General features: G+C 62.9%; 35 protein-coding genes. 24 read left to right on the top strand and 11 right to left on the bottom strand.

Translation table 11 applies throughout. The features are described 5' to 3' along the window. From ACTJLC_RS29700 to ACTJLC_RS29665, 8 genes are all read left to right on the top strand, one after another. Positions 1-180 (top strand): hypothetical protein (locus tag ACTJLC_RS29700; RefSeq protein WP_440846075.1); only part of this gene is annotated, 180 nt, incomplete at its 5' end. Positions 181-224: 44 nt separating this feature from the next. Then, positions 225-587, top strand: a complete 363-nt coding sequence (gene nirD / locus ACTJLC_RS29695) for a nitrite reductase small subunit NirD (protein WP_083083731.1) — start codon at positions 225-227, stop codon at positions 585-587. 68 nt (positions 588-655) lie between these two features. After that, a complete protein-coding gene (locus ACTJLC_RS29690) occupies positions 656-4882 on the top strand; it encodes a molybdopterin-dependent oxidoreductase (protein ID WP_440846072.1) in 4227 nt (1408 codons plus the stop codon). A 241-nt stretch (positions 4883-5123) separates the two neighbouring features. Continuing rightward, positions 5124-6491 carry an MFS transporter gene (locus ACTJLC_RS29685; RefSeq protein WP_073432583.1) on the top strand — a complete coding sequence of 456 codons (1368 nt, stop codon included), beginning with the start codon at positions 5124-5126 and terminating at the stop codon, positions 6489-6491. 98 nt (positions 6492-6589) lie between these two features. Beyond that, a complete protein-coding gene (locus tag ACTJLC_RS29680) occupies positions 6590-7264 on the top strand; it encodes a type IV pili methyl-accepting chemotaxis transducer N-terminal domain-containing protein (RefSeq protein ID WP_310127515.1) in 675 nt (224 codons plus the stop codon). Between the two features lie 121 nt (positions 7265-7385). Continuing rightward, positions 7386-7847, top strand: a complete 462-nt coding sequence (locus ACTJLC_RS29675; RefSeq protein WP_440846070.1) for an SRPBCC family protein — start codon at positions 7386-7388, stop codon at positions 7845-7847. 109 nt (positions 7848-7956) lie between these two features. Continuing rightward, complete coding sequence (locus ACTJLC_RS29670) at positions 7957-8271, top strand: ArsR/SmtB family transcription factor (RefSeq protein WP_073432588.1); 315 nt, start codon at positions 7957-7959, stop codon at positions 8269-8271. A 236-nt stretch (positions 8272-8507) separates the two neighbouring features. Further along, positions 8508-11597 carry an acetoacetate--CoA ligase gene (locus ACTJLC_RS29665; RefSeq protein WP_440846068.1) on the top strand — a complete coding sequence of 1030 codons (3090 nt, stop codon included), beginning with the start codon at positions 8508-8510 and terminating at the stop codon, positions 11595-11597. A gap of 7 nt (positions 11598-11604) precedes the next feature. Here the strand turns inward: ACTJLC_RS29665 and ACTJLC_RS29660 are convergent, their stop codons facing one another. Both ACTJLC_RS29660 and ACTJLC_RS29655 read right to left on the bottom strand, forming a co-directional pair. Continuing rightward, positions 11605-11970: a hypothetical protein gene (locus ACTJLC_RS29660; RefSeq protein ID WP_073432579.1), complete on the bottom strand. Its 366-nt coding sequence runs from the start codon at positions 11968-11970 to the stop codon at positions 11605-11607. Positions 11971-12128: 158 nt separating this feature from the next. Next, complete coding sequence (locus ACTJLC_RS29655) at positions 12129-12959, bottom strand: oxidoreductase (protein ID WP_440846065.1); 831 nt, start codon at positions 12957-12959, stop codon at positions 12129-12131. A 263-nt stretch (positions 12960-13222) separates the two neighbouring features. Between ACTJLC_RS29655 and ACTJLC_RS29650 the strand changes: the two genes are divergently transcribed. The 4 genes from ACTJLC_RS29650 to ACTJLC_RS29635 all read left to right on the top strand — a co-directional run bounded on the left by ACTJLC_RS29650 (position 13223) and on the right by ACTJLC_RS29635 (position 16137). Then, positions 13223-14164 (top strand): AraC family transcriptional regulator N-terminal domain-containing protein, encoded by a 942-nt coding sequence (locus tag ACTJLC_RS29650; protein WP_440846063.1) that lies wholly within the window; start codon positions 13223-13225, stop codon positions 14162-14164. Positions 14165-14318: 154 nt separating this feature from the next. Next, complete coding sequence (locus ACTJLC_RS29645; protein ID WP_073432577.1) at positions 14319-14573, top strand: hypothetical protein; 255 nt, start codon at positions 14319-14321, stop codon at positions 14571-14573. Between the two features lie 124 nt (positions 14574-14697). Further along, a complete protein-coding gene (locus ACTJLC_RS29640) occupies positions 14698-15318 on the top strand; it encodes a glutathione S-transferase family protein (protein ID WP_440846061.1) in 621 nt (206 codons plus the stop codon). Between the two features lie 192 nt (positions 15319-15510). Continuing rightward, positions 15511-16137, top strand: coding sequence for a TetR/AcrR family transcriptional regulator (locus tag ACTJLC_RS29635; RefSeq protein WP_083083739.1), 627 nt, complete (start codon positions 15511-15513; stop codon positions 16135-16137). Positions 16138-16182: 45 nt separating this feature from the next. Here ACTJLC_RS29635 and fabV read toward each other — a convergent pair whose 3' ends face one another. Beyond that, entirely contained in the window at positions 16183-17379 is a 1197-nt protein-coding gene (fabV, locus tag ACTJLC_RS29630; RefSeq protein ID WP_440846059.1) for an enoyl-ACP reductase FabV, read from the bottom strand. A 174-nt stretch (positions 17380-17553) separates the two neighbouring features. On the opposite strand from fabV, the gene ACTJLC_RS29625 reads away from it, so the two are divergent. After that, on the top strand, positions 17554-20097 hold the full coding sequence (locus ACTJLC_RS29625; protein WP_440846057.1) for a penicillin-binding protein 1A: 2544 nt from the start codon (positions 17554-17556) through the stop codon (positions 20095-20097). A gap of 117 nt (positions 20098-20214) precedes the next feature. On the opposite strand, the gene ACTJLC_RS29620 is transcribed toward ACTJLC_RS29625, so the two are convergent. Then, positions 20215-20469 carry a hypothetical protein gene (locus tag ACTJLC_RS29620; protein ID WP_440846055.1) on the bottom strand — a complete coding sequence of 85 codons (255 nt, stop codon included), beginning with the start codon at positions 20467-20469 and terminating at the stop codon, positions 20215-20217. 269 nt (positions 20470-20738) lie between these two features. On the opposite strand from ACTJLC_RS29620, the gene ACTJLC_RS29615 reads away from it, so the two are divergent. Next, positions 20739-21014, top strand: coding sequence for a hypothetical protein (locus ACTJLC_RS29615; protein WP_143326608.1), 276 nt, complete (start codon positions 20739-20741; stop codon positions 21012-21014). 30 nt (positions 21015-21044) lie between these two features. Here ACTJLC_RS29615 and ACTJLC_RS29610 read toward each other — a convergent pair whose 3' ends face one another. Together ACTJLC_RS29610 and ACTJLC_RS29605 are read right to left on the bottom strand one after the other, a co-directional pair. Beyond that, complete coding sequence (locus ACTJLC_RS29610) at positions 21045-21467, bottom strand: cupin domain-containing protein (protein WP_440846053.1); 423 nt, start codon at positions 21465-21467, stop codon at positions 21045-21047. Between the two features lie 60 nt (positions 21468-21527). Then, positions 21528-21965, bottom strand: coding sequence for a carboxymuconolactone decarboxylase family protein (locus ACTJLC_RS29605; RefSeq protein ID WP_440846051.1), 438 nt, complete (start codon positions 21963-21965; stop codon positions 21528-21530). A gap of 367 nt (positions 21966-22332) precedes the next feature. On the opposite strand from ACTJLC_RS29605, the gene ACTJLC_RS29600 reads away from it, so the two are divergent. After that, positions 22333-23967, top strand: a complete 1635-nt coding sequence (locus tag ACTJLC_RS29600; RefSeq protein WP_440846049.1) for a D-alanyl-D-alanine carboxypeptidase/D-alanyl-D-alanine-endopeptidase — start codon at positions 22333-22335, stop codon at positions 23965-23967. 21 nt (positions 23968-23988) lie between these two features. Here the strand turns inward: ACTJLC_RS29600 and ACTJLC_RS29595 are convergent, their stop codons facing one another. Further along, a complete protein-coding gene (locus ACTJLC_RS29595) occupies positions 23989-25644 on the bottom strand; it encodes a D-alanyl-D-alanine carboxypeptidase/D-alanyl-D-alanine-endopeptidase (protein WP_440846047.1) in 1656 nt (551 codons plus the stop codon). A 342-nt stretch (positions 25645-25986) separates the two neighbouring features. Between ACTJLC_RS29595 and ACTJLC_RS29590 the strand changes: the two genes are divergently transcribed. The 4 genes from ACTJLC_RS29590 to ACTJLC_RS29575 all read left to right on the top strand — a co-directional run bounded on the left by ACTJLC_RS29590 (position 25987) and on the right by ACTJLC_RS29575 (position 31294). Then, positions 25987-28674 carry a type VI secretion system Vgr family protein gene (locus tag ACTJLC_RS29590; protein ID WP_440846045.1) on the top strand — a complete coding sequence of 896 codons (2688 nt, stop codon included), beginning with the start codon at positions 25987-25989 and terminating at the stop codon, positions 28672-28674. A 32-nt stretch (positions 28675-28706) separates the two neighbouring features. Continuing rightward, complete coding sequence (locus ACTJLC_RS29585; protein WP_073432833.1) at positions 28707-29864, top strand: DUF2515 family protein; 1158 nt, start codon at positions 28707-28709, stop codon at positions 29862-29864. Positions 29865-29970: 106 nt separating this feature from the next. After that, positions 29971-30816, top strand: a complete 846-nt coding sequence (locus ACTJLC_RS29580; RefSeq protein ID WP_084561535.1) for a hypothetical protein — start codon at positions 29971-29973, stop codon at positions 30814-30816. A 52-nt stretch (positions 30817-30868) separates the two neighbouring features. Continuing rightward, a complete protein-coding gene (locus tag ACTJLC_RS29575; protein ID WP_227470724.1) occupies positions 30869-31294 on the top strand; it encodes an SRPBCC family protein in 426 nt (141 codons plus the stop codon). Positions 31295-31410: 116 nt separating this feature from the next. Here ACTJLC_RS29575 and ACTJLC_RS29570 read toward each other — a convergent pair whose 3' ends face one another. From ACTJLC_RS29570 to ACTJLC_RS29555, 4 genes are all read right to left on the bottom strand, one after another. Further along, positions 31411-31932, bottom strand: coding sequence for a nuclear transport factor 2 family protein (locus ACTJLC_RS29570; protein WP_073432851.1), 522 nt, complete (start codon positions 31930-31932; stop codon positions 31411-31413). A 737-nt stretch (positions 31933-32669) separates the two neighbouring features. Next, positions 32670-32978 (bottom strand): hypothetical protein, encoded by a 309-nt coding sequence (locus tag ACTJLC_RS29565; protein WP_143032045.1) that lies wholly within the window; start codon positions 32976-32978, stop codon positions 32670-32672. Between the two features lie 200 nt (positions 32979-33178). Beyond that, the gene (locus tag ACTJLC_RS29560) at positions 33179-33400 is read right to left on the bottom strand and encodes a hypothetical protein (protein WP_073432841.1); all 222 of its coding nucleotides are present in this window, start codon (positions 33398-33400) and stop codon (positions 33179-33181) included. A gap of 167 nt (positions 33401-33567) precedes the next feature. Continuing rightward, positions 33568-33993 (bottom strand): hypothetical protein, encoded by a 426-nt coding sequence (locus tag ACTJLC_RS29555; RefSeq protein ID WP_310126698.1) that lies wholly within the window; start codon positions 33991-33993, stop codon positions 33568-33570. Here ACTJLC_RS29555 and ACTJLC_RS29550 point away from each other — a divergent pair. From ACTJLC_RS29550 to ACTJLC_RS29530, 5 genes are read left to right on the top strand one after another with little or no spacing between them, the layout of a single operon-like run. Further along, positions 33992-34843 carry a helix-turn-helix transcriptional regulator gene (locus ACTJLC_RS29550; protein WP_084561536.1) on the top strand — a complete coding sequence of 284 codons (852 nt, stop codon included), beginning with the start codon at positions 33992-33994 and terminating at the stop codon, positions 34841-34843. The two genes, ACTJLC_RS29555 and ACTJLC_RS29550, sit on opposite strands and share 2 nt — an antisense overlap. Next, positions 34840-36297 carry a Wadjet anti-phage system protein JetA family protein gene (locus tag ACTJLC_RS29545; RefSeq protein ID WP_073432845.1) on the top strand — a complete coding sequence of 486 codons (1458 nt, stop codon included), beginning with the start codon at positions 34840-34842 and terminating at the stop codon, positions 36295-36297. Before ACTJLC_RS29550 ends, ACTJLC_RS29545 begins: the two co-directional genes overlap by 4 nt. Next, positions 36297-36992 carry a DUF4194 domain-containing protein gene (locus ACTJLC_RS29540; RefSeq protein ID WP_073432847.1) on the top strand — a complete coding sequence of 232 codons (696 nt, stop codon included), beginning with the start codon at positions 36297-36299 and terminating at the stop codon, positions 36990-36992. The genes ACTJLC_RS29545 and ACTJLC_RS29540 overlap by 1 nt, the downstream gene beginning before the upstream one ends. Then, positions 36989-40447, top strand: a complete 3459-nt coding sequence (locus ACTJLC_RS29535; RefSeq protein WP_084561537.1) for an SbcC/MukB-like Walker B domain-containing protein — start codon at positions 36989-36991, stop codon at positions 40445-40447. The genes ACTJLC_RS29540 and ACTJLC_RS29535 overlap by 4 nt, the downstream gene beginning before the upstream one ends. Before the next feature lie 5 nt (positions 40448-40452). Continuing rightward, complete coding sequence (locus ACTJLC_RS29530) at positions 40453-41625, top strand: Wadjet anti-phage system protein JetD domain-containing protein (protein ID WP_073432849.1); 1173 nt, start codon at positions 40453-40455, stop codon at positions 41623-41625. Positions 41626-42273: the final 648 nt, after the last annotated feature.

Raw genomic sequence — 42273 nt, 5'->3', positions numbered from 1 at the left:
GAATGGAAGAAGGCGGTGACCGATCCTGAAACGCGCAAGCGCTTCCGCCATTTCGTCAACAGCGACCAGGCCGACAACACCGTGACGTTCGTCGAGGAGCGCGGGCAGATTCGTCCGGCCACGCCGGTCGAACGGCAAGCGAAGCTGGTGTCGATTCCCGTGGTTGTCGAGACGGTCTGATTTTTTACCCCACTCATTTTGCTCATTCACTGAGGAGTTCCGCGATGAACAACGACCGCCTGCCGCGCGCCTGGACACCGATCTGCACCCTCGACGACATCGTTCCGAACACGGGCGTCTGCGCGCTCGTCAACGGCGAACAGGTGGCGGTATTTCACGTGAACAGGCATGAGGAGGATGCGGAGGACACCGCCGTGTACGCGATCGAAAACTTCGATCCGGGCTCGCAGGCGGCGGTGCTCTCGCGCGGCCTGATCGGCAGCCTCGGCGAACGCATCGTGGTCGCCTCGCCGATCTACAAGCATCACTTCGATCTGCGCACCGGCGAATGCCTCGAATCACCGGAGTATTCCGTCAGCGCGTTCGCGACGCGGGTGGAAGACGGCCAGGTGTGGGTCGCGGTTTGAGCGTGCCGATTTCCTGTTTCCTGTTTCCTGTTTCCTGTTTCCTCTTTCTTCGAACGACGCCATTTGCCATGTCCTCCACTAGCGTAAAAACCGTGTGCCCGTACTGCGGCGTTGGCTGCGGCATGGTGCTGCACGTCGAGGACGGCCAGGTCGTGAAGATCTCCGGCGACAAGGAGCATCCGGCCAACTTCGGGCGTCTGTGCACGAAGGGCCAGTCGGCGCACGTCGCGTTGCGCAAGTCGGGGCGTCTCGAAGACGCGTTCGTGCGTCATGCGCGCGACCAGGACCCCGCGCCGCTGCCGATGGCGCAGGCGATCAGCACCACGGCGGCGCGCTTGCGCGGCCTGCTCGACGAGCATGGACCGGACGCGCTGTCGTTCTACGTGTCCGGCCAGATGTCGATCGAAGCGCAGTACCTCGTCAACAAGCTCGCCAAGGGCTTCATCCGCACCAATAACATCGAGTCGAATTCGCGCCTTTGCATGGCGAGCGCGGGCAGCGGCTACAAGCTCTCGCTGGGCGCGGACGGCCCGCCGGGATCGTACGAGGACATCGACCACGCCGACCTGTTCTTCGTGATCGGCGCGAATATGGCCGACTGTCACCCGATTCTGTTCCTGCGCATGATGGATCGCGTGAAGGCGGGCGCGAAGCTGATCGTGGTCGATCCGCGCCGCAATGCGACCGCCGAGAAAGCCGACCTGTTCCTGCGGATCAAGCCGGGCACCGATCTCGCGCTGCTCAACGGCCTGCTGCATCTGCTGCACGAGAACGGCCACGCGGATGCGGCTTTCATCGCCGAACACACCGAAGGCTGGGACGCGATGCCCGCGTTTCTCTCCGACTACACGCCGGAGAAAGTCGCGGACCTCACGGGTCTCGCCGCCGAGGATATTCGCCGCGCGGCGCAGATGATCGGCGCCTCGCGCGAGTGGATGAGCTGCTGGACCATGGGTCTGAATCAAAGCACGCATGGCACGTGGCACACCAACGCGATCTGCAACCTGCATCTCGCGACCGGCAAGATCTGCCGCCGCGGCAGCGGGCCGTTTTCGCTGACGGGCCAGCCGAACGCGATGGGCGGCCGCGAAATGGGCTACATGGGGCCGGGCTTGCCGGGTCAGCGCTCGGTGCTGGTCGAAGAAGACCGCGCGTTTATCGAGAACCTGTGGGGCATCGCGCCCGGCACGCTCAGGACCGAAGTCGGCAACGGCACGATCGACATGTTCACGCGCATGGCCGCGGGCGACATCAAGGCGTGCTGGATCATCTGCACGAATCCGGTGGCGAGCGTGGCGAACCGGCAGAACGCGATCGCCGGCTTGCGCGCCGCCGAACTGGTGATCGCGCAGGACGCGTTCCTCGACACCGAGACCAACCGCTATGCCGACGTGCTGTTGCCCGGCGCGCTGTGGGCCGAGGCGGAAGGCGTGATGATCAACTCCGAACGCAACCTCACGCTGATGCAAAAGGGCATCGAGCCGCCGGGCGCCGCGTTGCCGGACTGGCAGATCATCGCGCGCGTCGCGTGCGAAATGGGTTTCGCCGATGCGTTCACCTATGCGAGCGCCGAGGAAGTGTTCGCGGAAATCACGCGCGCGTCGAATCTGACAACCGGCTACGACTTGCGCGGCGCGAGCCATCGCCGTCTGAAGGAAACGCCGCTGCAATGGCCGCTCGCCGACGACGCGGCCGAGCGCAATCCGCTTCGCTATATCAACGACGGCGTGAGCCAGCCGTTGAAGCAATGGCCCGACGGCAGCCGTCCGCGGCTCGTGTTTCCGACCGCGAGCGGCAAGGCCAGGTTTTTCGCGCGCGCCCATGCGGCGCCCGCCGAATTGCCCGATCGCGCATTCCCGATCGTGTTGAACACGGGCCGCTTGCAGCATCAATGGCACACCATGACCAAGACCGGCAAGGTCGCGATGCTCAACAAGCTGAACCCCGGCCCGTTCGTCGAGATTCATCCCGAAGACGCGGCCGCGCTCGGCATCAAGCCGAAAGATCCGGTCGAGATTCGTTCGCGCCGTGGCCGCGCGGTGTTGCCCGCGGTCGTCAGCGAACGCGTGAGCGCGGGCAACTGTTTTGCGCCGATGCACTGGAACGACGTGTTCGGCGACGACCTGTGCATCAACGCGGTGACGAGCGACGCGATCGACCCGGTTTCGCAGCAGCCCGAACTCAAGTTCTGCGCGGTCGCGCTGAGCCCGGTGGCGCTGGACAGCGCCGAGCCGATTTCGACCGGCGACGACGAGGCGCTTGCCGAAACGTCCGCCGTCGCGATGAGCGCCGCGGGCGACATGAGCGCCGCGAGTGCCGCGCCCGCGAACGCCGTGACGGCCCGCGCCGAGGATCTGGATATGCCCCGTATCAATGCCATCACCAGCCTGCTGCAATTGCCGCAAGTGAGCGCGCCGTCGTTCACCGAAACGGAACGCGCCTACCTCTCGGGCTTCGTCAGCGGACTGCGTTCGGCGGAAGCGCAAGGCATCGACCAGGTGCCGGTTCTGCCGGGCAGCGCGCCGTTCGGCGCGACGAGCCGCCTCTATGTGGACGGCTTGCTCGCGGGACTCTATAGCCGTGGCGCGACGGCTGTCACGAAGCCGGCCGCCGCACGCGCCGAGGCTCACGCGGACGCCGCGAATTCGTCGGGCGTGCGCATCGTGCGCGCGCGTCCGAAGGTGACGCTGCTGTGGGCCTCGCAAACCGGCAACACCGAATCGCTCACGGAGCGCTACGCCACGCGTTTGATGGAATCGCGTTTCGAGATTCGCACCTCGTGCATGGCCGACTATCCGGTCGCGTCGCTCGCCAAGGCGCAATACGTGCTGCTGATGACGAGCACGTTCGGCGACGGCGATCCGCCCGACAACGCGCAAAGCTTGTGGACGCAATTGAGCGCCGCGAACGCGCCGCGTCTCGACGGCGTGCGCTTTGCCGTGCTCGCGCTCGGCGACCGCAACTACGATCAATTCTGCGGCCACGGCCGCCGCCTCGACGAACGTCTCGCGGAACAGGGCGCGCTGCGTCTGATGGAGCGCGTCGATTGCGACAGCGAGTATCAGGAGAGCGCCGACGGGTGGCTCGAACGCATCATCGTGCGTATCAACGAAGAAGATGCCGCGCTGCATGCGGTGCCGCCGGGCGGCATGATCAATGCGGTGGTGCCGGGCGCGGTGCCGACCAAGACGCGCCCGGCCGCATCGCGGCTCGTCACGAACCTGCGCCTGAACAAGCCGGGCACCGCGAAGGACACGCGCTACTTCTCGCTGAGCACCGAGGGCTCCGGCCTCGAATACGAAGCGGGCGACGCGCTCGGCGTATGGCCGAGCAATTGCCCCGAGCTCGTCGACGAATTGATCGCGCTGAGCGGCCTGAGCGCGGAGGCTTCGGTGCACGTGCCGGGCGCGGGCGACCTGCGTCTTGCCGACGCGCTCGGCAAGCACTATGAGATCGCGCGCCCGAATCCCGATGCGCTCGCCTTCATCGCCTCGCGCAGCAGCAACGGCGCGCTGCGCGATCTGCTGACGCCCGAGCGCAAGGCCGACCTCAAGCAATGGCTATGGGGACAGCAACTCGCCGACGTGCTGCACGAGTTTCCCGTGAGCCTCACGGCCGCCGAATTGACCGGCATGCTCAAGCGTTTGCAGCCGCGTTTGTACTCGATCGCGTCGAGCCCGAAGGCCCATCCGGGCGAGGTGCATCTGACCGTTTCCGCGGTGCGCTACAGCAATGGCCGCCGTCATCGCAAAGGCGTGTCGTCGACCTTTCTCGCCGACCGTGCCGGCGACGTGAACGTGCCGGTGTTCGTGCAGAAGTCCGCGCACTTTCGTCCTCCGCACCACGCCGACACGCCGATGATCATGGTCGGCCCCGGCACCGGCGTTGCACCGTTTCGCGGCTTTCTGCACGAGCGCCGTGCACGCGGCGACAAGGGGCGCAACTGGCTGTTCTTCGGCGAGCAACATGCGGCGAGCGACTTCTACTATCGCGACGAACTCGAAGCGCTGCGCGACAGCGGCGTGCTCACCCGGCTCGATGTCGCGTTCTCGCGCGATCAGGCGGAAAAGATCTACGTGCAGGACCGCATGCGCGAGCAGGGCGCGCAACTGTGGGCGTGGCTCGAGGAGGGCGCGCACTTCTACGTATGCGGCGACGCGAGCCGCATGGCGAAGGATGTCGACGCGGCGCTCAAGCAAGTGGTCGCGCGGCACGGCGGCATGAGCGACGAGAAAGCGCTCGACTACGTGAACCGTCTCGCGCAGGAAAAGCGCTACATGCGCGACGTTTATTGACGGTTCAGCGGGCCGGCGGACTCGCGATTAAGCGGCTTGAAGACGCTTCCGAAGCGAGTTCAAAACGATTTCAAAGAGCACGCAATACAGCATCAAAAGAGGGACCCTGATGGCATGGACGTTGCATGTTCTGGCGGGTTTTCAACATCGTGATCGTTCCGGTGCGTGGCGCTCGAAACCCAATCAGTGCAATGAGCGCAACGAGCCGGATAGTGAACAATCAGTTTGACGAGGATGTCTGATGAAAAACGTGATGAGCTCCCTAAAGAGCGGAGATTGGCGCGCACTGGTAGCGTGTTTCCTCTATTTCGACACCGGCTTTACCGTGTGGGTTCTGTATGGACCGCTCGCGCCGTTCATCAGCAAGAGCATTTCGATGTCGCCCGCGCAGCAGGGTTTGCTGGTTGCCGTGCCGGTATTGTCCGCGGCGATTCTGCGCGTGACGCTGGGTAATCTGTATCAATCGGCGCACGGCAAGCGCATTGCGTTGATGGGCGTGCTGCTGTCGGCGGTGCCGACCATCGTGTTGCCGCTGTTGCCGTTCGTGCCGTCGTACACGTTGCTGCTGGTGCTCGGCGTGTTCCTCGGCGTGGGCGGCGCGAGCTTCGCGGTGGCGTTGCCGATGGCCGGCAGCAACTATCCGCCGAAGGTGCAGGGCCTGGTGCTGGGTCTCGCCGCAGCCGGCAACATCGGCGCGGTGCTCGACGGCTTCATGTTCCCGCAACTGGCCACGCACTACGGCTGGCAAATGGCGACCGTCGGCGCGTTGCCGCTGCTCGCGATTTCCGGCATCACGCTGTACTTCTGGGCCAACGATGCGGGCGTGAAGTCGGGCAGCGTGCTGCGCGCGTTCGGCAGCTTCGCGATCACGCTGGTCGGTTTGATCGCGCTGGTGCTGCTCGTCGAAGCCGGCCTGTTCGGCTCGGGCAAGACCGGTGTGCTGCTGTTGCCGGTGATCGGCTCGTTGCTCGCCATCGCCGTGCTGCCCAAGCGCTATCGCGCGGTGCTGACCGAGCGCGACACGTGGGCGATCATGCTGGTGTACAGCATCACGTTCGGCGGTTTCGTCGGCATGTCGTCGTATGTGTCGCTGCTGCTGACCAACCTCTATCAACTCTCGAAGATCGACGCGGGCCTGTTCATGGCGCTGCTCGCCGCGACCGGCGCGATCGTACGTCCGCTCGGCGGCCTGATCGCCGATAGGGTCTCCGGCGTGCGCGCGCTGACCGTGCTGCTCGCGATCATCTCGCTGTGCGACTTCGTGTTCGCCGCGGCGATGCCTTCGATGGCGGGCGGCATCACGCTGCTGGTGTGCCTGTACGTGGCCTTCGGTCTCGGCAACGGCGCGACCTTCCAACTGGTCCCGCATCGCTGGGCGGGCCGCACGGGTCTGATGTCGGGCATCGTCGGCGCGGCGGGCGGCATCGGCGGCTTCTATCTGCCGGTGGTGATGGGCATCGCGAAGGAAAGCACCGGCAGCTATCAGATGGGCTTTGCGACGTTCGGCGCGCTGGCCGCTTGCGCGTTCCTCGCGATCGTCGCGCTGCGCCGTCCGTGGATGGCGTGGTCGATGCAAACCAGCGGGATTCACGCGCACGCCACAGAGTAATACAACCGGGCATCCGCGCCGACGAGTGTGTGTTGAACGCGCTCGCGCGGTGCGGATGCCGATGGCGCGGCGGGCCGATCGATAAAATAAAAACCGATATGAGCATCACGAAAGAACGGCTTCATGCGCCGCCGTCCGACACGGACGTTTCCGGCGAGGTCCTGGGCTCGTTGATCAACATGGCGGGGCGTCAACGAATGCTGTCGCAACGCATCGCGCTCAAGGCGATGCTGGCGTTCCAGCAGTTCGACGGCGCGCTCGCGATTGCACGCGACACGTTGCGCACCTTTGCCGACACCCACACGGTGCTGGTGCAAGGCCGCGACGGCTTGCCCGGACTGTTTTCTCCCGCGCTGCGCGAGGCCTTTCACGGCGGCGAGCACGTCGCGAGAAAGATCACCGACTTCATCGCGCTGGCCTCGACGGCGATCGACGCGATCGGGCGCGCGTCGCCCGCTGCCGAAGACGCGTTGAAAGCGTTGATCGGATCGGTGGACCCGCTGCTGATGCATCTGCACGCGGTGACCGCGGTCTACGAGCAGGAAAGCCGGCGCATTGCGCGGGCGCAGAAGAAAGAGCAGCGCGACCTGATCGAACGGATCAGCTCGATCGCGAAGGAAGCGCATATCGTCTCGTTCAACGGCCAGATCGTCGCGAGCCGGTCCGATGTGACCGGCCGCGAGTTCGCCGTGGTGGCCGGCGTGATGACCGGCATCACGAAAGAACTGGAAGCCGTGGTCAATGCCTTCGTGAAGAAAACCTCGGACGCATGAGCGGTGGTCTCCCGTTCGCGTTTCCTTCAATCGTTTCCATTCGGAAACGGCACAGGGAATAGGCAGGCAAGCACTTGCATATTGCGCGTCGCGCTCCTAGTATGCAGGCAGGAGGCTGCCTATGACCACATCAACCGATCGCATCGAAAAGCAGATTCTGCTGAAGGCGCCGCGCTCGCGCGTCTGGCGCGCGTTGTCCAACGCCGAGGAATTCGGCGCATGGTTCGGCGTGAATTTCAGCGGCAAGCAGTTCGTCGCCGGCCAGTCCGTGCAAGGCAATATCACCTATCCGGGCTACGAGCATCTCGTCATGGACGTGACGGTGGAGCGGATCGAGCCCGAACATTACCTGTCGTGGCGTTGGCATCCGGCCGCGGTCGACGTGTCGGTCGACTATTCGATCGAGCCCACCACGCTCGTGGTGTTCGAACTGACCGAGGTCGATTCGGGCACCTTGCTGCGCGTCGTCGAATCGGGCTTCGATCAGATTCCCGCCGCGCGCCGCGACGAGGCGTTTCGTATGAATAGCGGCGGCTGGGAACAACAGCTGGTCAATATCGAAAAGCATGTCGCCGCGGGTTAAGACGGCCGCCGCCAGAGCGGCCATGACGAAGGCGAACGCGAAGACGAACGCCAAGGCGAACGCGAACGCCAAGGCGGTGAAGTCGAAAACGGCGAGCCTGAAGGCCGCCATGCTGAAAAGCGCCGCGCCCATTTTCGCGGCGCTCGGCGACGAGACGCGCCTGCGCCTGATCGCCGTGTTGTGCGCGGGCAGCGCGATGTCGATCGCGCAACTCACCGCCGGAACCGACATCACCCGGCAGTCCGTCACGCAGCACTTGCAGGTGCTCGCCAACGCGGGCCTCGTGCGCGACGTCAAGGTCGGCCGTGAACGCCTGTGGGCGTTCGAGCCGGCTCATCTCGACGAAGCGCGGCGCGCGCTCGAAGCGATATCGCGGCAATGGGATCATGCGTTGCTGAGCCTGAAGGCGGCAGTGGAGGAGTAGAGGCGTCCTCGCCGCCCCGCGCCTCGCGCCACGCCATTGCGTGCCGTTGGTGCGATGTCGAACAGAGCTACCACGGTGCAGTCATTAGCCTTCAGAAGTAGTAGACGAAGGCTCCGCAAGAGCTTGCCTAGGCAGCGCCGGGCAGGACTCGTCCGATTGGGGTTTTCCGTCGACGCAACGAATCATGCGAGGCGTGTCCCGGCGAGGATGGCGCGCGCTTGAAGGGGGAGCTTCTGATGGATCGCATGGATCTGGTCGGCGCCTCGTCGAGCGCCGCATCGCGCCTATCGTTCCATGAGATCCAGCCCGATCGCGCCGCGACCTCGCAGATGACGGCATTCACGCGCGCGCTCGAACGCCACACCGGGCGCAGCTTCGCGGACTATCAGGCACTGCACGATTTCTCGGTGCGGGACTATCGGACCTTCTGGTCATTCCTGCTGCGCTGGTCGGAAGATATCGACTGGTCGGGCAGCGCCGAGCCGGCCTGCATCGGCGACGAATGCGAGCACGCGCGTTTCTTTCCACACGTGCGGCTCAATTATGCGGACGCCTTGCTGAACCTGGCGGTCGCGCCGGCGCACATGCCCGCGCTCACCGTCTGTCACGCGAACGGCCCCACGCTGCACCTGACTCGCGGCGAATTGCGCGAGCGCGTGGCGCGGCTGGCCGACGCGCTGTCGGCGCTGGGTCTGGGCGAGGGCGACCGGCTGATCGGCGTGCTGCGCAACGACGCCGACGCGGTCGTGACCGCGCTGGCCGTCACCGCGCTGGGCGCGACGCTGTCCACCGTCGCGCCGGAAATGAGCGCCGAGACCATGCTCGAACGTTTCCAGCCGCTCGAACCGCGTTTCATGTTCGCGCACACCGCCGCGCAGCCGTTCGACACTGGCGTGCCGGTGGAGGCGAACGTCGCCGTGCTGGCCACCGCCTTGCCGTCGCTGCAGCATATCGTCGTGCTGGACGGCGGCTGCTTGCCTGACAGGGTTAAGCCCACCGTGCATGCGATGGCCGACCTGATCGCGAACGGCGACGCCGCGCGCTTCGTGTGGCGGCAGTTCCCGTTCAATGAGCCGCTTTTCATCATGTTTTCGTCGGGTACCACGGGCAAGCCCAAATGCATCGTGCACGGCGCCGGCGGCACGCTGCTGCAGCATCTGAAGGAACATCGCCTGCATAGCGATCTGCGGCCCGGCGAGCGGCTCTTCTTTCACACCAGTTGCGCGTGGATGATGTGGAACTGGCAGTTGTCGGCGCTCGCGTCGGGCGTGGAGATCGTGACTTACGACGGTCCGATTTCCACGGTCGACACGCTGTGGCGGCTCGTCGCCGACGAGCGCGCCACCGTGTTCGGCACGAGCCCCGCGTACCTGAAAATGAGCGAGGAGGCCGGGCTCGTCCCCGGCAGGCAGTTCGATCTGGGCGCGTTGCGGGCGATGATGTCGACGGGCGCGGTGCTGTACGACGCACAATTCGCGTGGGTGCGCGATCACGTCAAGCCCCTGCCGCTGCAATCGATCTCGGGCGGCACGGACATTCTCGGCTGCTTCGTGCTGGGCAATCCGACGTTGCCCGTGTACGCGGGCGAAGCGCAATGCCGGAGCCTCGGGCTCGACGTTCAGGCATGGGAGCAGGGCAAGCGCACGGACGGCGTCGGCCAGTTGGTCTGCGCGAACCCGTTCCCGTCCCGGCCGCTCGGTTTCTTCGGCGACACCGACGGCGCGCGCTTTCACGCCGCCTATTTCGCCGACAACCCCGGCGTGTGGACGCACGGCGACCTGATCGAGGTATCGCGCGAAGGCTCCGTGCGCCTGCACGGCCGCTCGGATGGCTTGCTGAACGTGCGCGGCATCAACGTCGGTCCCGGTGAGATTTATCGCATCCTCAACGACATTCCCGAGATTCACGAGTCGATGGTCGTGCAGCAGCATGCGCGCGTCGCGCCGGGGGACGGCTCGAGCGCCGTGGCGAGCGAACCACGCGTGGTGTTGTTGCTGGTGTTGCGCGACGGTTGCGTGCTGAACGGCGCCCTGGCCGCGCGGGTGCGGCACGACCTCGCGCGGCGCGCGTCGCCCGCGCACGTGCCGGATCGCATCCTCGCCGTGGCCGAGTTGCCCGTCACGCACAACGGCAAGCTGTCCGAGGCGTCGGTGCGCAACGCGGTCAACGGCTTGCCAGCCGGCAATGCGGCTGCGCTGCGCAACCCGGCCTGCCTCGACGCGATTCGCCATCATCCCGCGTTGCACCTCGCCACGCGCGAGATTCCGCCGCCGGGCGAGACGCTCGAATCGCTGGAAAAGCATGTGCAGGCGCATTGGGAGCGGCTGTTCGAGTTCGCGCCGATCGGCCGCGACGACAACTTCTTCGAGCTGGGCGGCCATTCGTTGCTCGCCGCGCGAATGCTCGCGGAGATCCATCAGACCACGGGCCGCGCGATGCCGCTGGCGACGCTGATGATCGCCCCGACGATCGCGCGCCTCGCCGCCGCCCTCGACGAAAGCGCGCGGCAACCCGCGTCGTCGCCGATCCTGCTGCAAGTGCGCGCCGGCGAGGGCACGCCGATTTTTCTGGCGCACAGCGTCAGCGGTTCGGTGATGGAGTGTTTGACGCTGGTGAATGCGCTGCACAGCCGGCGTCCGGTGTATGGCTTGCAGGCGCACGGTCTGGACGGGGAGCAGCCGATGCACCGACGCGTCGAGGACATGGCCGCGAGCTACGTCGAGCAGATGCGCCGCGTGCAGCCGAGCGGACCCTACGCGATCGCGGGTTTCTCATTCGGCGGACTGGTGGCGTTCGAAATTGCGCAGCAGCTATCGCGCGCGGGCGAGCGGATCGAACTGCTGTGCTTGCTCGACACCTACGTGCACGAGCATTTTCTGCCGTTGCACGTGCGCTTGCGGCACCACTGGCGCATGGCCGGCGGGCAGTTGCGCGAACTGCGCGCGGTGCCGGCCGCCCGGCTGCCCGGCTATCTGGCCGGCAAGCTGGTGCACGCGACCGACCGGATACGCCGCCGCACCGGGCGCAGCGCGCGCCGCCCGGACCCCTTCATCGCGAGCTTGCCGCCGACGTTGCGGCGCATCCGCGAAACGATGGGCACGGCGATGCGGACGTATCGCCCTCGTCCGTATGAGGCCGGGCCGATTCTTTATCTGCGCGCGGCGATTGCGGAGCGGGAGCGGGGCGACCCGATGCCGTTATGGCGCAGCATCGCGCGCGGCGGTCTGGTGGTCGCCGAGGTGTCGGGCGGACACGGCGACATGATCGTGGAGCCGAACGTGCAGCGAGCCGCGGCCGTTCTGGATGAACGGCTGGCAAGCGCGTGAAGAGGGATCAATCGGCGATGCGCTTGTCCGCGAGGGCGCTCTGGCAGTCCGCCAACACCTGGCGGACCAGCCGGGCTTGCGGATCGAGTTCGTCGGTGTCGAGAATTTCCTCGACCGCGTCGCGCGCCCACTCCGCGTCCACGAACCTTGCGTGGCGCCGCGCGATTTCGAGCGCCAGCGCCGACAGCCTCGCGATGCTCAGCCAGTCCGCCTCCCGCGAGCGGCGGTCGAGCCACTTGTGGGCGGCCTGCACGTGGAACGCCGCGTCGGGCCAGTCTTCATTCAGGTAGTAGGCGCCGAGGCTCCCGCATGTGAGCCAGCACAACAGCTCCAAACGGTCACGTGGACTCAGATGATGGCGTACATCACTCATGGCGACGCTCGCTGCTGTAATTTGCATTCCGGTGAGGGCGGCGGGCGCCGTCCTGCGCTTGTATCCAACAATATCACGCAGAATTCACGCCCGGCAATTCGTGACGTACCCTGGCTGTTGCGCTGCGGAAAACTCGAAACGGCGAGGGCAAGGCGCGCTCACGAGAAATCGGTCGAGCGTGACAGCGCTTCCCACGTCCCGATCTCCGCGCCCAGCGCCGCCAGCTTCGCCGTGACCAGCTCGACGGCGTCGTTGCCGAGCAGCAGATGCACGGGTGGATTGGGCGCCGCCACGATCTCCAGCAGCGCTTGCGCGGCTTTGCGCGGATCTCCCGCCTGCTTGCCGCTTTTCGCCTCGCGCGCCGCGCGGACCGGGTCGAATACGGCGTCGTAATCGGCGATGCTCCGGCCGGCGCGGACCATCGAGCGTCCGGCCCAATCCGTGCGGAACGAGCCGGGTGCAACCGCCGTGACCTTGACGCCGAAGCTCGCGACCTCTTTCGCCAGCGCCTCGGAGATGCCTTCGAGCGCGAACTTGCTGCCGCAGTAGTACGCGATGCCCGGCATCGTGATGAAGCCGCCCATCGACGTGATATTGACGATATGGCCCGAGCGGCGCTCGCGCATGCCGGGCAGCACGGCCTTGATCATCGCCACCGCGCCGAACACGTTGACGTCGAATTGACGGCGCAAATCGTCGAGCGGCGACTCTTCCAGCGTGCCTTCGTGCCCGTATCCCGCGTTGTTGACGAGCACGTCGAGCGCGCCGACGGTTTCGGCGAGCGTCGCGACTGCGGGGGCGATCGCGTCGAAATCCGTCACGTCGAGAACGATCGCGTGCGCGCGTCCGGGCGCGAGCGCCTCGAACGCGTCCCGCGCCGCGCGATTCCGTACCGTGCCGGCGACCGTATGACCCGCATCGAGCGCCGCTTGCGCGAACGCGTGGCCGAAACCGGAACTGACGCCGGTGATCAGAAACGTTTTGCTCATGGTGTTGCACTCCTTTATTTCAGGTGGTGTGAAGGCGCTTTCGGGCGAAAACGCATGGTGTCGGCGGAACCCGGCCCGAGGCTGAATGGTAGGCGCGCCGGCGGCGCACGCGAATGCCGGTTCGTCTGCGGTGCTTGCCTGATCGTATGAGTGCATGGATTTTTCGGCGCGCCGGTGGCACGCTAGCGGCACGTTCCAATCCGGCTCGCAATCAGGCGCAATCAGGCGCAATCCGGCGCACTCCCTCGCGCTCCTCAGACGTGATGCTCAAACACAATGATCCGGCGCGGCAACGCATGGTGGCGTTGCTCGAAAGGCTCGCGCCGCTCGAAGGCTACAACCTCACCGCGCTGCCCGACGTGCGCTTTCTGCGCTCGAACCGGCCGCTTCGCCGCACGCCCGTTCTCTACGACCCCGGCATCGTGATCGTCTGCCAGGGGCGCAAGCGGGGCTTTCTGGGCGACACGGTCTACGTGTACGACGCACAGCACTATCTGGCCGTCTCGGTGCCGGTGCCGTTTTCGATGGAAACCGAGGCGAGCGAGGCCGAGCCCTTGCTCGCCATCTATTTCCGGCTCGATTTCAAGGTCGCGGCCGAGTTGATGCTGCAACTCGGCGACAGGGCAGCCGGCGCGCCGGCCAAGCCGCGCGGCATGATGTCGACGCCGCTCGATGCGAGGCTGAGCGCCTCGGTGCTGCGTTTTCTCGAAGCGATGAGCGTGCCGCTGGAAGGCGAATTGCTCGGCCCCGCGCTGGTGCGCGAAATCTACTTTCATGTGCTGACCGGCGAGCAGGGCGGATCGATGCGCGCCGCGCTCACCGCGCAGGGGCAATTCGCGAGAATCGCCAAGGTCATCCGCAAGATTCACGCGTGCTATCGCGAACCGCTCGACGTGGAGCAACTGGCGCTGGAGGCGAACATGAGCGTGCCCACGTTTCATTCGCACTTCAAGGCGGTGACGCGCACTTCGCCGATGCAATATCTGAAGTCGACGCGGCTTCATCAGGCGCGTCTTCTGATGGTGAGGAACGAGATGACAGCGGCGCTCGCATGCGTCCAGGTGGGATACGAAAGCGCCTCGCAGTTCAGCCGCGAGTTCAAGCGTTTGTTCGGGCGCAGTCCGGTGGAAGAGGCGCAGCGGATGCGCAGGAGCTTCGCCGTTGCGCCGCCCGCGCCGGGCACGATCTTCGTGGCGTCGCATTGATGCGTCGCTGGGTGGGCGCGACGGGGCGACGTGGCGCGTCGTTTCGTTCGCTGTTTCGTTCGCTGTTTCGTCATTCCGTTGTTTTGCGCGGCCGGGAATGCGGGTTGCTGCTCGATGTCGTTGTCCGCTTAAACGCGAGCGAAGGAGAATCGCCATGCAGGAAGTCCACACCCATCGCGGCTTCGTCGTCACGGTGCTGGCCGAGGACGATCCGGCCGGCGGCTCGTCGGTCACCACGCGCATCGAACCCGGCAAGGAGCATCCGCTTCCCGACGACGGCACCGACTGGAGCGCGCCGCACCTTGCGCGCTCGCCGTATCGCGGCGCCGCCGCGATCGGCGCCGCGTTCGACGAGGCGCGCCGGCAAATCGACGCGGCGCTCGGCGACCCGGACCCGATCGAGGACTAGCTCATCGTTCGACGTTATCGTTCGACGCCGCCGCGCGCGAAACCCGCGCGGCGAACTGGCCTGGTGCGCAGGCAACCCACTGCCCCTGTGCGTTTTCTCAGGCAGGCGCTACGCTACGAGTCCCATGCTGCAAATACTCGGCAAGACCTCATCCATCAATGTCCGCAAAGTCCTGTGGACCTGCGCGGAGCTCGGGCTTCCATTCGAACAGGAAGACTGGGGCTCGGGCTTTCGTGCGACCCATGTCCCCGAATTTCTCGCGCTCAATCCCAACGGCATGGTTCCTGTCATCAAGGACGGCGAGTTCGTGCTGTGGGAATCCAATTCGATCATCCGTTATCTGGCGGGCCGCTATCACGGCGAGGCGCTTTATCCGGCCGATCCTTGTGAGCGCGCGAAGTGCGATCAATGGATCGACTGGCAGGCAAGCGAACTGAACCGCTCATGGAGCTACGCGTTTCTCGCGATGGTGCGTTCTCCGGCTCATCAGGATCCACGGGAGATCGATGTGTCGTGGGCCAACTGGACGCGTCATATGGCGATCATCGAGCGGCAACTCGAATTCACCGGCGCGTTCATCGCGGGTCCGTCGTTCTCGCTCGCCGATATTCCGATTGCGCTGTCGGTTAACCGTTGGCTCGAAACGCCATTGCGGCACGACGATTTTCGCGCTGTCGCGGCGTACATGGAGCGGCTCGCCACGCGCGAGGGCTTTCGCGAGTATTGCCGGAACGGCACGCCCTGAGCCGCGGATTCGAACCTGCAAACGGTATAGGGTCTGCCCGCACAGCGCGCCGCGCGGCCGGCTGCGGCTTTCTCCCGCGTCCACTCGTATTCGCGGCAAGCCACCGATCATCGTTAAGGTTGCGCGCGCGCCGGACCCGCGCTCGGCTTTTAGAATACGAGCCATCGTTCACATTGACGCCTCGTTTTGCTCATGCCCAAATCACCCGCCGCGCAGCGGCTGAAGCCCCGCAAGTCTCCGGTTCAACAGCGTTCGGCGCGCACCGTCGAAGCCGTGCTCGAAGCGGCGGCCCGCATTCTCGAAACGCGCGGGCTGGCCGCCTGCACGACGAACGCGATCGCGGAGCGTGCCGGCGTCAGCATCGGTTCGCTCTATCAATACTTTCCGAATCGCGATGCGCTGACGGTCGCGCTGATCGAGCGCGAAACCGCGCAACTGGTGGCGGATATCGAGGCGGCGTCACGGGTAGAGCATTCGCGCGACAGCGTGCTGGCGATGGTGCGCGCGTCGGTCGCGCATCAGATGCGCCGGCCGGTGCTCGCGCGTCTGATCGATTTCGAGGAGCGCCGCTTGCCGCTCGGCGAGCGCGAAGCGCGGCTGGCCGACCTGATTCAGGCGGCGCTCGTCGGCGCGCTCACCGTGAAGCCCGGTGCGCCCGAATTGGACGATGCGAGCCTGGTGGCGCGCGATCTGCTGGCGATCGTGCGCGGCATGATCGACGCCGCGGGCGAGCGTGACGAACGCGACGCCGCGGCGCTGGAAGCACGCGTGATGCGCGCGGTGGACGGCTACGTGGCGCAGTCGCGCAGGGTGAACTAGCGCGCCGGGTGTGCCTGGGTGTGCCTGGGTGCGCCGCGCATCACCTTACATTTGCACGAGCTTCGGGATCGGCACGTCGGGATTCACATCGGCTTCATAGTCCACGCCCGCGATCTCGAATCCGAACAGACGCAGAAAATCGGTCTTGTAGCCGCTGAAGTCGGTGAGCTGGTAGATGTTGTCGCTCGTCACCTGGCCCCACAGTTCCTGAACGCGCGCTTGCACCTCGGGATCGAGCTCCTTGTCATCCGCGCGCAGACGGCCTTCTTCATCGATGCGCGGCGCGTCGCCGTACATGCTGTCCCTGTACAGACCGTAGACCTGCTCGATGCAGCCTTCGTGCGTGCCTTTCTCCTTCATCACCTTGAAGAGCAGCGACAGATACAGCGGCATCATCGGAATCGCGGAGCTGGCCTGCGTGACCACCGCCTTGAGCACCGAGACGCGCGCGTCGCCGCCCCTGGCCGCCAGTTTCTCGCGGATGCCGAGCACCTTCTGGTCGAGATCCTTCTTGGCGGCGCCGATCGAGCCGTTCCAGTAGATGTCGTGCGTGATCTTTTCGCCGAGGTAGGTGAACGCGGTGGTCTGCGCGCCGTCGGCGAGCACGCCGGCCTCGAGCAGCGCGTCGATCCACATCTGCCAGTCCTCGCCGCCCATCACCGCGACGGTGTTGTCGATCTCGGCTTGCGTGGCGGGTTCGAGAACCGTTTCCTTGACGACTTCCTTGTCGGTATCGATGCCGCGCAGCGCGACCGCCTTGCCGACCGGCTTCAGCGTGGAGCTGAACACCTCGCCGGTTTTCGGATGCGTGCGCTTGGGCGCGGCGAGGCTGTAGACGACCAGATCGACCTGGCCGAGATCGCGCTTGATGATTTCGATGGTGCGCGCCTTGACCGCGTCGGAGAACGCGTCGCCGTTGATGCTCGTCGCGTACAGGCCTTGCGCGTGGGCGAATTTCTCGAAGGCGGCGGTGTTGTACCAGCCCGCCGTGCCCGGTTTGGCTTCGCTGCCGGCGCGCTCGAAGAACACGCCGAGGGTGGCGGCGTCCGAACCGAACGCGGCGCTGATGCGCGCGGCGAGGCCGTAGCCGGTGGATGCGCCGATCACGAGCACCTTCTTCGGCCCGTTGACGATGGCGCCGCGTGCCTTGACGTAGTCGATCTGCTCCTTGACGTTGGCTTCGCAGCCGGTCGGATGAGTAGATACGCAAATGAAGCCACGCACGCGCGGTTTGATGATCATGAAGCACCTCTTGTCGGAATTGGCGACATTATAGTGGGCCTCGATTTTTGCCGGCGCGGCGCTTGGGCGGGCACGCCAGGGGTTGCAAGAACCGGCGCACAAATCGGCGCAAAAATCGGCTGGCGGCTCGCATCTTGGTAGGATTCAGCCTTTCCAAGCAGACGGTAAGCCAGTGTGACGCGCCTGATCAACCGATTCCTACAGACCCTCGACAAAGGGCTGACCCTCGCGAACCCGCTGGTCGCCGGGGCCTGGTGGCATGTGCGGCATCCCACCCGCCGCGGCGTGGCAAGGGCTTGCGCCGCGCTTCCGGTGCTGCTGCTTCTCTACGTGCTGGTCCTGATTCCGTTCACGCCGGGCATCGGCGACATCCGCAAGGCGAAGAGCGAGCAGCCCGCGCAAATCCTGTCGGCGGACGGCAAGCTGCTGGCCGAATTCAAGCCTTCGAACCGCGAGTGGGTGAAGCTCAAGGACATCTCGCCGAATGTGGTGAACGCGCTGATCGCGACCGAAGACCATCGCTTCTATCAGCATTTCGGGCTCGACTGGCGGCGCACGGCCTCGGCCGCGCTGCATACGTTTTCCGGCGACCGCCAGGGCGGCTCGACCATCACGCAGCAGCTCGCGCGCAATCTCTATCCCGACGAAATCGGCCGCGCGCCGACGCTGACCCGCAAGCTCAAGGAAGCGATCACGGCGTTCAAGATCGAGGCGCTCTACACCAAGGACGAAATCCTCGAAACCTACCTGAATACCGTGCCGTTTCTCTACAACGCCTACGGCATCGAGATGGCCGCGCGGACTTACTTCGACAAATCGGCTTCGGAACTGAACGTGCTGGAAAGCGCGACGCTCGCCGGCATGCTCAAGGGCAACAGCTACTACAACCCGGTGCTGAACCCCGAGCGCGCCTTGCAGCGGCGCAACACGGTGCTCGCGCAAATGGTCAAGTACGGCAAGCTCACGCCCGCCGCCTACGAGACGCTCAAGCGCCGCGCGCTGCGCATCGATTTCGAGCGGCAGACGGAGCCGCCCGGACCCGCGCCGCATTTCGCGCAGCAATTGCGCAAGTGGCTCGCGGCCTGGGCCGATCGCAACGACTACAACATCTATTCCGATGGGCTGGTGGTGCGCACCACCATCGATTCGCGCTTGCAGACCATGGCGACCCAGGCGGTGATCCTGCAGGGCAACCAGTTGCAGGGCATCGCGAACTCGGCGTGGGGCGCGCGCGCCGGTTGCGCGAACGGCCGGGACCTGTTGCCAACGTTCCTGCGCGAAACGCCCGAGTATCGCGCCGCGAAAGACGCGGGCGTGACCGACGAGGACGCGCTGAAGCGCCTTTCGTCCGACCATCACCTCGTGCAGGCGCTGTGCGAGAGCAAAACCCGCGTGCAGGCCGACTTTCTCGCGATGGACCCGCGCAACGGCCAGATCAAGGCGTGGGTCGGCAGCCGCGACTTCAGCCAGGACCCGTTCGATCACGTTCAGCAGGCGCGGCGTCAGCCGGGATCGACCTTCAAGCCGTTCGTCTACGCCGCGGCCTTCGAAAGCGGCGCGAAGCCGACCGACACGCTGCCCGACAAGCCCGTGGAAATCGCGCTGGCCGGCGGCGAGATCTGGCGTCCGAGCGACGAGGACGAACCGAGCGAACGCGCCATCAGCCTGCGCGACGGCCTCGCTTTTTCGCGCAACCGCATCACCGCGCAACTGATGGAGACGGTCGGTCCGACCAAGGTCGCGAGACTGGCGCGCGCGATGGGCGTGCGCGACAGCACGCTCGATGCGGTGCCGTCGCTCGCGCTCGGCACGAGTCCCGTCACGCTGAAGGAAATGGTGTCGGCCTACGGCACGATCGCCAACCTGGGCGGCTACGTGGAGCCGGTGATGGTCACGCGCATCGAGGATCGCAACGGCGAGGTGCTGGCCGAGTTCGCGCCCGCGCCGCCCAGACAGGAACTGTCCGCCGACGCCGCACGCACGCTCGTCGACGTGATGCGCGACGTCGTGAGCCGCGGCACGGGGTCGAGCATTCGCAGCCGCTTCGGCGTGCGCGGCGACGTCGCGGGCAAGACGGGCACGACCCAGGGCAATGCGGACGGCTGGTTCATCCTGATTCATCCGCAACTCGTGGCGGGCGCGTGGGTCGGGTTCAACGACAGCCGCGTGACCTTGCGCAGCGACTACTGGGGGCAGGGGGCGCATAGCGCGCTGCCGATCGTCGGCGATTTCTTCCAGCGCGCGCAGCGCTCGAAGCTGGTCGATACCCGCGTGAAGTTCGAGACCGAGCAGGAGCCAGGCTGGTTTGCCGAGCGCACCGACCGGCTGCGGGCGTGGTTCGAGCATCTGTTCGCGGCGTCGCCGGGTCAGAGCGAGGCGCCGGTGGTGCGGCGCGAGCCGGCGCGCCGTGCGCCTGGCGGGTCTGCGGCGAGTGCTGCGTTGGGTGTGTCCGGTGCTTCGGCGGCATCCGGCGCGTTGGGTGCATCCGGTGCATCCGGTACATTGGCTGAGCCGCGCGAAGTGCCGCAACCGCCGCTGCTTTCCGCGCCGTCATCCGCGCCGAGGCCCGCGAGCGGGGCGGTCGATGGCGAGGTGCGTGGCGGCGGCGAACCGGCATTGGCGCCGACGCCCACGCCGGACGACGTGACCCCGCCCGATGCGGGCAGCCCGGCCAATGCGCTGCCGGCTGCGCCGGCAAGCGCCGGTGGCGCGCCGTGAGGTGAGACGACGCCTCGGGCCGTTGCCGCAGTTGCCGATGAACGCAGCTCATGCGGCTCCGCGTCTTCGACTCGGTCTACGGCATTGATGCGCGACAGATGATGGATCTGTCGCCCTTCATACCCAGCTTCTGACAGCGAGCGCCATGAAGGCCGCGGCGTTCTTCCATTCAGGGTGCATGGCCGGCTCCGCGCGCAACGCGGGTGGCGCGGGCGCGGCATCGACCGTGGTTTTCGGGGTGACGTTCGAGCCGGGCGCCTTGCAACCCGCGGCGCCCAGTGCGACGACTGCGACAAGGGCGACGCACAGCGCACTCGCCGCAACCGGACTCGCGGCGTATTTCAATCGGTTCAACGGGTAGTTCGCTCGCATGGCGACCTCCACTTTGATCATTCGATTCTATACCCGCGTGTCCCACACGACAGAGCGTTACGCCGATGATTGTTCAGTCGAGCGCAACAGTGTTTTCGGAGGGCGGGGCTGATCTCTCGCGCGCGATTGGCGATAATTTCGAAACGAAAATCGGCTAATAGCGCAGGTGATACATGTTCAACGTTTTCTTAGCCCGCACGCCCGACAAGGACGGTGCAGCGGGCGGGCCTCGAGGGCGAAGCCCGTTCTCCGACCGCTTGCGCAACCTCATGATGGCTGTGGCACTGGGCGCTTCGCTCGCCGGATGCGCGTCCGCCACCGACGTGGTCGCCACCGACAAACCCGGCACCTATACGGTGGCCGCGAGCGCGACGGGCGGGCGGATGGCCTGGGCCCGCGCGCACGAGCACGCAGTGAGCGAGGCGCGCGACTACTGCGAGCGTCGCGGCATGCAGAGCCGTGTCATGAACGAAACGGTGAGCGGCGTGGAAGTAATGACGACGCACGCGTCCTCAGTGAATTTCGAATGTCATCCGAAGTTCTAGCGCTGTCGCCTGGCGCTCGTCGTTGCGCGCTCACTTCTTGTCGAACGTGACGAGGTTCTTGTCCTTCGTGTCGGCCACGAAGATCGCCAGCAGCTTCGCCGGTTCGGCATCGCTCGCGTTCTCGCTGACCATGTGATGCGCGCCGGGCTTCTCGGTCCACGATTCGCCCGCGCGAAAGACGCGCTCCTCGCCGTTATCGATGCGGCTGCGAATCGCGCCCGAGAGCACATAGGCGACCACGAAAGCCTGTCCATGCCGATGCGGCGCGGACTTGCCGCCCGGCACATACTCGACCACCAGCGCGGTCATCGTCTTGCCGGGCACGTTCGCAATCGCCTCGGCGAAAGCGGGCGTGACCGTTTCCCGCGTGGCAGGCGCATCGGCGGCGAAGGCGGACTGCACGCTCGCCGCGATCGAAAGAGCGGCAGCCGCGATCAGTGTGGGTCGTTTCATCGTGTGACTCCTGGGCAAAGCTTGGGCGAGCGTCGTGATTTCCTGTCGGTGCGCCGGCGCTCACTCGGGCAGCTTGCGGAAGCCGATCGCGAAACGGTTCCACGCGTTGATCGCCGAGATCAGCAGCGTCAGGTCGACCAGTTCCTCGTCGCTGAAATGCGGGCGCACGGCTTGCCACACCGCATCGGGCACGTGCTCATGCGAAACCAGCGTGAGCGCTTCTGTCCATTCGAGCGCCGCGCGTTCGCGATCCGTGAAGAACGGCGTTTCGCGCCACACCACGACGGTCGCGAGACGCCGTTCGCTTTCGCCGCCCTTGCGGGCGTCCGTGGTGTGCATGTCGACGCAATAGACGCAGCCGTTGATCTGCGACGCGCGCAGACGGACCAGTTCGGTCAGCGATTTTTCGAGCGCCGATTTGCCCACCTGCTGTTCGACGCCCATCAGCGCCTTGATCGCGGCGGGGTTGGCTTTGTAGAAGTCGAGGCGTTGTTCCATGATTCACTCCTTGGGTCGGTTGGACGCATTCAGTGATGCGGTGAGTGAAGATTAGGCCCGCAGGTGGATTTATGAAATGACCGATTCCGGCGATTTTCAGGTAACCACTTGCCCTGAATTTCACGCCTGGCAGGAAGCGCGAACGATCGTGCGCGTCGCGGCTCGTCTCTCCTTTTTCGGTCAATTGCCTTTGCCTAATCGCAATGCATGCATTAACTGCATGCATCCCGCGAACTACGTTCTATAGTTGCTTAGCGAGCGTTGCCTGGCGAGAACCGAAACGCGGCACAGCGGACAGAGCGCCGGCTTCGACACTTCGTGCGAGCTTTTCGAACGACAAAGACAAAACCAAATCTGGAGACCTGTGATGAACGCGTCTATCGACCGGCAGCGCAAACGCTGCGCCGTGATTGCAAGCGCATTTCTGCTGGCCTCGTGCGGCGATTCGCTCGACTCGAACACGAGTGTTCCCGATCCGATCACGCAGGTGATGCAAAAATCCGCGTACAAGGATGCAACGTGGTCGATGCAGGCGGTCGATCTCGATTCCGGGCGCGTGATCTACGATCTCAACTCCAGTTCGCAGATGTTCATCGCGTCGGTGCGCAAGGTCTTTTCGACCGGCAACGCGCTCAACGCGCTCGGCGCACAGCACCAGTTCGTGACGCCGGTCTATCGGCAGGGCACGGTCGCCGCGGACGGCACGCTCAACGGCAATCTGATTCTGGTGGCAAGCGGCGATCTGACGATGGGCGGCCGCGCAAACGCCGACGGCACGATCGCGCTGACCAGTTTCGACCACAACGAAGCCAACGCGCTGGGCAATGCGGTGCTGTCCGCGCCCGATCCGCTCGCCGGGTACAACTCGCTGGCGGCACAGGTGGCCGCCGCGGGCATCAAGACGATCAACGGCGATGTCGTGATCGACGACCGGCTCTTCCAGCCGTTCAACTTTCGCGACGAGTTCGAGGTACGGCCGATCTTCGTCAACGACGACGTCGTCGATGTCTCGTTCAATCAGAGTGCGGAAGGCGCGGTCCTGCCGTTCGACTACCGTCCGAAATCGGCGGCGTTCACCGTGCAATCGACGCTGAAGACCGGCGGTGCGGCGTCGGCGCTCGACATCGAACTCGCTCCTGAGCTGCCGCCGTGCATCGGCTCGGCGAATTGCGTGGGCACGGTGAGCGGAACGGTGCCGGCGGACTTCGTGCCGCCTCTGACGGACGCGTATCCGTTGATCCGCACATTCCGCGTGACCCAGCCGTCCAACTACGCGCGCACGATTTTCATCGAGGCGCTGACGCGCGCGGGCGTGACGGTGACGGCCGCGCCCGTCGCGGCCAACCCCGCGCAGTTGCTGCCCGCGCAAGCGTCGTATGCGAGCGCGCAGCAGGTCGCGCGACTGGTGTCCGCGCCGTTCGTGCAGGACGTCCGGTACGTGAATAAAGTCAGCTACAACATCGGCGCCGACGTGAGCCTGATGCTGTTCGGCCTCGCGAAGAACGGCTCGACGACGATGGCCGCTTCGCTCGCGGCGGAGCAGAGCGAGTTGTCGTCGACATTCGGCATTTCGCCGAGCCAGTATCACTTCATCGACGGAAGCGGCGGCGGCGACACGACCGCGAACGGCATCGCCGTCGTCGCGATGCTGCGCGGCATGCGCTCGAAGCCCGACTTCGCGGCCTATGTGGATTCGATGCCCGCGCTGGGCGTCGACGGATCGCTCACGACGATCACGAACTTCGAAGCCGACGCGACGCTGGCCGGCGCGAAAGGCCGCGTGCACGCGAAGACGGGCACCTACGTCGGCGTGAACGCGTCCGCGCCGACGACGCCGATCCTGAAAGGCCAGTCGCTCGCCGGTTATATCGACGCGAAGAGCGGCCGTCGGATCGTGTTCTTTCTGACGGTGAACAATGTGCCGATCACGGGCATCCCGGACATCCTGACCGTCTTCCAGGACCAGGGCACGATCGCGGCGCTATTGTGGAAGCTGCAATGACGCTTTACGTTGCTTGCCCGCTCAGTATTTCGCATAGACGATGCCGAGAATCCGCGCTTCGTCGTCGAACACCTCGAGCGTGTCGGTGAGCGCGGCGACGGGGCCGGCATTGTTGACGAAGAGCGCATAGGCGAGGCGGCGTCCGCTTTTCGCGTCGATGTAGCCCGCCATGTTCATCGCGATCATCTGGCCGTTGGAGACGGTCGCGCCGCTCTTCACGAGAATATGCTGCTTGCCTTCCACATCGTTGCCGATGGCCGCGAGGGAACCGTCGACGCCGAGAATCGGCAGGGCGTTCCGATATGCCGCCTGGATCGGCCGGCGGCTCATCGTGGTCAGCAGCGTCGCCGTCGTGCGGGCCGTCGCGCGGCTGTCGGGCGTGCCGCTGCCATTGCTCGGAAAGTCGAACCCCGCACCGTCGAGGCCGAGCGTGCCCGTCAGATACTTGCGCTCGGTGGAGAGCGCGTCACCCACGGTTCTGACGCCTTGCGCAAGACCCTGATACATCAGGCTCAGGTTGGCGCCCGTGTTCAGGCTCACCTTCAGAATCAGTTTCGAGAGTTCCGAATAGGGTAGGGACGTGAAGCTCGCGACCTGTGTGGCGGCCGAGTAGGTTTGTGCCGAGGGCAAACGGGCCGACGCGTTGCGCTGCACGGCGGGCGCCGACACTGTCACGCCGGCCCGCGCCAATGCATCGATGAATGCCGTGCGGGCAAAGGAAGGCGGGTCCTCGACGCGCAGGTTGCTTACGTACAGAGGGTTGCCGACGAGCGGCGACACGTAGCCGAGAGAAATCGACGCCGGCGAGCCGAGGCCGGCCTCGCCCGACACGGTTGCCGTGCAGCCGGGCGCAGCCAGACAACTGAGCGGCCCTGCATCGAACGCGTCGCCGGATACGACGATGTCCGCCGCGCCCATTGCGCCGCCCCCGCTTTGCGCCGCCGTCGTGATGGTGGTGCCCTGCAGGGTCATCGCGCTGGTGCGTGGCCGCCAGTCGAGCGCGCCGGGCTGTCCCGCGCTCGCGCCCGGAGCCAGCGTCACGTCGATCAGATTTTCGTTGACGAGTATCGGCGAGATCAGCACGTTGCCGTTCGGCACGCGAAACGCATCGAACAGACGGTCATCGACGATGACATCGCCGCTGACGGCCGTGATGCCGGACGCTCGAACCTGCGCGGCCAGATCGTTCAGCGCGGTCAGCGGATCTTCGGGCGTCAGGATTGCGCCGTTAAAGCCGCGCGCCTCGTTGTGGTCGAAGTCGGTGAAATCGATGGTGCCGTCGGGTTTTTGCCGTCCGCCGAACGTCAGGTCGCCGGACGCTTTGAGGATCAGGTCGCCGGTCAGCTTGCCGGACGCGTCGAGTGTGCCGTTCCGGTAGACAGGCGTCTGGAAGCGATGGTCCGCGCCGAGCAGGTCGAGCGCCGTGCCCACCGAGTACAGCTTGCGCACCGAGCCCGTCAGGAACAGGGTGTCCGGTTGCAACGAGTCGAGCACCTGGCCCGTGGTCGCGTCCATGACCACCATCGACCATTGTGATTTCGCGCTCGTGTAGCGCGGTTTGTTCATGATCTGCGCGATGGGATCGACCGGAGGAGCGACCGAGAGGTCGCTGCCGCAACCGGCGACGAGCGCGCAGGCGACCACCAACGCCAGAATTGGCGGGAACTGTGCGCGCATGGGTATTCCTGTCGATCGTGATGGGGAAGCTTCAGCTTAGGATGGTGGTGGGGGAATGGAAAGCGTGGGGGGTGGGAGTGGGTGCGGTGGGGCACGGAGGGGGGCTGCGGGTTCTTCGACCAAGGTCGATTTTCGAGTGCAGCAACGTGCGTTACTCGAAAATTAGAAATAACTTAAAAATAGCGAGTTTTACACTGGCCTTATGCGTGATGCATGCTTACTCGCGAGAAATAAATGCCATTTAAAACGCAAACAATATCAACTCTATAGTCGATCCATCTGAAGTTTTGTAGAATCGCGCGATCGCGGCATGGCTTGGTCAGCTAAAAAAGACGAGGTGATATGGGCGCGCAGGACATAATCGGGGCAATCACTGGCGGACTCATCCAGAGTGATCGCCTGCTGAAGCTGGATACTGCATTGGGAAATAATGTCCTCGTGCCCCAGCGGGTTGTCGGTCATTCGCGAATCGGCCGCCATTTCGAATTCACCGTTGACGTCGTTTCCACATCAGACACTGTTGAACTCAAAACGCTGATCGCCCAGCCTGTCACGCTCTGGGTCCAGCAGACTGACAGGTCCTATCTGCCTCGGCACGGCTATGTTCACACGGCCCGCCGTCTCGGGTCGGATACCGGCCTCACGAGCTATCAGATCGGCTTTGCCTCGTGGATGCACTTTCTGCGCTTTCGCAAGGATGCGCGGATCTGGCAGGACAGGCCGGCCGATGAAATCCTGACTGATGTATTCAACATGCACCCGCAGGCACAGGGGGCGTTCCGGTTTGCGTTGAGCAGGCCCCTGCCTCCGCGTTCGTTCTGCGTGCAATACGAGGACGACTGGAATTTCGTCCACCGGCTGATGGAAAGCGAAGGCCTGTTCGGCTACTTCGACCATGCCGGCGACGGCAAATCACATACCCTTGTCGTCACAGACAACCTCGATACATTCGAGCCGCTTTCGCCCCGGACCGTCGGGTTCTATCGCGCGGGCACGAATAGCGAAACCGATGCACTGGTTCAATGGTCGGGCACACGAACACTTCAAAGCACAACACTCACGACCCGCACGTTTGATTACAAGGCACCGGCTTCGTCAGCCAACCCGAAAGGCACAAACATCCCGACGCTTCCCACGCAGGGAAACCTGCCCCAGCAAGCCGAGGTCTATGAGTACACGGGCGCTTACACCTACGGTAGCCAGGACCGGGGCGATACCCTTTCAAAAATCCGCATGGAAGAGTGGGAATCGCGGGCGAAGCGTTTTTACGGTTCCGGCGGTGTGCGAGGTACGGATGCCGGTCGCTGGTTTGAACTGGATGACCACCCCGATCACGCCACGGATAGCGGGCAGAACCGGCAATTCGCCGTTATCGAGGCGGCATGGTTCATTGAAAACAACCTGCCGGTGTCCAGTCGGGCCGCCGATTTCCCGCACAGCCTGAAGGGCGACCTTGCGACGGTCAGAGCGAGTCACGCCTCTGAAGAGTCATTGAAGGTCAGACACGCCGATGGCAGCGAAGGCTTCTTCCTCGTTGAAATCGAGGCGCAACGCAAGATCGTGCCGTACCGTAGTCCGTTCGACCATCACAAGCCGAAGATGCACTTGCAGTCGGCAATTGTCGTCGGTCCGGCTAACGAAGAGGTCTATACCGACCAGCTCAATCGCATCAAGGTGCGCTTTCACTGGGACCGGCTCAATGACGGCGACGAAAAAGCATCCTGCTGGGTGCGGGTTGCCATGTCCGATACGGGTGGCGGATACGGCGGCGTGCATGTGCCACGTATCGGCGAAGAAGTGTTGATCAGCTGGGTTGACGGCGATTGCGACAGGCCGTTGGTCACGGGCCGCGTCTACAACGGCGCGACACAACCGCACTGGCATTCCAACGGGCTGCTCTCTGGCTACAGGTCGAAGGAATATCAGGGCAGCGGCTACAACCAGATGGTGATGGATGACTCCACAGGTCAGAACCGCGTTCATCTATATTCGACGAGCACCAATGCACATTTGCATCTGGGTTACCTGATCGACCAGAGCGGAAACTCACGTGGACCATACCTCGGCAGCGGCTTCGATCTGAAGTCCGACGCTTACGGTGCAGTGCGTGCCGGTCAGGGTCTGTATGTCACGACCTATCCGGCAACCAGCCAGCCGCTCGATGCACGGCAAACCACCTCGCAACTGGTGAATGCCGAAAGCGTGCTGGAATCGATGTCCGACGCCAGCACCACGCACCAGGCGGAAAGTCTCAGGGACGGCTACGACTCGCTGAAGTCTTTCACCGACGCGACACGGAACAACGTGTCGGGTTCATCGTCAGGCGGGAACACCGCAGGCGGTGGAACAGGAAGCGCAAATGCGTTCGGAGAACCGCTCATGCTGTTCGGCAGCCCTTCGGGCATCGCCCTGTCCACGCAGCAGTCCGTGCACATCGCCAGCGATGCACAGACCAACCTCGTGAGCGGACAGAGTACGCACATTGCAACCGGCAAGTCGCTAGTTGCAAGCGTTGCGGAAAAGCTCAGCTTGTTCGTGCAGAACGGTGGGATGAAGCTGTTTGCGGCTAAGGGCAAGGTCGAAGTGCAGGCGCACTCGGACAACATTGAGATTACTGCGCAGAAGACGTTGAAAATTTTGTCGTCGACCGAGCGGATCGAAATTGCGTCGGCAACGGGCATCCTGTTGACGAGCGGTGGCGGCTATATCCGCCTCAAGGACGGCAACATCGAGATTCATTCCCCCGGTGTGGTCGACATCAAGGGGGCCGCGCACATGTTTGCGGGTCCGGCGCAGATGCGCACCAACCTGGGCGCGTTCAAACAATCAGACGGCCCGTACGACGAGAAGTTTGTGTTCAAGGATGAGCTCGGGCGTCCCATGCCCAGCATGGCCCATCTGCATCGAAATGCGCAGCGATCAGTTGGAGAACGTCACCGATCAGGACGGCGCGGTTTCGCGCATGTTCACGAGCAATCCGGAGAAGATCTCCGCGTTTCTGCATTTTCCCAATATCACGAGCGGTACTGACTCGCTCAGCTAAACGGTGCAAGAGGGGATTCATGGCTAATGATTCGGTCGTCAACGACGGCGAAGGTACGGCCTATCTGAAGGGCAGGCAGGTTGGCCAGGGCACCACCAATCAGATGCCGGACTCATGCGTCGATTGCACGATAAAGTGCGAGGATCTCTGGTCTGTCGCGCAAATGAAAAACATCAGCTTCGAAGCGGAGAGTGGCCGTTTCATCGAAGACGCAATGCGTCGCGCGAAGCGCACCGCCGGTAACTATGCGCAACTTTTCCTCGCCGACGAAGGCACGGACAAGGCAGGACGTTTCTACTGGCCCGGTCTCGCCGCGTTTGCCGCGAAAGAGGTCGTGGCGGGGATGGATCTTGCGATGCAGTTCATGTCGGTGCAGAAACCTCAGGCGGCGCTCGGTATGGCGCGCGATTCGGCACGCGTGACGTTCTACTATCTTGCGAAGGGCAATCTCTGGGTCTTTCTCGAAGTGACCACGTGGCACCTCTTCTACCGGGACTACGGCAAGGAACTGTTCGAACACTGCAAGGAAAAGCGCGACGTCGGCACATATGATCCGGCGGTCAAGAAAATTATTCAGGGCCTGCCTTGGGCGAGCGGCCCGAACAACGGATTGATCGAAGCGCTGCGCAAGAAAATCGTCGTTTTCGGCGCGGCCGAAATCATGGACGGATCGGCGCTCACAGAAATGAATCAATGCAAGCTTACCCCGTATCTGAACAATGGCTTTGGCCTGCTGGCGCAATATGAAGCATCGAGTGCCAAGGGCCGGCCCCCGCTTGCCCGCTCCGCAGCATGGCAATTTCTGCTACACGAGCAGACGCTTCATTTGCAGAAGATGGTGTACGACCACAAGGAGTTCCGCGATGCCATCGATATGAACGATTTCGGTCGGTTGCCCGTGTTACGTTCGTTGTCGGGAGCGAAGGACCCCACGGTATTTTTCAATGCCTCGGCAGACGTTACGCCAAGCATCGAAGAAACGGAATTGAAGCCGTATGGCCTGCAAACGGATGACATCAAGGTGACAATGGACACTGGCAAGCTTTATGACACGACCGACCGGATGGGCTACGTCACGAAGATCCTGAACAAATACCATTACCTGATGACGTCACCGCGATATCGACCGTACATGATCGAGCAGATTCGAACAATCGGCGGGTGGAAGGATGCTTAAGCGACGGATCGCGACGATAGCCGCATGCGCCGTTATTGCATTGGGTTCGACCCACACGTGGTCTGCAAAAGGCGAAGCAACGAACGTTCAGCAAGGAAAACATGTGATGCAGGCAAACCTCTCCTTCGGATTAGGCGAGAACAGCGACGAGATCATGCGCAAGTCCGCCGTGCAGATCAGGAAATCAACGGTGTCCACGGCTTTGATGTACGACGCGAGCCGTATCGCGACTGGCGTCGAACCGGTCTTTGAGTTCAAGGATGACCGGTATGGCGTGCTCTTTCCGCAGGCAACTAGCATCGAATTCATGTCGGACTCGGAGGAAGGCGCGCGCGTGCGCAATATCGAGGTGACCTTCAAGGTTCCTGCACCACCGCACGACATCAAGGATCAGGCGGCGCTGAGTGCGTACGACGACGCGATCTATCGCTATGTCATGGATGTCATCGCGCGTATCAACCGGGCCGGCTGGAAGCGCTTCATCGCAGCGGATTCGCCGCGGCTCAGCGGACTGGACACGTATGTTTTCGACGCACCCGTGAGCGGCCAGAAATATTCCCCGCCGCCTGGCATCGACTATGCGGACCCGACCTACCCGCTGACGCTCGAGCAATGGACACATCTAAGGGCAGGAGGCACGGTCATTTGGAGCTGGCACGTCGACAATATGTTTATCGATCTGCAATATACGAAAGACTTCCGTGCGGCAGACGCGCCACTGGTGGTTGGCGATCAGCTGAGCGCAACGATCAGGACCGACGAAACGTGGCTCGACGCGTTCGGCAAGGATGGCGATGTCACGCCCGACGCCTTGCGTGCTCGCTACCGCAGTGCGCTACCGGAAATGCTGGCGACCCGCAGAAAGGCGGAGACGATGGCACGTGCTCAGGGCGCCACGATTCTCGATCATTGGAATGAGGCCGTTATCTCCGGCGTTCCTGTTCACCAATGACCGGCGATCCGTTACCCGATATTGCCCGATGGTAAGCCGATTGATTTTTCGCATGCCTGCAACATCGGCAGAGGTATTTGAGGCGTTCCACAATCACGACACGCGTCTGCGCTGGGACACCTTGCTGAAGCAGGCAACGCTGGACGGTGGCCATCGTTATCCGCACGTTGGCGCCGTTTCTATCAACGTCGGACGTGGATGGAGGGGGGTGTTCTGTTTGCGTACGCGTTTTATTGCCTACGATCCACCACAACTCGCCGCGGCGACGATCGACCAACCTGTAGGCATTTTCAATGAGTGGAGTGCGTCGATACGCCATCGCGATCGCGACGACGGTACATCGGATCTCATTTACACCTTTAAACTGGGCTTACGCCCGCGATGGTTCCATCGGCTTTGCGTGGACGCAGTGACTGCGATCTTCGAGGAAGAAACACGACGACGTTTCGAGTCGCTAGCCGCCTTTCTCCGGCAATAGGTCTCATCTCTTGATGAGCCTATCGGATTTTTGAATTGGTCGCGAAATGCTCACGGGTCGCAGGCGGCGGTGTTCATGTCGATGAGGCTCCTGCATGTTTGCGAGCGTGGGTTTTTTCAGAGACCTAGATCGCTGAGTCCGGGGTGATCGTCCGGCCGGCGTCCGAGCGGCCAGAAAAACTTGCGGTCGCTCTCCCTGATCGGCAGATCGTTGATGCACGCATAGCGGTGATGCATGAGTCCATCGGCGCCGAACTCCCAGTTCTCGTTGCCGTACGAGCGATACCAGTTCTGCGCGTCGTCGTGCCATTCGTAGGCGAAGCGCACCGCGATGCGCTCGCCGCCATACGCCCACAATTCCTTGATGAGCCGATAGTCGAGTTCGCGTTGCCACTTGCGCGTCGAGAGGGCGACGATCGCCGGGCGCCCCGTTGCGAATTCGGCGCGGTTGCGCCATACGCTGTCCACGCTGTAGGCGAGCGACACTGTCTCGGGATTGCGCGAGTTCCAGCCATCGTCGGCGAGACGCACTTTTTCAATGGCGGTTTCGAGCGAAAACGGCGGAAAGGGCGGAAAGGGCGGTCGCGCCGCGTTGACGCGCCTGTCGACGCTGATCGAATGCCGGACGCTGCTCGTCATGCAGCCGGGGCGCTCGCTGTCCGAGAACGGCAAGGAGTTTCTCAAGTTCCTGCGGGTGTAACTGCAGCAGGAAAGCGCGCAGATAGAAGCCGTTGTGGATCTGCGGCACGATGGGCAGCCGGGACAACCTGCGCGGTCGGGCAAGGCGAAAGCGGAAGAATGCGCCAGGGCGTCGGCCGTTCGCTGACGCTCACGCCGCGTTTCAGCGTGAAGGAGTGCTTCGGAGCTAAAACAAAAACGTCTGAAGCCTTTGCCGGCTGCATTTTGTGGCCAATAGTCCCACCAAATTCACAAGAACTCAGCGTTCACAAATTGGCTCTTTTTAAAGTTGCAAGGAGTCATTGGAGCAAAGTTGTGAATCTTGAATCAGCTCCGCGCACTGCTGGAGCAAATCTGTGAATTTGAAAGAACGCCACGACTGGGACACGCGAATCCGTGAACGAGATGTAGCGGAGCAGTGGCAGTTGGCCCACACGGCTTATCGAACGATGCGTCTACTAGCGCGTCAAAGCTGTTTCGCGCGCCGGCCACCGGATCGGCATTGCCGTCGTTCGCCGTCGGTCTGGTAGCGCATTGTGCTGCCTACGGCCACCGCCTCCCGCCAACTGAACCCCGCTGCCGCTCATGTTGCTACGCATTCGTCATGCACTTAACCAATCACCCCTCCAGGCGACTTGTAATCACAGAAGAGGAATAGGCTTGCCGAGCATGGCGAACCCTTTGGACAAGATCGATCCCTAGGTGTCGGCAAGCGTCGTGATGAATCCCGAGGTCGGCCGCAGATCAACCGTCCCGGACTGAGGCCCGAACCTGAAGTTGCGGTGCAGCTTGATGACCTGCACGCACCGGCACAGCAAGCGGTCGAAGACATCCCGTGCCTTCGGCAGCGGGACGATATCCGCTTCGCGCACCGAATCCATCGCCGTCGTCATTTTCTCCATCAAGGGAATCTGGGAGAAATGGCTGCCGCCTCGTTGAAGAAGCGCGTGTGGCCGCGCGGATTGGTCGACTCGAAACTCTGCAAGCCCCTGTCGGGAATCGCTCATGGGTCTCGCAGTACCGGATGGAGACGCGGGGGACTGTCTATGACAGGCGCAATGTCTGGGCACATACCACCGGCGTACTGCAGCGTGACGCATCGATCGTGGCACCGCAAATCCAAATGATGTGCCCGGGCGTAGTCTGCCAGCGAGGTCTGAATCTGATTGAGCAGGTGCGCAGGGCCCTGGTAGTCGGAATACGTGAATCAGGCAGCTTCACTGAAGCGGGCGATTAGGTCGACATCAAACCCGTTGCGCGAGTCGTCAATCGGCTTCGTCAACGCTCCAGGTTGCCGGGACCCGTGCGGATGAATCTGGGTCAGCGTCTCCGCGAATTCTTCGCGCGCCGAGAGAAACTCTGCGGTGCTCTCATATGACGCCGTCAATGCGTCGAGCTGCGTCGTGGTCGGCGTCCGATGTTCTGCCATCGCATCGACCAGTGCGAAGAAACAAACGTGTGGACGCGTTGGACGATAGGCTGTGCCGGCGCCGGGTACTCACTTGCGGGTAACACACGGTCGCACTGGTGATCGATGGGATGCGTTTTCCCGCGACGATGTTGCGTCCCCTCGTACGTCTTCCCGTACGATGTCCGTCAGAAAGACCCGCTGCTCAGGCACGGTATCGTGCGCGACAGCGGCGACGCGGCCGCGCGAACTGCTTCGCCGCATCCTTGCAGCGCGTGACGGTCGAACTCGTCGGTCCCGATGCGCTCATTGCCGATGCGATCCTCACGATTTGAGCGGGCGTCTTGCAACGCCTGATCTCGCGCGCCGCGTTCGTGTTGGGACTTCGCAGAAGCAACCGAGAAGAATGGGCGTCGAGTTGAAGCGGCGACCGTGTAGGCGTGGCGTCGGCTGATCGAGCGCATCGACTCCCTCAGCCGTTTCGCCCGCGCCCCAACGGACGCCGGCCCATTGTCATTTGCTTTGCTTCCTGCCTCCGCCGGTAACTTGCGAATACTCATGCAAAAAAGTGTATGATGCAATTTCTTGTATGGTGAAGTTGGTGCGCTATTCATGGAATCTCCATTTGAAAGGATTGATGCGCTGCGCTTGCTTCTGCTGTGGGAAGGCGAACTAAGCCGTTCCCGCTTGAAGCACCTCTTTTATCTCGGGGAGACGCGCGCGAGTCAGTGGGTGCGGGAGTTTCGCGACACATATCCGCAATGGGTCGACTGGGATACGAGAGCGCGCCGTTATCGCGCCACCTTCGCGGCGTACCGGGAGACGGAGCGGGAAATGGCATCACCGGGCGTGCGAGCGGCATTGCTCACTCGCTACTTGGCGTTGACTGGGTTAACGCTTGACGATCCAGGCAGGCGTGACGACGGCATTGCCTGGGCAACCTATCCGGAGCTATCCGCACCTCAACCGAGAGTATTTGCGGTGCTGCATTCCGCGATCGAATCGCGTCGCGTCGTCGAAATTACGTATTCGTCCATGCGCAACCCGCAGCCTCACGAGCGCGTGATTGCGCCACACGGATTGATTCGCGCGGGCCGCAGATGGCATGTCCGGGCGTGGTGTGAAAACACATGTACATTTCGGGATTTTGCGCTCGGCCGGATTGCACGGGCTCAGACTCTAGAACGAGGTGCGACGCATGACGGCGACGCAGACCACGCTTGGTGCACGGTGGTACCGGTCCGTTTGATTGGGCATCCTGCCTTGTCCGACGCGCAGGCATTGCTGATTCGAAACGAGTATTTCGGTGGCGCATCTAGTCGCGTGGACTATTGCAGGGGGTGTCTGGTGCCGTACTACCTGCAGGATCTCAGGGTTGCCGTGGACGTGCGCTGGGAGAGCGCACCCGAGTATCAACTTGCGGTCGATAACCTCGACCAGGTGCAACCTTGGCTATTCCCATGAGCACTGTCAATCTCGACATGCTGGCCGGTGCCGCAGCCTCGCTGCTCTTTCAGCGATTGCCGGACCGTCTCTTTGCCCCGCTTGCAGCTACCAACCGGCAGCGGTATTGGACGCTGCTATGCCTATTGCATAGGAAGCGGTTCGGGCCCGACGCTCCGCTTCCGCCCATGGACGGGTTCGCCGCCCGGGAGATCACGGCGGACATCGAGGAGGCGCTTGCGGAGATGGACGATTGGCGCGACGACGAGGGTGCAGCGCCCGTCACGGATCTGAACATCCGCGCAAACATGGTGCTGCAGAGTCTGGTCGACGCGGGATGGCTCAAGGTAGGCCGACAGGCATTCGAAAAGCGCTTGCTGATGGCGCCAGCCGTCAGTCACTTCCTTTCTCAACTGGTCGCTTTTGCAGAAGCCGGGCCGGTGTTCGTGGCGGGCAAGATTCGCACGGTGGAATTGCATTTGAAGCAGGCCATCGAGAGCGGGGAGGGGTCTTCTCTGATGGAGGCCGCGGAAACCACTCGCAATCTGCTCGAGCATGTTCGCAACACGGGTACAAGCATTCGCGACTTGATGGATCGTCTGGGCACCGATGTGCCGACTCGCGAGTATGTCCGGATGTTTTTCAGCGAGTACATCGAGGAAGTCTTCATCGGTGATTACCGGCAACTGCGTACGCAGGACCACCCGCTCGCCCGACGTAGCCAGATACTCGCCCAGGTCGATGCGATGTGTATTAACGAGTCATGTCGCGACGCATTGATAGCGTGGTACCAGACCCGCCGTGCCGAGGGCAATGTGCTACGCGCCACGCGGATGTTCGAACGTGACGTGGATCGTATTCATGAGCTATCGCGGATCGACGAATATCTGGATCGCCTCGACGACGAGATTCGGCGCGCAAACAAACGGGCTCTCGTCTATCTTGACTATCGCATTCGCTCGCTGCGTCCGCTGGACGAGGTCATCCAGACCACGATCCAGCAGATCACGCAGAGTTCCGCCGACAGCCACCGAACCGCCTTGGCGCCTGGGTATCTCATTTCACCTACGGCGCTTGCCGAACCTCGTCGTCCTATTGTTCGTGCTCCGGCGGACGCTTTACGCACGCGCTCGCCCAGCTACGCGGATCTCGCCCGCGCCGAGCTACTAGTACGCGCCCGAAACGCGCGCACGATGACTGCCCCGAAATTGGCGGCATGGGTGCTCACGTGGTTTGATGGTTCGGACCACCTGGAAAGCGAGGATATTCCCATCGAGAGCATCGAGGCGCTGCGTGCCTGGCAGACGCTCTCGGCGCTGGCCTTGCCGATGAGTTCGAACTCTCGACATCTCTACGCAATGGCGACCTCCATGGCACGCGGCTTCCGAGTAACGTTCAGCGATGCCGAAGAGCGAGCGCACGAATATATCGGTGGCCAACCGTTCTCTGTCATTCGAAATAGGAGAAAAGTCTGATGGCGTTCTGGGATGACATTGCGGCTGGCTCGCGCGGAATGTATGCGGTATCCGATTTCGAGAGCGCAGCGTACCGTCTTGTTGCAGAGCAGGTTTTGTATCACTCGGACATGCGCGCACGGTCTGACTACAACCTGGTGGAGCGCTACGAGCGCGACTTTGGGCGTGCGCTGGAAATCGTGGGCGTCAATGTCGAAGTCAACCGGCAACTCCGATATGCGTGCGCGGTACCGCGCAACGGCCGGAGCACGGTCGCAACAACCAACCAGACGCTGCTTGCCCTGGTTCTGCGGGCTATCTACGATGACGCGGCCCGGCGCGGTGATCTGACGGATGACGGTGAAGTCGTCTGCGATATCGTCGAGCTTGCTCAGCGATACACCCTTATGACTCAACGCGAGCTTCCCGCGAAAGGCGAGTTCGATGCGACAGTCAAGGTGTTGCAGCGATGGGGTATTGCACGGCATCTGGCAGACCCGGAACACGACGGAGGCCCAATGGGTACCGTCATTCATCCGGGCGCGTTGGCGATTCGGCCCGCCATCGTGCAGTTGCTCGGGGAGACCGCGCTGGCGCGGCTTGGATCATGGTCTAAACCATCGGGCGACACGGCTCGATGGGCAGAAGCCTCCGTAGTGGACCACGAAGATGATATTGCCGTTGGTGACGCCGATGACGAGGGAATCGAAGAATGACTATTTCACTACATGCTGTTCATGTCGTGCAATTTTTCATGTTCGATGCGAAGACCGTTGAAATAGCCGACATCTCAGGTATCTTCGGACCGAACGGCAGTGGTAAAAGCTCGCTGGTGGACGCGGTGCAGATCGCCATGTTGGGAGCAAACCAGCGTCTCGCGGCATTGAACGCGCAAGCCGACGAAAGCAACAAGACGACGCGGTCCATTCGGAGCTATTGCCTCGGCCAATACGGAGAAACGGCTGAGCAGCGGGTACGCGATCATGCGACGACATACATCACGCTCGTATGGCGGGACGACGAGGCGCGCACGTCGGTATCGATGGGCGTGTGCATCTATGCGTCGAGCGACACGGAAGAGCACGAGGTTCGGGGCCTTTATCTCGTGCCGGGAATCGAACTGAGCTTGGGTGACCATTTGTCGCTGGAAGGAGGCGAGCGGCGCCCCCGAGACTGGAAGACATTCCGGGCGGATCTCATTCGACGCGCGAAGGCCGCCAGCGACGACGAGGTTCTGTATTCCACCTCGAAGAGCTATGTTCGCGCTGTGCTTACGCGTTTGCGCGGCGATGGTGGTATCCCCGACCACGAGGCATTTCAGCGCGCCTTCCGGTTTGCGCTGCGCATGCGTTTTGATAAACCTGTCGATCAGATCGTTCGGGACGAAGTTCTAGAGGCGCGTCCGACCAATATCAAGCGATTTCGTGAGATCACCGATACCTTTCTCAAGCTGAAAGTCTTGGTGGAGAAGGTTTCCGCACAAATCGATGCTGGCGCGCAGGTTCTCGGACATCTCGACAAGGCGGCGGAACAGGGACGGCATGCTCAGACATGGCAGGTCCTTCGGCAGGATGCGGAGACCGAGCAGGCACAGGATGTTGCAAACCAGGCCAGAACGGAGGCGCGCGAGGCGCACAATGCGCTCGAAATCCTGCGGGAAGGGCTCGCCGAACAGCAGCGCGCGGTTGAGGAAGCGGTGAGGGCGCGATTGGCGGCGGTCGAGCATCGAGACGGACACACCGCACATCAGCACCATGGCGTGCTGCAAAGTGCCGTTCGGACGAACGAGATAGCCTCTCGAGAACGCCTCAGTTACCTCTCGGGTTTGCTCGCTGAAGTCGCGAAGGTCCTCCGGAACGCATCGCTGTCCGTGCATCTCGAATCGCTTGCCCCCGCACTTCAGCGCGAATGTGACGCACTCGTCAGTACGAGCGGCCAGATCAAACTGGGCATGGACATTGAGTCGATTGCCGCACGTTTGAAATCGGCGCTGCAGGTTACACATGCCGCATGGGATGCACTGATTCAGAGCGGGCGCAACTTGTCCGCCGAGATCGACGAACTTAATAGCCTGAAGTCTGGGCTGGAAGCAGACCTTGAGCGTGCGAAAGAAGGGCATGTCCAACTCTCCGACAAGGTTCGTCGACTGCGCTCGGAACTCCGCGAACATGGCATCGACTCCACCCCCGTTTGTGATGTCATCAGGGTCACGGATCCAGATTGGGAACGGGTGGTGGAATCGTATCTTGGTCTGTCCAATCTGGAGGCGCTCATTGTCGAAGAGCGGTATGAGAAAAAGGCGTTCGAACTGTATCGCCGCATGTCGGGACGCGGCGCAATATACGGTGCGAAGATCGTCATGTCGAGCCGTTTCTCGGCGCCGAAGCCCGCGGGAGAAGGCACCGTCGGTAAGCTAATCGAGGGTGATCTGCCGGTCGCGGTAGCGTTCGTTCGCAATCTGTTCCGGGACATTCAGTGCGTGAGTACGAGCGACGAAGCACTGGGAGGCGGACGCACGCTCACGACCGACGGCATGCTCACAGGCAAGGGAACGATGGAACGGCTTGCCCCGCTTCAGGAGCGTCGGCTGAGCGTTCGTGGCGAGGAGCAGAAGGCAGGAATCGAACTGGCCTTGCGCGAGTGCCGTGCTGATCTTACCCGCAAGACAGGCGAGCGGTCATCGCTCGATGCGGTCGAGCGTATGCTGCGAGAGATTCCACCCGAATCCCGCGCCATCAAGGACATCCGGGATTGTTACGCCAGTGCCATGGAGTCACAGACCCGGGCAGACGAATATGCCGCACAGTTGCACGAGCTGTCGGACGAAGAATATCTGGCGCTCTGCGAGCGCGTCAGGCAGTGGGAAACTGAGGAAGGGAGGTTGCGCAATACCCAGACGGAATTGTTGCGTAAGGAGGGCGCCGCAGGGCTGAACGTTGAGCATCTCGAGCTGGCGGCGAAGAGGGCTGAGGCCGCCGTGGACGAACTCAGGGTCAAGCTCAATCAAGCTCGCAAGAGTCCATTGTTCGACAGTGTATACGCGGACGAGCAATGGGACCGCTTACTGGACAAATTTCCGCCGGGCGACTATGCACGGATGATGGACGATTGCAGGAATCGAGCGAGGAACCTCGAAGCTCGCCAGCAAACCGAGATAAATCGTGGTATGGCGTTGCTTGGAACGTTTCTCACCGACTATCGTGAGCAGTTAGACGAGCGTACTGGGGGAGACTGGCAACTCGCTCGCGAGTGGGTGAAGACTCGCGTCGACCATTTGTGTGGCACCCAATTGGTTGAACATCAAGCGCAAATGGAGGAAGCGTATCGCGCGTCACAGGAAACCTTCCGCACCGACGTCGCCGTGGCGCTGGCAAACAATCTGGCATGGCTGGAAGACACGATCGACCGCCTCAACAGTGTCCTGAAGACCTGTCCCGTGTTCTCCAATGGCGAGCGCTATCAGTTCGTCCGGGTCCCTCGTTCGGAAAACGAGAAGCTGCTCAAGTTCATCAAGGATATCGCAGCGTATGGGCCAGATGACACGCTGTTGGGCAGTGCTGGCGAGATTCCAGAGCAGTTCAAGACACTGCTCGAGGAGAAGTCCACGCTTGGAGCGGGCAGTGCGCGCACGGCGCTTGATGACTATCGCGAATTCTTTATGTTCGATATCGAGATTCAGCGAGAAGATCGCGAAACACGAAAGACGAAGACGATTGGGCACTTGAGCAAGCGAATCGGTCCGGGTTCGGGCGGAGAGCATCGAGCACCGCTCTACGTGATCGCTGGAGCGGCGCTCGCGTCTGCATACCGTCTGAGTCGCGTTCACCGCGATGGCATCAGGCTTATTCTGCTCGACGAAGCGTTTCATCGGATGGATCAGACGAACATTACGGCGACCATGCGTTACTTTGAAGACCTCGGCCTGCAGGTGTTCCTCGCCAGCCCGGGGGAGAATCTCGGCATTCTGACCGCGTTCCTGCACCGGTACTACGACATCGTGCGCGATCCGGAAAACAACGTCGTGATGCTGACCGGCCACAATGTCGACGAGGAGGCGCGTCAACTGATGCGCTCGGACCAACTCGAGTTTCACCCTGAATTGCTGGAAGTCGAGATCGCGCGGATTCGAGCCGAGCGTTTGGTGGCTGCGTCGCCAACTTCAGCGGAATAACGAATATGGACGCCCTAGCGACTACGCTGTTAACGAAACTGCTCGCCATTGGCGAGAAGGTGTCGGCAGGTCGGCGTATCCGAGCAGCCTCCCTGACTGCCAGTGCGCTCAAACGTTACTCCGAAAGCCGTAATTTGCTCGAGCGCGAATCCTTCGAGGCAGCTGTGCGTGCGGCGGAAGATGCTGGAGCGGTTGAGCTTGAATACGAAAAAGGCCTGGGAAGCGACCGTGCCATTGTTCGAATCACCTTGCTGCAGGTCGATGCTTTAGCAACCTTCCTAGGCCAGCCGACGCGGCGTTCGACCACCGCTCGGGCGCGTGCATCGCTTGCGGATTGGTTCGAGATTTTTCCCGTCCTCGAGTCGATTCTTTTGCGATGGGAAAGCCTGTACAAGGTTCGCGGAATCGGGTCGGAGAGGGCGATGGATTGGGCTGATGCCGCCGCGGTGATCGTCCATATGAAACAAGACGCACGTGTGTGCGAAGAAGATCTTCCCATACGCGAGGTGAGCGCAAAACTGTTTCTCGACAGCAAGCGGATCGAGCAGCTAACGGCCCCGCTCGATGTGCTGCTATCGGGTGATATCGACGCCGAGCCGCGGGTCGCGTCGGATGTCTGGGCGGAGTTAGGGTTGCGGCGAGAGGACCAGCCCGTTCGTCTTGCGGGGGCGGTTGTGGTGCGGCGTCAGCGGGTGACTGCGTTGCTCGACACACCGTATGGCGCCTTTTCTGCTCCGACCGTCTTGGGTATCGATGGCACGCCGGCGTTCGTGCTGACTATCGAGAATCAGACGACGTTCCACAGCGAGGCGAAGCGCCGGGCTGACGATAATGTGCTGCTCATTTACACTGCGGGCATGCCGTCGCCCGCCTGGCGTGCGATGTACGAGCGACTGCTCGCTGGTTTGCCATTTGGTACGCCGATACTGCACTGGGGGGACGTAGACGAGGGTGGATTCCGGATTGCGGCGAACGTCGCTGAAGCCGCCCGACGCGTTGGACATGTGTTGCAGCCTTACAGAATGAATCCGGCAGACGTTCCGGACGACCGGCGGCGCGCAGCTACCAGCGGTCAGGCGGAACGCATGCGGGCGTTCGCGGCCAAAGCTGGTTGGGCTGAGCTGGCAGTTGTGCTTGCCGAGTCGGAATTCACCGCGGAGCAAGAGGTTCTAGATTGAGAGCCAACTTGGCGGGCAGGTATTTTCCAATCCTGACAGGAGCTTGCACCGGTGGTGCAGGGCTCAGGGGTGCTGCATCTCTGTCGGGAAGCGAGAGTTGTCCACCGCCACATCCCTTTGGGAGCACGGCTTTATTTGTGGTTTGCTCGGGAGTCGTCGCCTTCGCGAGATATAGCCCGTCACATGGCCGCGAGGGTCCGGCACCCTCGGTCATCGCGATTTCGATGGCAAATCACACATTTATGCTCCCGCTCACTCCTCACCCGTAGATAAACTTGGCCGCATTCACGTTTTTGCTCCGAAGCACAGCGCTCGGGAGCAAATCTGTGAGCTTCGAATGGGCCAGAACGGTCGTGTAGCAAACTTATGAATGCGCGATTCAAGGGCGCAAATTTGTGAATATCAAAGGAAAACCTGCCCGCATTCATACGTTAGCTCCGGAGCACTGAAGGGTTTCTCGTACGCTTCGTGTATGGCATGGGTCTGCGGCGCGCGGAACTTGCGGCGGGCGCACATTTGAACCTGGCTGGAACACGACATTTCTTATATGGTCGCCTCCCATTTGCAAGGTAATTGTTCGTAGCGAGAAGGGTGGTTGCGGACTTATATCCGGACTCGATTGCGGAACGTACCCGCCGGCCCCGATGG

This window comes from Paraburkholderia sp. 22099 (assembly GCF_052045835.1).
Classification (GTDB): domain Bacteria; phylum Pseudomonadota; class Gammaproteobacteria; order Burkholderiales; family Burkholderiaceae; genus Paraburkholderia; species Paraburkholderia terricola.
Note: the sequence above shows the minus strand (reverse complement) of the source record. Positions and strands in the feature narration are given on the sequence as shown.

Bases quoted from the DNA above. Each gene is read 5' to 3' on its own strand.
- ACTJLC_RS29580 (WP_084561535.1), top strand. From the start codon at position 29,971: ATGCAGGCAAACCTCTCCTTCGGATTAGGCGAGAACAGCGACGAGATC.
- ACTJLC_RS29575 (WP_227470724.1), top strand. From the start codon at position 30,869: ATGCCTGCAACATCGGCAGAGGTATTTGAGGCGTTCCACAATCACGAC.
- ACTJLC_RS29535 (WP_084561537.1), top strand. From the start codon at position 36,989: ATGACTATTTCACTACATGCTGTTCATGTCGTGCAATTTTTCATGTTC.
- ACTJLC_RS29565 (WP_143032045.1), bottom strand. From the start codon at position 32,978: ATGAGCGATTCCCGACAGGGGCTTGCAGAGTTTCGAGTCGACCAATCC.
- ACTJLC_RS29570 (WP_073432851.1), bottom strand. From the start codon at position 31,932: ATGACGAGCAGCGTCCGGCATTCGATCAGCGTCGACAGGCGCGTCAAC.
- ACTJLC_RS29650 (WP_440846063.1), top strand. From the start codon at position 13,223: ATGCTCAAACACAATGATCCGGCGCGGCAACGCATGGTGGCGTTGCTC.
- ACTJLC_RS29635 (WP_083083739.1), top strand. From the start codon at position 15,511: ATGCCCAAATCACCCGCCGCGCAGCGGCTGAAGCCCCGCAAGTCTCCG.
- ACTJLC_RS29600 (WP_440846049.1), top strand. From the start codon at position 22,333: ATGAACGCGTCTATCGACCGGCAGCGCAAACGCTGCGCCGTGATTGCA.
- fabV (WP_440846059.1), bottom strand. From the start codon at position 17,379: ATGATCATCAAACCGCGCGTGCGTGGCTTCATTTGCGTATCTACTCAT.
- ACTJLC_RS29665 (WP_440846068.1), top strand. From the start codon at position 8,508: ATGGATCGCATGGATCTGGTCGGCGCCTCGTCGAGCGCCGCATCGCGC.
- ACTJLC_RS29640 (WP_440846061.1), top strand. From the start codon at position 14,698: ATGCTGCAAATACTCGGCAAGACCTCATCCATCAATGTCCGCAAAGTC.
- ACTJLC_RS29680 (WP_310127515.1), top strand. From the start codon at position 6,590: ATGAGCATCACGAAAGAACGGCTTCATGCGCCGCCGTCCGACACGGAC.
- ACTJLC_RS29605 (WP_440846051.1), bottom strand. From the start codon at position 21,965: ATGGAACAACGCCTCGACTTCTACAAAGCCAACCCCGCCGCGATCAAG.
- ACTJLC_RS29550 (WP_084561536.1), top strand. From the start codon at position 33,992: ATGGAATCTCCATTTGAAAGGATTGATGCGCTGCGCTTGCTTCTGCTG.
- ACTJLC_RS29660 (WP_073432579.1), bottom strand. From the start codon at position 11,970: ATGAGTGATGTACGCCATCATCTGAGTCCACGTGACCGTTTGGAGCTG.
- ACTJLC_RS29615 (WP_143326608.1), top strand. From the start codon at position 20,739: ATGATGGCTGTGGCACTGGGCGCTTCGCTCGCCGGATGCGCGTCCGCC.
- ACTJLC_RS29645 (WP_073432577.1), top strand. From the start codon at position 14,319: ATGCAGGAAGTCCACACCCATCGCGGCTTCGTCGTCACGGTGCTGGCC.
- ACTJLC_RS29610 (WP_440846053.1), bottom strand. From the start codon at position 21,467: ATGAAACGACCCACACTGATCGCGGCTGCCGCTCTTTCGATCGCGGCG.
- ACTJLC_RS29540 (WP_073432847.1), top strand. From the start codon at position 36,297: ATGGCGTTCTGGGATGACATTGCGGCTGGCTCGCGCGGAATGTATGCG.
- ACTJLC_RS29655 (WP_440846065.1), bottom strand. From the start codon at position 12,959: ATGAGCAAAACGTTTCTGATCACCGGCGTCAGTTCCGGTTTCGGCCAC.
- ACTJLC_RS29690 (WP_440846072.1), top strand. From the start codon at position 656: ATGTCCTCCACTAGCGTAAAAACCGTGTGCCCGTACTGCGGCGTTGGC.
- ACTJLC_RS29620 (WP_440846055.1), bottom strand. From the start codon at position 20,469: ATGCGAGCGAACTACCCGTTGAACCGATTGAAATACGCCGCGAGTCCG.
- ACTJLC_RS29560 (WP_073432841.1), bottom strand. From the start codon at position 33,400: ATGGCAGAACATCGGACGCCGACCACGACGCAGCTCGACGCATTGACG.
- ACTJLC_RS29590 (WP_440846045.1), top strand. From the start codon at position 25,987: ATGGGCGCGCAGGACATAATCGGGGCAATCACTGGCGGACTCATCCAG.
- ACTJLC_RS29595 (WP_440846047.1), bottom strand. From the start codon at position 25,644: ATGCGCGCACAGTTCCCGCCAATTCTGGCGTTGGTGGTCGCCTGCGCG.
- ACTJLC_RS29530 (WP_073432849.1), top strand. From the start codon at position 40,453: ATGGACGCCCTAGCGACTACGCTGTTAACGAAACTGCTCGCCATTGGC.
- ACTJLC_RS29675 (WP_440846070.1), top strand. From the start codon at position 7,386: ATGACCACATCAACCGATCGCATCGAAAAGCAGATTCTGCTGAAGGCG.
- ACTJLC_RS29585 (WP_073432833.1), top strand. From the start codon at position 28,707: ATGGCTAATGATTCGGTCGTCAACGACGGCGAAGGTACGGCCTATCTG.
- ACTJLC_RS29545 (WP_073432845.1), top strand. From the start codon at position 34,840: ATGAGCACTGTCAATCTCGACATGCTGGCCGGTGCCGCAGCCTCGCTG.
- ACTJLC_RS29685 (WP_073432583.1), top strand. From the start codon at position 5,124: ATGAAAAACGTGATGAGCTCCCTAAAGAGCGGAGATTGGCGCGCACTG.
- nirD (WP_083083731.1), top strand. From the start codon at position 225: ATGAACAACGACCGCCTGCCGCGCGCCTGGACACCGATCTGCACCCTC.
- ACTJLC_RS29670 (WP_073432588.1), top strand. From the start codon at position 7,957: ATGCTGAAAAGCGCCGCGCCCATTTTCGCGGCGCTCGGCGACGAGACG.
- ACTJLC_RS29555 (WP_310126698.1), bottom strand. From the start codon at position 33,993: ATGAATAGCGCACCAACTTCACCATACAAGAAATTGCATCATACACTT.